Annotated in this window: 59 protein-coding genes (1 of these 59 running past the window's edge); 40 read left to right on the top strand and 19 right to left on the bottom strand. The window is 47.6% G+C overall.

Annotation, left to right across the window (positions count from 1 at the left end):
- The 4 genes from EJV45_RS03430 to EJV45_RS03415 form a co-directional block, all read right to left on the bottom strand.
- On the bottom strand, window positions 1-1,369 hold the 5' portion of the coding sequence (locus EJV45_RS03430) for a sensor histidine kinase (protein WP_129714251.1). It extends 563 nt beyond the left edge of the window; only the first 1,369 of its 1,932 coding nucleotides appear in the window; it begins with the start codon at window positions 1,367-1,369; the stop codon falls past the left edge of the window.
- A gap of 126 nt (window positions 1,370-1,495) precedes the next feature.
- Window positions 1,496-2,266 (bottom strand): succinate dehydrogenase/fumarate reductase iron-sulfur subunit, encoded by a 771-nt coding sequence (locus EJV45_RS03425; RefSeq protein WP_129714250.1) that lies wholly within the window; start codon window positions 2,264-2,266, stop codon window positions 1,496-1,498.
- 40 nt (window positions 2,267-2,306) lie between these two features.
- Entirely contained in the window at window positions 2,307-4,286 is a 1,980-nt protein-coding gene (locus EJV45_RS03420) for a fumarate reductase/succinate dehydrogenase flavoprotein subunit (RefSeq protein ID WP_129714249.1), read from the bottom strand.
- 28 nt (window positions 4,287-4,314) lie between these two features.
- Window positions 4,315-4,995: a succinate dehydrogenase cytochrome b subunit gene (locus EJV45_RS03415; RefSeq protein ID WP_129714248.1), complete on the bottom strand. Its 681-nt coding sequence runs from the start codon at window positions 4,993-4,995 to the stop codon at window positions 4,315-4,317.
- A 125-nt stretch (window positions 4,996-5,120) separates the two neighbouring features.
- Here EJV45_RS03415 and EJV45_RS03410 point away from each other — a divergent pair, with 125 nt between their 5' ends.
- The 3 genes from EJV45_RS03410 to EJV45_RS03400 all read left to right on the top strand — a co-directional run bounded on the left by EJV45_RS03410 (window position 5,121) and on the right by EJV45_RS03400 (window position 8,655).
- Window positions 5,121-6,260, top strand: a complete 1,140-nt coding sequence (locus EJV45_RS03410; RefSeq protein ID WP_129714247.1) for a TlpA disulfide reductase family protein — start codon at window positions 5,121-5,123, stop codon at window positions 6,258-6,260.
- A 165-nt stretch (window positions 6,261-6,425) separates the two neighbouring features.
- Window positions 6,426-7,463 (top strand): LacI family DNA-binding transcriptional regulator, encoded by a 1,038-nt coding sequence (locus tag EJV45_RS03405; RefSeq protein WP_129714246.1) that lies wholly within the window; start codon window positions 6,426-6,428, stop codon window positions 7,461-7,463.
- A 118-nt stretch (window positions 7,464-7,581) separates the two neighbouring features.
- Window positions 7,582-8,655, top strand: coding sequence for a phosphotransferase enzyme family protein (locus EJV45_RS03400; RefSeq protein ID WP_129714245.1), 1,074 nt, complete (start codon window positions 7,582-7,584; stop codon window positions 8,653-8,655).
- A 135-nt stretch (window positions 8,656-8,790) separates the two neighbouring features.
- Here EJV45_RS03400 and EJV45_RS03395 read toward each other — a convergent pair whose 3' ends face one another.
- The gene (locus EJV45_RS03395) at window positions 8,791-10,140 is read right to left on the bottom strand and encodes a Gfo/Idh/MocA family protein (RefSeq protein WP_129714244.1); all 1,350 of its coding nucleotides are present in this window, start codon (window positions 10,138-10,140) and stop codon (window positions 8,791-8,793) included.
- Window positions 10,141-11,321: 1,181 nt separating this feature from the next.
- A complete protein-coding gene (locus tag EJV45_RS03390; RefSeq protein ID WP_129714243.1) occupies window positions 11,322-11,666 on the bottom strand; it encodes a hypothetical protein in 345 nt (114 codons plus the stop codon).
- 148 nt (window positions 11,667-11,814) lie between these two features.
- Here EJV45_RS03390 and EJV45_RS03385 point away from each other — a divergent pair, with 148 nt between their 5' ends.
- Window positions 11,815-12,342 (top strand): superoxide dismutase family protein, encoded by a 528-nt coding sequence (locus EJV45_RS03385; protein ID WP_129714242.1) that lies wholly within the window; start codon window positions 11,815-11,817, stop codon window positions 12,340-12,342.
- A gap of 59 nt (window positions 12,343-12,401) precedes the next feature.
- A complete protein-coding gene (locus EJV45_RS03380) occupies window positions 12,402-12,923 on the top strand; it encodes a biopolymer transporter ExbD (RefSeq protein WP_129714241.1) in 522 nt (173 codons plus the stop codon).
- A gap of 36 nt (window positions 12,924-12,959) precedes the next feature.
- Here EJV45_RS03380 and metK read toward each other — a convergent pair whose 3' ends face one another.
- The gene (gene metK / locus EJV45_RS03375; protein WP_129714240.1) at window positions 12,960-14,210 is read right to left on the bottom strand and encodes a methionine adenosyltransferase; all 1,251 of its coding nucleotides are present in this window, start codon (window positions 14,208-14,210) and stop codon (window positions 12,960-12,962) included.
- Between the two features lie 294 nt (window positions 14,211-14,504).
- Between metK and EJV45_RS03370 the strand changes: the two genes are divergently transcribed.
- The 33 genes from EJV45_RS03370 (at window position 14,505) to EJV45_RS03210 (ending at window position 43,452) form a co-directional block, all read left to right on the top strand.
- Complete coding sequence (locus tag EJV45_RS03370) at window positions 14,505-15,398, top strand: diacylglycerol kinase family protein (protein ID WP_240755182.1); 894 nt, start codon at window positions 14,505-14,507, stop codon at window positions 15,396-15,398.
- A 23-nt stretch (window positions 15,399-15,421) separates the two neighbouring features.
- Window positions 15,422-15,769, top strand: a complete 348-nt coding sequence (locus EJV45_RS03365) for a translation initiation factor (RefSeq protein ID WP_129714238.1) — start codon at window positions 15,422-15,424, stop codon at window positions 15,767-15,769.
- 147 nt (window positions 15,770-15,916) lie between these two features.
- A complete protein-coding gene (pckA, locus tag EJV45_RS03360) occupies window positions 15,917-17,521 on the top strand; it encodes a phosphoenolpyruvate carboxykinase (ATP) (RefSeq protein WP_129714237.1) in 1,605 nt (534 codons plus the stop codon).
- A 393-nt stretch (window positions 17,522-17,914) separates the two neighbouring features.
- Complete coding sequence (locus EJV45_RS03355; protein WP_129714236.1) at window positions 17,915-18,742, top strand: MotA/TolQ/ExbB proton channel family protein; 828 nt, start codon at window positions 17,915-17,917, stop codon at window positions 18,740-18,742.
- 86 nt (window positions 18,743-18,828) lie between these two features.
- Window positions 18,829-19,446 (top strand): biopolymer transporter ExbD, encoded by a 618-nt coding sequence (locus tag EJV45_RS03350; protein WP_129714235.1) that lies wholly within the window; start codon window positions 18,829-18,831, stop codon window positions 19,444-19,446.
- 4 nt (window positions 19,447-19,450) lie between these two features.
- Window positions 19,451-20,005: a biopolymer transporter ExbD gene (locus EJV45_RS03345; RefSeq protein WP_129714234.1), complete on the top strand. Its 555-nt coding sequence runs from the start codon at window positions 19,451-19,453 to the stop codon at window positions 20,003-20,005.
- A gap of 19 nt (window positions 20,006-20,024) precedes the next feature.
- Window positions 20,025-20,849: an energy transducer TonB gene (locus EJV45_RS03340; RefSeq protein WP_129714233.1), complete on the top strand. Its 825-nt coding sequence runs from the start codon at window positions 20,025-20,027 to the stop codon at window positions 20,847-20,849.
- A 5-nt stretch (window positions 20,850-20,854) separates the two neighbouring features.
- Complete coding sequence (locus EJV45_RS03335; protein ID WP_129714232.1) at window positions 20,855-21,079, top strand: hypothetical protein; 225 nt, start codon at window positions 20,855-20,857, stop codon at window positions 21,077-21,079.
- Window positions 21,069-21,983, top strand: a complete 915-nt coding sequence (locus EJV45_RS03330; RefSeq protein WP_240755181.1) for a PstS family phosphate ABC transporter substrate-binding protein — start codon at window positions 21,069-21,071, stop codon at window positions 21,981-21,983. The genes EJV45_RS03335 and EJV45_RS03330 overlap by 11 nt, the downstream gene beginning before the upstream one ends.
- A gap of 73 nt (window positions 21,984-22,056) precedes the next feature.
- Window positions 22,057-23,757: a lipopolysaccharide assembly protein LapB gene (locus tag EJV45_RS03325; RefSeq protein ID WP_240755180.1), complete on the top strand. Its 1,701-nt coding sequence runs from the start codon at window positions 22,057-22,059 to the stop codon at window positions 23,755-23,757.
- A 108-nt stretch (window positions 23,758-23,865) separates the two neighbouring features.
- Entirely contained in the window at window positions 23,866-24,237 is a 372-nt protein-coding gene (locus tag EJV45_RS03320) for an NADH-quinone oxidoreductase subunit A (RefSeq protein ID WP_129714230.1), read from the top strand.
- Between the two features lie 158 nt (window positions 24,238-24,395).
- Window positions 24,396-24,938, top strand: a complete 543-nt coding sequence (locus tag EJV45_RS03315; RefSeq protein ID WP_129714229.1) for an NADH-quinone oxidoreductase subunit B — start codon at window positions 24,396-24,398, stop codon at window positions 24,936-24,938.
- Window positions 24,938-25,438: an NADH-quinone oxidoreductase subunit C gene (locus EJV45_RS03310; RefSeq protein WP_129714228.1), complete on the top strand. Its 501-nt coding sequence runs from the start codon at window positions 24,938-24,940 to the stop codon at window positions 25,436-25,438. Before EJV45_RS03315 ends, EJV45_RS03310 begins: the two co-directional genes overlap by 1 nt.
- Before the next feature lie 51 nt (window positions 25,439-25,489).
- Window positions 25,490-26,710, top strand: coding sequence for an NADH-quinone oxidoreductase subunit D (locus tag EJV45_RS03305; protein WP_205942317.1), 1,221 nt, complete (start codon window positions 25,490-25,492; stop codon window positions 26,708-26,710).
- Window positions 26,703-27,218: an NAD(P)H-dependent oxidoreductase subunit E gene (nuoE, locus tag EJV45_RS03300; protein ID WP_129714227.1), complete on the top strand. Its 516-nt coding sequence runs from the start codon at window positions 26,703-26,705 to the stop codon at window positions 27,216-27,218. Before EJV45_RS03305 ends, nuoE begins: the two co-directional genes overlap by 8 nt.
- 52 nt (window positions 27,219-27,270) lie before the next feature.
- Window positions 27,271-28,641, top strand: a complete 1,371-nt coding sequence (nuoF, locus tag EJV45_RS03295) for an NADH-quinone oxidoreductase subunit NuoF (protein ID WP_129714226.1) — start codon at window positions 27,271-27,273, stop codon at window positions 28,639-28,641.
- Window positions 28,642-28,685: 44 nt separating this feature from the next.
- Window positions 28,686-29,693 carry a 2Fe-2S iron-sulfur cluster-binding protein gene (locus EJV45_RS03290; RefSeq protein ID WP_129714225.1) on the top strand — a complete coding sequence of 336 codons (1,008 nt, stop codon included), beginning with the start codon at window positions 28,686-28,688 and terminating at the stop codon, window positions 29,691-29,693.
- Window positions 29,693-30,730, top strand: a complete 1,038-nt coding sequence (gene nuoH / locus EJV45_RS03285) for an NADH-quinone oxidoreductase subunit NuoH (protein WP_129714224.1) — start codon at window positions 29,693-29,695, stop codon at window positions 30,728-30,730. Before EJV45_RS03290 ends, nuoH begins: the two co-directional genes overlap by 1 nt.
- A gap of 50 nt (window positions 30,731-30,780) precedes the next feature.
- Window positions 30,781-31,278: an NADH-quinone oxidoreductase subunit I gene (locus EJV45_RS03280; protein WP_129714223.1), complete on the top strand. Its 498-nt coding sequence runs from the start codon at window positions 30,781-30,783 to the stop codon at window positions 31,276-31,278.
- A gap of 80 nt (window positions 31,279-31,358) precedes the next feature.
- On the top strand, window positions 31,359-31,865 hold the full coding sequence (locus tag EJV45_RS03275) for an NADH-quinone oxidoreductase subunit J (RefSeq protein ID WP_129714222.1): 507 nt from the start codon (window positions 31,359-31,361) through the stop codon (window positions 31,863-31,865).
- Window positions 31,865-32,194, top strand: coding sequence for an NADH-quinone oxidoreductase subunit NuoK (gene nuoK / locus EJV45_RS03270; protein WP_129714221.1), 330 nt, complete (start codon window positions 31,865-31,867; stop codon window positions 32,192-32,194). The genes EJV45_RS03275 and nuoK overlap by 1 nt, the downstream gene beginning before the upstream one ends.
- A 41-nt stretch (window positions 32,195-32,235) precedes the next feature.
- Entirely contained in the window at window positions 32,236-34,128 is a 1,893-nt protein-coding gene (gene nuoL, locus EJV45_RS03265; protein WP_129714220.1) for an NADH-quinone oxidoreductase subunit L, read from the top strand.
- Between the two features lie 21 nt (window positions 34,129-34,149).
- A complete protein-coding gene (locus tag EJV45_RS03260; RefSeq protein WP_129714219.1) occupies window positions 34,150-35,616 on the top strand; it encodes a NuoM family protein in 1,467 nt (488 codons plus the stop codon).
- A 3-nt stretch (window positions 35,617-35,619) separates the two neighbouring features.
- Entirely contained in the window at window positions 35,620-36,990 is a 1,371-nt protein-coding gene (locus tag EJV45_RS03255; RefSeq protein WP_129714218.1) for an NADH-quinone oxidoreductase subunit N, read from the top strand.
- A 43-nt stretch (window positions 36,991-37,033) separates the two neighbouring features.
- On the top strand, window positions 37,034-37,693 hold the full coding sequence (locus tag EJV45_RS03250; RefSeq protein ID WP_129714323.1) for a DedA family protein: 660 nt from the start codon (window positions 37,034-37,036) through the stop codon (window positions 37,691-37,693).
- 1 nt (window position 37,694) lies between these two features.
- Window positions 37,695-38,243, top strand: a complete 549-nt coding sequence (locus EJV45_RS03245; RefSeq protein WP_129714217.1) for an inorganic diphosphatase — start codon at window positions 37,695-37,697, stop codon at window positions 38,241-38,243.
- Window positions 38,243-39,571 (top strand): hemolysin family protein, encoded by a 1,329-nt coding sequence (locus EJV45_RS03240; RefSeq protein WP_129714216.1) that lies wholly within the window; start codon window positions 38,243-38,245, stop codon window positions 39,569-39,571. Before EJV45_RS03245 ends, EJV45_RS03240 begins: the two co-directional genes overlap by 1 nt.
- Before the next feature lie 10 nt (window positions 39,572-39,581).
- Entirely contained in the window at window positions 39,582-40,292 is a 711-nt protein-coding gene (locus EJV45_RS03235; protein WP_129714215.1) for a 16S rRNA (uracil(1498)-N(3))-methyltransferase, read from the top strand.
- An 8-nt stretch (window positions 40,293-40,300) separates the two neighbouring features.
- Window positions 40,301-40,960, top strand: coding sequence for a DUF4159 domain-containing protein (locus tag EJV45_RS03230; protein WP_129714214.1), 660 nt, complete (start codon window positions 40,301-40,303; stop codon window positions 40,958-40,960).
- A 1-nt stretch (window position 40,961) separates the two neighbouring features.
- Window positions 40,962-41,459, top strand: a complete 498-nt coding sequence (locus tag EJV45_RS03225; protein WP_129714213.1) for an acetyl-CoA carboxylase biotin carboxyl carrier protein subunit — start codon at window positions 40,962-40,964, stop codon at window positions 41,457-41,459.
- A gap of 18 nt (window positions 41,460-41,477) precedes the next feature.
- The gene (porV, locus tag EJV45_RS03220; RefSeq protein WP_240755179.1) at window positions 41,478-42,659 is read left to right on the top strand and encodes a type IX secretion system outer membrane channel protein PorV; all 1,182 of its coding nucleotides are present in this window, start codon (window positions 41,478-41,480) and stop codon (window positions 42,657-42,659) included.
- 6 nt (window positions 42,660-42,665) lie between these two features.
- Window positions 42,666-43,160 (top strand): 2-C-methyl-D-erythritol 2,4-cyclodiphosphate synthase, encoded by a 495-nt coding sequence (ispF, locus tag EJV45_RS03215; RefSeq protein WP_129714212.1) that lies wholly within the window; start codon window positions 42,666-42,668, stop codon window positions 43,158-43,160.
- Window positions 43,161-43,221: 61 nt separating this feature from the next.
- Window positions 43,222-43,452 carry a hypothetical protein gene (locus EJV45_RS03210; RefSeq protein ID WP_129714211.1) on the top strand — a complete coding sequence of 77 codons (231 nt, stop codon included), beginning with the start codon at window positions 43,222-43,224 and terminating at the stop codon, window positions 43,450-43,452.
- Between the two features lie 298 nt (window positions 43,453-43,750).
- Here the strand turns inward: EJV45_RS03210 and EJV45_RS03205 are convergent, their stop codons facing one another.
- The 12 genes from EJV45_RS03205 to EJV45_RS03150 form a co-directional block, all read right to left on the bottom strand.
- Window positions 43,751-44,281: a YceI family protein gene (locus tag EJV45_RS03205; RefSeq protein ID WP_129714210.1), complete on the bottom strand. Its 531-nt coding sequence runs from the start codon at window positions 44,279-44,281 to the stop codon at window positions 43,751-43,753.
- 90 nt (window positions 44,282-44,371) lie between these two features.
- Window positions 44,372-44,962, bottom strand: a complete 591-nt coding sequence (locus EJV45_RS03200; protein WP_129714209.1) for a Crp/Fnr family transcriptional regulator — start codon at window positions 44,960-44,962, stop codon at window positions 44,372-44,374.
- A 3-nt stretch (window positions 44,963-44,965) separates the two neighbouring features.
- Complete coding sequence (locus EJV45_RS03195) at window positions 44,966-45,127, bottom strand: FeoB-associated Cys-rich membrane protein (RefSeq protein ID WP_129714208.1); 162 nt, start codon at window positions 45,125-45,127, stop codon at window positions 44,966-44,968.
- 61 nt (window positions 45,128-45,188) lie between these two features.
- The gene (locus EJV45_RS03190; protein WP_129714207.1) at window positions 45,189-45,797 is read right to left on the bottom strand and encodes an alpha-ketoglutarate-dependent dioxygenase AlkB; all 609 of its coding nucleotides are present in this window, start codon (window positions 45,795-45,797) and stop codon (window positions 45,189-45,191) included.
- The gene (locus EJV45_RS03185; protein WP_129714206.1) at window positions 45,784-46,029 is read right to left on the bottom strand and encodes an Ada metal-binding domain-containing protein; all 246 of its coding nucleotides are present in this window, start codon (window positions 46,027-46,029) and stop codon (window positions 45,784-45,786) included. The genes EJV45_RS03190 and EJV45_RS03185 overlap by 14 nt, the downstream gene beginning before the upstream one ends.
- Window positions 46,029-46,742, bottom strand: coding sequence for a 2OG-Fe(II) oxygenase (locus EJV45_RS03180; RefSeq protein ID WP_129714205.1), 714 nt, complete (start codon window positions 46,740-46,742; stop codon window positions 46,029-46,031). Before EJV45_RS03180 ends, EJV45_RS03185 begins: the two co-directional genes overlap by 1 nt.
- A complete protein-coding gene (locus EJV45_RS03175) occupies window positions 46,742-47,590 on the bottom strand; it encodes a methylated-DNA--[protein]-cysteine S-methyltransferase (RefSeq protein ID WP_129714204.1) in 849 nt (282 codons plus the stop codon). The genes EJV45_RS03180 and EJV45_RS03175 overlap by 1 nt, the downstream gene beginning before the upstream one ends.
- A 68-nt stretch (window positions 47,591-47,658) precedes the next feature.
- Window positions 47,659-48,843: a hypothetical protein gene (locus EJV45_RS03170; protein ID WP_129714203.1), complete on the bottom strand. Its 1,185-nt coding sequence runs from the start codon at window positions 48,841-48,843 to the stop codon at window positions 47,659-47,661.
- Window positions 48,840-49,679, bottom strand: coding sequence for a type 1 glutamine amidotransferase (locus tag EJV45_RS03165; RefSeq protein WP_129714202.1), 840 nt, complete (start codon window positions 49,677-49,679; stop codon window positions 48,840-48,842). Before EJV45_RS03165 ends, EJV45_RS03170 begins: the two co-directional genes overlap by 4 nt.
- 2 nt (window positions 49,680-49,681) lie before the next feature.
- Window positions 49,682-50,782 carry a carboxylate-amine ligase gene (locus EJV45_RS03160; protein WP_129714201.1) on the bottom strand — a complete coding sequence of 367 codons (1,101 nt, stop codon included), beginning with the start codon at window positions 50,780-50,782 and terminating at the stop codon, window positions 49,682-49,684.
- Complete coding sequence (locus EJV45_RS03155; protein WP_240755178.1) at window positions 50,775-51,809, bottom strand: hypothetical protein; 1,035 nt, start codon at window positions 51,807-51,809, stop codon at window positions 50,775-50,777. Before EJV45_RS03155 ends, EJV45_RS03160 begins: the two co-directional genes overlap by 8 nt.
- Before the next feature lie 89 nt (window positions 51,810-51,898).
- Window positions 51,899-52,603, bottom strand: coding sequence for an esterase family protein (locus tag EJV45_RS03150; RefSeq protein ID WP_129714200.1), 705 nt, complete (start codon window positions 52,601-52,603; stop codon window positions 51,899-51,901).
- Window positions 52,604-52,750: 147 nt separating this feature from the next.
- On the opposite strand from EJV45_RS03150, the gene EJV45_RS03145 reads away from it, so the two are divergent.
- Window positions 52,751-53,581 carry an esterase family protein gene (locus EJV45_RS03145; protein ID WP_129714199.1) on the top strand — a complete coding sequence of 277 codons (831 nt, stop codon included), beginning with the start codon at window positions 52,751-52,753 and terminating at the stop codon, window positions 53,579-53,581.
- 62 nt (window positions 53,582-53,643) lie between these two features.
- Window positions 53,644-55,449, top strand: a complete 1,806-nt coding sequence (gene typA, locus EJV45_RS03140) for a translational GTPase TypA (RefSeq protein ID WP_129714198.1) — start codon at window positions 53,644-53,646, stop codon at window positions 55,447-55,449.
- Window positions 55,450-56,363 lie beyond the last annotated feature (914 nt).

Genomic DNA, 56,363 nt, shown 5'->3' with positions numbered 1-56,363 from the left:
CATCATGCAGCTCCAGGGCTATCCGTTTTCGTTCGTTCTCCTCAGCCCGCAACACTTTGTTGGTCGTCATGGTTTGCTGCCTGATTATGTGCGCCTGGAGGACCGATTTCTGCTTCAATTTATTCCGGTTATGCAGCAGGTAACCCATCAGGACGACCAGAACAAGCCCGCCCGACGTAATGGCAATAATTGTATTTCGCTTGTCTAATTCCAGCTGTTGCAGTGTTTCCCGCGATCGCAGTAATGAGATTTGCTGTTGTTTTTTTGAGACTTCGTGGCGGGCCTGCATCCGGGCAAATTCTTCATCGAGCGCATCGCTGTGAAGAGAATCTTTCAGCGCCAGTCGCGCTTCCAGCGTCCGCGCCAGCGCTTTGTAATTGCCGGCAACCCGGTAGTTGTTTCCCAGCGATGCATAGATCATGGCTTTTTTCGCCTCCAGCTTATACTTTCGGGCAAGGTGCATTGCTTCGGTTGCGGTCGCAATGCCCTTATCAGGCTTTTTAGCCATCGCAAATATGTCTGCCAGCACACACAGGTCAGACACGATGTAAAAAGGCTCCTGTAACAACTTACGCGCGGCAACCGCCTGCTCCATATGTCGCAGCGCAGCAGGCTCGTCTTTTCGTTCAAGATCAATCCTGGCGTGAATAGCATGCGCATTGGCCAGCGTTGAAAGCTCCTGGGCTTTTCGTGCCAGGCTTAATGACAGGCCGATAAAATACTGTGAGGAATCCAACCGGTTCAGTGCACCATAACTGGATGCAAGGTTGCTGTAAACAATTGCGAGGGCGGGGCCGGCACCAACGCTTCCCGAGGAAGCTGCCTTTCTGAACCAGCCGATTGCTTTGCGGTACTGCTCCGTTTCCATTTGAACCCAGCCGATGCCATTCAGCGCCCGGATGATATTGCTCTGATCTTTCTGTTGTTCCGCAAGTTGCAGTGCTGAGAAAAATACGCGGAGTGCTTCCTTTTTACGGTTTAACCTGACCAGGATACCGCCCTGAAGCAATTGTAAACAAACCGCCTGGTGCGTTTTTCTAAGGCCGCCGGTCTTTTTCAGTCCCGTTTGTGTAAACTGTAAGGCACTATCAAGCTTATTCGCCTTCAGATAATAAATGGCCCGGTAGTAAGCGGATTCTGCATGGGCACCCGCAGTGTGTGTACTGATGGTACGGTCAAATTCCTGCCAGTATTTGAGCATGGAGTCTGGCGACTGGGACCGGTGCTGTTCAAGCAGGCCGCGCAGCGCGTGCCTTTTCAGCTCTCCCTTGCCGCCATAATATCGTTGCCTGAGCACGCGGATGGTGTCGGTCTGAGCAGAAGCACTCAGACTGCACAAAACGGCAGTAAGCAGAAGGAGCATGCGCATGAAAGTGGAGCGTTATCAGCTCAAATATATCATTTATTTCCGCATTGAGGTTTTCTCGCATTGCCCCTGAACAAAAGAAGCCATGCGATCGGCATGGCTTCTTTGTGCGTATGATAAGCAGGTAGGTTATACCTCTTCTTCAGACGCGAATTTCGCCGCATAATAATCGCGGTTCATGCGGGCAATGTTTTCAAGCGAAATGCCTTTCGGACATTCGGCTTCGCAGGCCCGGGTATTGGTACAGTTTCCAAAACCCTCTGCATCCATCTGCGCAACCATGCTTTGCACACGGCGGTAACGCTCAGGCTGTCCCTGCGGAAGCAACGCAAGCTGAGAAATTTTTGCTGAGACGAACAGCATTGCAGATGCATTTTTGCAGGTTGCTACGCATGCGCCGCAGGCAATACATGCGGCAGCTTCGAAAGCAGCATCAGCCTGTCTCTTTGGAATCGGCAGGGCATTTGCATCCTGGGCATTTCCGGTGTTAACCGATATAAATCCGCCGGAGGCTATAATACGGTCAAAGCTGGAGCGGTCTGTAGCAAGGTCTTTGATTACCGGAAACGCTGCCGCACGCCATGGCTCTACAACAATGGTATCACCATCTTTGAATGAACGCATATGGAGCTGGCAGGTTGTAATACCCTGTTTCGGTCCGTGTGGCCTGCCGTTGATAAACATCGAACACATGCCGCAGATCCCTTCGCGACAATCATGGTCAAATACAATCGGCTCCTCACCCTTGTTGATCAGCTGCTCGTTCAAAACATCGAACATTTCCAGAAAAGACATGTCTGGCGATATATCAGAAACCTGATAATCGACGAGTTTGCCGGCTGACTTGCTGTTTTTCTGACGCCAGACTTTCAGCGTCAGATTCATATTTCCTGTACTCATTTGAATTGTATTGAGTTCGGCAATGGCCCGGGGCCTGCCGTTATTTATAACTTCTTTGTGCTACCTTAATGTTTTCGAATTTCAGATCTTCCTTGTGCAGGTTGAAATGAACCCCTTCCAGGTATTCCCATGCCGCAGCATATGCATAGTTTTCGTCGTCCCTGAGTGCCTCGCCCTCTTCGGTCTGGTATTCTTCACGGAAGTGTCCGCCGCAGCTTTCCTGACGGTTCAGCGCATCGATACACATCAGTTCACCAAGTTCCAGAAAGTCGGCTACACGTCCGGCTTTTTCAAGCTCAGGGTTGTATTCGTCGAGTGAGCCGGGAACCCTTACGTCGCGCCAGAATTCGTCGCGCAGTGCACGGATTTCGACGATCGCCTCTTTCAGTCCCTGTTCATTCCTGGCCATTCCGCATTTATCCCACATGATTTTGCCTAAAGCCTTGTGGAAATGGTCTACCGATTTAGAGCCTTTAATATTTACAAAACGCTCAAGCGTTTCTTTTACATTTTTCTCAGCTTCAATAAACGCCGGATGGTCGGTCGGGATCGCCTTGGTAGAGATGTCTTTTGAAAGATAGGCACCAATGGTGTAAGGGATAACGAAGTACCCGTCGGCCAGACCCTGCATGAGTGCAGATGCGCCAAGACGGTTTGCGCCGTGGTCTGAGAAATTTGCTTCGCCAAGCGCATAGAGGCCTGGAACCGTCGTCATCAGGTTGTAATCTACCCAGAGACCACCCATGGTATAGTGAACGGCAGGATAAATACGCATTGGCGTTTCATACGGATCTTCTCCCGTAATCTGGGCATACATATCGAACAGGTTACCGTACTTTTCCTTAACCACTTCGCGGCCAAGCCTCATAAACGTTGCTTTATCGGCATTATGAATACCTTGTTTTGTGGCTTCGATACGGCCGTAACGTTCAGTGTTTGCTGCAAAGTCAAGATATACCGCAAGCTTTGATGCACCTACACCGTAACCTGCATCACAGCGCTCTTTTGCTGCACGCGATGCAACGTCGCGGGGAACCAGGTTACCAAATGCCGGATACCGGCGTTCCAGGTAATAGTCGCGCTCGTCTTCCGGAATATCGGTTGCTTTGCGGTTGTCGTCTTTTTTCTTCGGAACCCAGATACGCCCGTCGTTACGAAGCGATTCAGACATCAGCGTAAGTTTGCTCTGGTGGTCTCCTGAAACCGGGATACAGGTCGGGTGGATCTGTGTAAAACATGGGTTAGCAAAGAATGCGCCCTGCCTGTGTGCTTTCCAGGCTGCGGTTACATTGCTGCCCATGGCATTCGTAGAGAGGTAGAACACGTTTCCGTAACCGCCTGAAGCGATGAGTACCGCATGTCCGAAATGTCTTTCAAGTTCGCCGGTAATCAGGTTACGGGCAATAATTCCGCGGGCCTTGCCATCGATCTTAACAACCTCAAGCATCTCATGGCGGGTATACATGTCTACTTTACCCATACCGATCTGGCGCTCAAGGGCACTGTAGGCACCAAGCAGCAGCTGCTGACCGGTTTGTCCTGCTGCGTAGAACGTACGCTGAACCTGTGTTCCGCCAAATGAGCGATTATCAAGAAGGCCGCCATACTCTCTCGCAAGCGGAACGCCCTGTGCTACACACTGGTCAATGATGTTCGCGCTAACTTCTGCAAGACGGTAAACGTTTGCTTCGCGTGCGCGGTAATCACCGCCTTTAATCGTATCATAAAACAGGCGATAGGTACTGTCGCCGTCATTCTGGTAGTTTTTTGCTGCATTGATACCGCCCTGAGCCGCAATTGAGTGCGCACGGCGGGGTGAGTCCTGGAAGCAAAAGCATTTAACTTTATATCCCATCTCAGCCAGTGTAGCAGCAGCTGAAGCTCCTGCAAGACCAGAACCAACCACGATCACTTCAATACTCCGTTTATTGGCCGGGTTTACCAAAGCAACCGAAGAACGGAACTTGGTCCACTTCTCGGTCAATTCTCCCTCGGGGATGTTTGAATTAATTTCTGCCATTCTATATTGAGAATTATTCGTTCTAAAATTAGTTGATTAGCCCTGTATAAATTGCAATAGGCATAGCTGCGAAGAGCACAGAGATGATGATTGAATACCAAATGCCAACAGAAATGATAAGCTTCGCATATTTTTTATGATTCCATCCCATGGTCTGGAACGCAGATGCAAAGCCATGCAACAGGTGGTAACAAAGGGAAACCATAGATAATACGTATAACAAAACGATCCATGGATTCTGGAATGTTTCTACCATAACGGCAAACAGGTTTTCGCGGTTATTAACGTCATGCGTAGGGATACCGGTAAACCGTGAAACTACCCAGAAGTTTGCCAGGTGCACAATCAGGAAGATCAGCAGCAGGGTGCCGAGCAAACCCATTGAACGCGAATACCACTTGCTGTTTGCGCTGCCATTGTAGGCGGCATACTTTACCGGGCGTGCTTTCCGGTTCTCATACGTTAAACGGGCAGTCTGAACAATGTGAATGATCAGGCCTAAAAACAGCACGATCTCGCCTGCGCGGATAGGCCAGTTGCCAGCCATAAATTCTGCACCAAGGTTGAAGGTCTCACCACCGTCGTTCAGAAAAATCAGCGAGTTGATAAAACAGTGAACGATCAAAAATAAGATCAGGAACAGGCCCGTAATGCCTACGACTAATTTTTTTCCTATAGACGAGGAAAAAGCTTTTCCGAAACTACTCATTAGATGTACTTTAATTTCTTTTATTTGCAAAAGTATTTAATAATATGGCTTAATTGTGCTACCTGCAAGCCAAAAACACGATAAAGTCTTTATTTAGAAACATTCTAAAACTTAGCGCTTTTCTCATGCAAAAAAATCTGCTTTACGTGATCTTCGGTCTGTTCGCCGGCCTCTTCTTTTCATCCTGCAGCCCCTCTGAGGCACGATTTGATGTGTCGTCAAAACACTTTGGTCCCAACGGTACAATGGGAATATACCGGCCCGGCGAAAAGCGCGCACTGGCAGCGCTGAACCTGAACAATACAAAGCAACAACTCACGGTGCCCGGTGTTGAGGAGGGTTATTATCTGGTAGAGATCAGTAACGGACAAGCCCGGACAGACGCCGCGCAGTTTAGCCGTCATTTTATTTACCTGAAGGGAGGCAGTTACCAGGTAACTGCAGATACAGCCGCCGCTGCGCCATATCCGGTAACGGGCTCTGATGTTGCCGAACAACAGGAACTTACAGATTTTTACAAAATCAGCGAAAGCAAGATGTCGGTGTTGCGGGCCGATGTAGCTGCTGCACGTAAAAAAATGGAAAACACCATTTTTGACGACATCAGGCAGGTTACAGCAGAAGAAGAACGGCTGCGCCTGATGCTCGATGAGGGCGCCGTACAGGTCATTGCAGACTTCGCTTCGAAATACCCGGGCAGCATACACACGCCTTTTCTGTTAGACGACCTGGATGAAGCCACTAATTTCCCGAAACAGTATAAAACAATCCTGCTGGGTACAGATCAGTCGGTTCAGCAGGACAAACTGGCCATAAAACTTCTCAGGCAGGCTGAAGATGCACTCGGCATGATACCGGGGGCAAAAATGGCTGCTATTGCGGGCAAGACACCCGACGGACGCACGTTTGACCCTGCAACAGACCTGAAACGCCTTAATCTTATTATTGTCTGGGCCTCTTATGACAACCAGCTTAGGAAAAGACATCCGGAGCTTGTTCGCTTTTATCATGCATATAAAGGCCGCGGATTGCAGATCATTGGCGTTTCACTTGACAAGAACGAGAAATGGCGGCGAAGTGCAATAGATCACGATGCGCTTCCCTGGCCGCAGTTTTCAGATCTGATGGGTGCGCAGTCGCCAAATGCAAGCAAACTCAGCGGAATGATGCACCCCTACATGTTTCTTGTGGACCAGCAGGGTAAAATCATTCGCAGCAAACTTCTTCCCGAAGAGGCCATCAGCGAAGCAAAAAGCCGGCTGTAGTCAAAGCATCATGCAAACGTTTGTGTTTGATAGTGCATACTGCTTTCGCCGAAAACATGCAATTTTGATGCAACAGCTTTAACCGGCGGTGTGTATATGTGCGCTGCTATGCTAAGGGCATTGCGTCAAAATGCGTATATTGCTCTTGATTAACCGAACATCCTGATGCGCCAGAAACCTGCTACAATTAAAGAGATAGCGAAGAAGTTGAGCATTTCAATTTCTACCGTATCGCGGGCACTCCATGACCATCCCAGTATCGGGTTAATTACCCGGCAAAAGGTAAAACGAATGGCCGAGGAGATGCACTACGAGCCTAATCAAACGGCCATCCTGTTCCAGAAGGGTAAAACGTACACCATCGGGGTCATTCTACCTGAGCTTTCAGAGGCTTTTTTTTCTTCAGCCATCAGTGCAATCGAGGATGTGGCGAATAAGCGCAACTATAATGTGCTGCTTGCACAATCGCACGATGACCAGGAAAAAGAGAAGCAACTTGTAGAAAAGATGAAAAATCACCGCGTCGACGGGCTTCTGGTCTCGGTTGCCAAAACAACTGCGTCTTTTGAGCATTTCGACATGCTGAAGCGCTACAATATACCGGTCGTTTTTTTTGACCGCGTGCCGCCGCTGAAAGATATTCATTATGTAGCCTGCAATATGGAGACAGGCAGTATTGAAGCCGTCAATTTTTTACTGAAGAAAGGCCATCGTACCATCGGTATGATCAATGGCCCGGGTACGCTGGCGGCCAGCGGCCAGCGGAAGGAAGGTTATATAAAAGCTATGCTGAAGAACAGGCTCAAATTTGATCCTTCCCTGATTGTAAGCTGCGATCTGACCGAAGAAGGTACAATTCAGGCCCTGAACGGCCTGCTCGAAAATAAACGCAAGCCAACAGCGATCGTTACATTCAATGACTACGTGTCGCTGTACGCCATCAGGCATGCAAGAAAACTGGGGATTGACCTGAATACCGAACTTGAGTTTGTAAGTTATGCAAATCTTCCGATCATTAATTTCATGGACCATAGTCCGATTGCTTCCGTAGAACAGTTTCCTTATATACAGGGCCAGCGCGCTGCAGACATCCTTTTCGATCTGCTGAACAGCAACAATGATGAAGAGCAGACAGCCTTTTATAAGATCACTATAGAATCGCAGCTGGTGATGTCGCCGGTCAAAACGCAGGCGGCCGGATAACACGCAAGTCAACCCTTAAGCGATACTGTTTTTTGAGCCGAAAATCGGGCAAACGTTTGTGTAAGGATTTGCACAGTGATTTGCATATGTTTGAAATTCAGTAAACCGGCAATCTATAATGATCGAGCACATCATTCGTCAATTTGGCTTTTCACCAGAGCGGTTCGCGATCCAGAAAATCGGGTCGGGATTAATCAACCATACATGGAAAGTCTTTAATGACGACGAGGCGTATATCCTTCAGCGTATTAACAGCCAGGTGTTCAGGCATCCTGAAGAGATTTCTGAAAACCTTCGCAAAATTGCCGGTTATCTGAAACAGCGTCATCCCTCGTATCTGTTTGTTTCACCCCTTATTTTACCCGACGGCACTTCACTTCTGCACACGCCCGAAAATGAGCATTTCCGGCTGTTTCCCTTTATCAGAGACTCAATTACACTGCTGACGGTTGAAAATGAAAGCGAGGCTTACGAAGCTGCAAGTCAGTTCGGACGTTTTACCCGTCTGCTGAAAGATTTTCCGGTAGACAGGCTGGCCATCACATTGCCGGATTTTCACAATCTTGCACTTCGTTCACAGCAATTTGAAAGCGCCCGCGAAACGGCAGCTGAAGAGCGTTTGTCGACGGCTTTACACCTGACAGAGAAAGCACTGAAGTATCAGGGTATTTCGGCGCGTTACAGCGAGTTGATGGCGAGCGGCGTTTTGCCGAAACGTGTTATTCATCACGATACAAAGATCAGTAACGTACTTTTTAATGACCGCCGGAAGGGGCTTTGCGTTATTGATCTTGATACGGTTATGCCGGGATACTTCATCAGTGACGTTGGCGATATGATGCGTACCTACCTTTCTCCGGCCAATGAGGAAAGTGAGAACTATGACAGCATAACTGTGCGAACGCCTTTTTTTAAGGCGATCGTGGCAGGTTACCTTGCAGAGATGGGAGAGGTACTGATGCCAGAAGAAAAGCAGCTGTTCGTTTATTCCGGAAAATTCATGATTTACATGCAGGCGATCCGTTTTCTGACAGATTACCTGAATGGCGACAAGTATTATGGGGCCGCATATCCGGCACACAATCTGGTACGCGCGGGTAATCAGTTTACACTGCTCGAGCGCTATATGGAAAAGGAAACGATGTTTGAGCAGATTGCCCAGGACCTGTGTTATGCAGGAATCCAGTCATAATAACTACCCCTGAAGTAACAATAAAAGCCCGGCCCGCAAGGCCGGGTTTGTTTATTACGTATAAAAGATGGTTCAGGCCCTCGCGACCGGAACCATCACAATTATAACCAAACATGCCTGGAAACAGGCAATACGTTAAAAACCGCTATCGTCAAGTGCGAACGTATTCTTACGGTTTTTCCACTTACCCTTTGTAAAGTCGGGAAAGTCCTGAGGTTTGTTTCCTTCTTTCAGCGATTGTGTAGAAAGTGGCATAATGACACTCATTGTTACTGAATCATAAACATCAATCGGGGTTTGTTTTTTCTGTTTAACAGACAGGATAAATGCATTAAAGACATACCAGTCCATACCACCATGGCCCGCACCTTCCGCTTCTTTCGAATACTTTTTCCAAAGAGGGTGGTCATACTTCTCGAACCATTCTTTAACAGGTTCCCAGGTATCATATTTTGGCGATTTGCCGTCTATATAAAGCGATTTGTTTACGTCCATCCACAAACCTTTTGTTCCCTGAACGCGGAAACCGATCGAGTAAGGGCGCGGCAGGTGGGTGTCATGCGATAACAGGACCGTTTCACCATTTGCACAATTGATAAGCGTCGTTGTTACATCGCCATTCTTGTAGTTAATCTTCGCATTCGGATGCCCGGGAGACTGCTCTTCAACATATGCCGCAAGCCCGCGGGCCTTAGAGCTGAAAGATACCAGGTTGGTAAACCGGTTTCCGCGGTTGATATCCGCATATTGCATAAGCGGACCTACACCGTGTGTGGGGTATAGATCGCCATCCTGGTCAATGTTAAATTGGGTACGCCATTGTGCTTCGCTAATGGCCTTCGGACCAAATTCGACACCGCCGCCATAATATTTTTTTCCGTCATTGAATAAAACATTGCGCAGGTTGTGCTGATAGCCCCCCTCAAGATGAACAAGTTCGCCAAAAAGCCCCTGTCTGACCATGTTTAACACTGCCATCACATCCCTGCGGTAGCAGACATTCTCAAGGGTCATATAAGGCATACCCGTTTTTTCAGAAGTCTTGACAATATCCCAGTGCTCATCGACGGTAAGCCCGGCTATAACTTCGCAGCCTACGTATTTACCAGCCTTCATGGCATCTACCGATTGCTGGTGATGAAACTGCCAGGGAGTAGAGATGATCACGGCGTCGATGTCTTTGCGTTCGATAAGTTTCTTATAGGCATCAAGTCCGCCGGTGTACTCCTTAGCCGCTGGCCGGCCTTTTTTCGCGATAAAATTACGGCAGATTTTTAAGGAGCTCTCCTGTATGTCGCAGATGGCCACGATCTCGACATCGTCCCGGAGACAACCCTCACTGATGTGGCTCATGCCCCTGGCACCTACGCCAATATAACCCAGGCGGACGTTGCCGTCTGCTGCAGCAAAGAGGCTGCCCGAAGGCATGATGGTAAAACCTGCTGAAGCCATTGCGCCGCTTTTAAGAAAATCTCTTCTTTCCATGCTTGTAGTTTGTATGTTAACCGTTGGTTCGGTAAGTGAAAGTAAAGATAGATTTACAAAAAGAGTCCCCGCTCAGGCACGTATTTCAGCGCAAACGTTTGTTTGCAGTTTAAAGTGAAAAGTTGAAAGTGAAAAGTTCTGGACGCAGAACCCCCTCGATGAGACCAAAGAAAATGGAAAAAGGATGAAAGACCGCGGCGCCCAACCGATCAATGGGATTAAAGAGAAAAGAACAAGGATGAAAAGACTATGGCGCAGAACGTCTTAATGGGATTAAAGAAAATAATGATCGAACCCCGAGCCTCGAATCGTTGTTATCCGGTAAAACTCACAGAACAAAATAAAATCCTTTTGAACATTACCAGCAGCATTTGCCTGAGTTTTCTAAATCAAGCCCTCCTGTATTCTATGTCGGTGGGTTTTACGTACAGGCCTTGGTTTTGATGAGGGTTTTGCCTGATTGCTGCCACTAATAGGTGCGGACCGGCCTTGTATCTTCTCGCCGCAGAAAAGTATTAAAAGTCTTGCACTGTTCTAAGGAGGTCGGGAAGAACCAAGGAGGGGAACCAGCCCGGAACAGAATGGTGCAGGGGCAATCCGGGCCTTTTCCCGCCGCCGTGGGACTTTTGATGCTTTTATGCAAGAAGAGATACACAGCCGGAGCGGTTTGTTCGTCTCTTGTATGTTGTTTTTAATGGTACGAACGCTTTCGGCTATGCCTCAGGTGCTTCTTTTCCAAGAAAAAGAAGGAGCCCCCGCGGCGGTGAGCGGTCCGATACCACAGTTTCATATATGTTGAAACCGAAGGGCTATAGACTTTGGCAAGACTTTCACCGGACAACGATGACTTAAAGTAAAAAGTTGAAAGTTCAAAGCCCAGGGTGGCAAACCCCTCAATGAGATTAAAGAAAAAAGAACCAGGATGAAAGACCGCGGCGCCCAACCGATCAATGGGATTAAAGAGAAAAGAACAAGGATGAAACGACCGTCCGTCCACCCTCAATACGAATAACCGGTCGAGGGGTTTTTGCGCTGTCGCTGTCTCAGGACTCATATCTTACCTCTCACATTTATGCAATTGCGCACCGTCTTAATACGAACTACGAATACCTATATAATATTGAATGCAAAAAAAAGCAAGACTGTTGGGCCTTGCTTCTGTTTCATTAAGATCTGTATCTCTAAAAAAGTTCCTGCAGATCGCGGTCTACCGTAGGGATCTTTTTCAGGAAGTCGTCAAACCCTGATCCGGCATGGTCACTGTACGTGCCGTATGCGTCAAGGATATAACCTATCGTTCCTTCGTTATCTTCAACAAGATAAATTACTGAGTTGTCAGCAGGGTCAGAGTCGCCCTCGAACCTGAAATTTTTTATGATCTTCAGATCTTCCGGTTTATATATTTTATTGAGTCCGACTCCTTGCATACGCCCGTGATCAGACATCTTGATCTCATTATCATAACCTTTTTGTCTTAACCGTTCCAAGACCTGGCTTAGTGTAGTCATTTCTAATGAATGTTCCATAGGTGCTTCCTCGTTTAGTGGTATAGTTGCTGATTAAACAAGTACCTGAATAAATAGTTTGGGTATTTTTACCGGCGGGGGGCTGCGCCCGATGCAAAACCAAAGCAGCGGCTGATTGTTGTTACGACAAACACTTAAAGATTAGACTATGAAAAAGTACCTGTTGTTTGCGCTGTTCGTCAGCCTCGGACTGGCTTCGTGCGACAAAAAAGACAAGGAGGTGGCCAGAGCAACCCTGAGCAAAACGAGCGATGGATCGAGCGTAATCGGCGTTGCTAAATTTTTTGATGCCGGCGACGGGAAGTTCAAAATGTACCTGCGCTTTGATTTTGCTGAAAGGGCAGACAGCACGATTGCGGTGCATTTCCATGAACACGGCGACTGCGGTAATATGGGCGAAAATGCACACGGGCATTGGAATCCTACCAAAGAGGAGCATGGAAAATGGGGATCGGCTGCTTACCATTCAGGCGATATAGGCAACATTGACCTTGATTCAAAAGGACAGGGCGAAATTACCGTTACCACAGACCGCTGGAGTATTGCTGACGGCGATGCAAAAAGTATCATCGGCAGAGGTATCATCGTACATGGCGGAACGGATGATTACAAGACGCAACCAACCGGCAACTCAGGCCCGCGTATTGGCTGCGGCGTAATTGAGGCTGTAAAATAATTTTGCCAGCCCTGTGGAATCTGGCTATGTCCTGCCATCCTGTCTTAAACTTAGAACTTATGGCAACTCTCCAGATTCCGCAAGGCAGCAAGGCTGCCGGCAGGCGAACTCAGAAACATGCGCCGGTAACAGATCTGACCGCAATGGTAGACCTGGCCTTCCTGCTTATTACCTTTTTTATGCTAACCACAAGTTTATCCCGCTTTCAGGCCATGGATGTTGCCCGACCTGTTCCGGAAGCTGGCCGGGCCGATTATCCTGCCTCAAGAACACTGACCCTGATACTGGGCAGACGGGACGGTATTCTGTGGTACATGGGTGAAACAGGCAAAAGCACAGCCGGTACGGCAAGTTTTAAATCAATCCGCACGGTACTCCTCAAAAACAAGCAGAGGCTGCTGGACAAACAAAAAGACCTGATCGTAATTGTCAAGCCCTCAGACGGCGCACGTTATGCAAACCTGGTTGATGTACTTGACGAGTTGAAAATAACAGGCGTTAAAACGTATGTCATAGATGATGCCGACAATTCCCTGGCGGCATCAGAGAAAGAAGAGCTCCGCAAAAGGAAACTGATATAAATAAAAAAGCGCTGGTCAGTCCAGCGCTTTTTTTCTTTACAGTCCGAAGGCTGTTTTTACCTGATCAACGAAGTCCAGCTTCTCCCAGGTAAACAATTCTACCTCGACCGAAACTTCTTCGCCGCCCGGGCTTCTGAAAGTTTTAGTTACAGTTTCCGGCTTACGACCCATGTGTCCGTATGCTGCGGTTTCGCTATAAATCGGGTTTCTTAATTTAAGGCGTTGCTCAATGAAATAAGGGCGCATGTCGAATATATCAGACACAATCTGCGCAATCTCGCCGTCAGATTTCTCAACCTTTGCCGTACCATATGTATTGATATAAATACCCATTGGCTTGGCAACACCGATAGCATAACTCACCTGTACCAGGACTTCGTCCGCTACACCGGCAGCTACGAGGTTTTTAGCTATATGACGCGTTGCATAGGCAGCAGAACGGTCTACTTTTGACGGGTCTTTACCTGAGAATGCACCACCACCGTGCGCTCCTTTTCCACCGTAGGTGTCTACAATGATTTTTCTGCCGGTCAGGCCGGTGTCGCCATGCGGACCGCCGATGACAAATTTCCCGGTCGGATTGATGTGATATTCGATCTGATCATTGAACAGGTGTGCATACTGCGGGTACTTGCCAATAATGCGCGGAATAAGGATCGCGACAAGATCTTTTTTGATGCGCTCAAGCATGGCCGCCTCTTCATCAAAATCATCATGCTGTGTAGAAATAACAATGGCATCAATGCGGTGCGGTTTATTATTGTCATCATACTCCAGTGTCACCTGCGATTTCGCATCCGGACGCAGGTAAGTAATTTCTTTATTTTCCCGTCTGAGCGCCGCCAGTTCCTGTAACAATTTGTGCGAAAGGTCAAGTGCCAAAGGCATGTAATCGTCGGTTTCGTTGGTGGCGTAACCAAACATCATGCCCTGGTCGCCCGCTCCCTGGTCCTCCTTGCTGCTGCGGTCAACACCCTGGTTAATGTCTTGCGACTGCTCATGAATGGCTGAAAGAATGCCGCATGAGTTGGCCTCAAACATGTATTCGCTTTTGGTATACCCGATTTTACGGATCACATCGCGGGCAATCTGTTGTACGTCGAGATATGTTTTTGATTTCACTTCGCCGGCAAGAATTACCTGCCCGGTTGTTACGAGCGTCTCACAGGCAACCTTTGAATCTGCATCAAAAGCCAGGAAATTATCGATCAGTGCATCTGAAATCTGGTCGGCGATTTTATCAGGGTGTCCTTCAGAAACGGACTCTGATGTGAAAAAATAAGACATTTTAAATAATTAAATTTTGAAATCTAAACAATTAATTAAAATGGGTGTTGATCCTGGAAAACAGGCTGTAAATAGAAGTGAAGATAAATTAGCACTTTTTTTTACGTGGTTGCAATCCGGCCATTTTCATGGTTTGAGCAAATCAGTCCACTTTAACGCGACAAAGTTAAGTTATTTTTTATTTTAAATCCCGTTTTTGAAAAGTAAAAAAGCCGAGAAGGCGTTGCTGCAGACACCGTTCATGATGAAGATTGAAAAATTATAGATTATTTTGCAAAACCAGTTCAGATCAGCGTGCAGAAGCGTACTAATATCCTGTTCATTATAAATCCTATCTCGGGCGGTACCCGTAAATCGCGCGTACCGGCACTCATTGACCGTTACCTTGATAAGGGCAGGTACAATCCGAATTTCCGTTTTACTGAATCGCGGGGGCATGCAGCCGAACTCGCAGATGAAGCCCTGAGAAAACAGTTTGACATTGTGGTTGCTGTAGGCGGCGACGGTACCATTAATGAGGTTGCCGGAAAGGTGCTGGAGCACGGAAAGACGCTAGGTATTATTGCGCTCGGATCAGGTAACGGCCTGGCCCGCTTTTTAAACATTCCGCTCGATCCGAAAAAGGCCATTCAAAACCTGAACAATGGCCAGACGCTTGACATTGATACGGCCGTATTCAATGACCGTGTATTTTTTAATATGGCCGGTATGGGGTTCGATGCGCATTTGAGCTCTGTGTTTGCCGAAGAAAAAGGCAGGGGACTGCTGGGATACCTGAGACAGGGCCTGGCAGAAATTGGCGGCTATGAATCCCGGCATTACCGGATCACCGTAGATGGAAAATCTTATGTACGGGAGGCCTTTGCCATCAGCATTGCCAATTCATCTCAATATGGCAACAACGTATTTATTGCACCGCATGCATCCGTAACCGATGGAAAGCTTGAAGTGTGTATCATCAAGCCCTTTCCATTACGGCGCCTGCCCGAAATAGCCTGGGTCATGCTGAGGAAACAGGCCCATCGCTCTGATCTCATCGAGATCATCAGCGGGCAGGAGATCCTGATCGAACGCGATCGCGATGCGGCCGTGCATATTGATGGCGAGCCACTTTATATGGGCAAAGACCTTCATATTAAGGTTAAGCCCGCATCATTAAAAATTATTGTGCCTCCCTATACCTTATAATATATATAGCGAACTTTGTTTTCATGAAACCAAAAAAGAACAGCCTTAGCGACCTCGGCGGCATCATGTATTCTACCGATCCCGATTTTACCTTCGACGCACCAGAAGCAGAAGGGACGCCGGCCAATAACCAGCAGGACCTTCGCGTGCAGCTTGACAGGAAAAACCGCGGCGGCAAGGCGGTTACACTGATCACCGGTTTCAGAGGCACAGACCAGGACCTGCAGGCCTTGGGTAAACTGCTGAAAAGTAAATGCGGCGTAGGTGGCTCGGCCAAAGACGGTGAGATCATTGTTCAGGGCGACTTTCGCGATAAGGTGCTGCAGATCCTGCATGATCAGGGCTTCAAAGCCAAAAAAGCCGGTGGCTGATCACCCTTCATTAATCGTTTTACTATTCTGATATTCAGGTCGTTACGGCATAGTGTAATTGCCACAATAAGTTAAAAAAGCAGGAAATATAGCGGCTCATTCGCAACGAATCTGTTACCTTTGCGCTACTAACTTATTATTCATCTCATGACGAAAGCCAAAGTAACAGGGCCGGATTTAAGCAACTTAAATCTGAACCCCGGAGCTGTCTATTACCAATTGAGCCCTGCCGAACTGATCGAAGCTGCGCTCAAAAGAAACGAAGGAACGCTGGCCGATTCGGGCGCCCTTGCCATAGATACGGGCACTTTTACCGGTCGTTCGCCAAAAGATCGCTTTATTGTTTCAGATGACCTGACCAGAGACCTGGTTTGGTGGAGCGATATCAACATCGCTTTTGACGGGGAAAAGGCCGATCGTCTTTTTGCAAGACTGATTGATTACCTTGAAAACAAGACTGTATTTGTGCGTGATGCTTTTGCCTGCGCTGATGCGCAGTTCCGTTTAGGCATCCGGGTAATTACCGAGACCGCGTATCAGAATCTGTTTGCCTATAATATGTTTCTCCGTCCGGAGGACAATGAATCCATCAAGCCCGAATGGACCATTGTTGCTGCACCCGGCTTTATGGCCGACCCTGAGCGCGACGGAACCCGGCAATCAAACTTTTCAATCATCGATTTTACGAAGAAACGGATCATGATCGGTGGTACGGGTTATACCGGCGAGATTAAAAAGGGTGTATTTTCTGTGTTAAACTTCCTGCTTCCGGTAGAGAAGAACATTTTGTCTATGCATTGTTCAGCCAATACCGGACAAAACGGCGATACCGCGCTTTTTTTCGGATTGTCAGGGACGGGAAAAACAACACTTTCTGCAGATGCAGACCGTGCGCTGATCGGCGATGATGAGCACGGCTGGTCAGAACACGGCGTGTTTAATTTCGAAGGAGGCTGTTATGCCAAATGCATCAACCTTTCGGCCGAAAATGAACCGCAGATTTTTGGCGCCATTCGTTTCGGCTCGCTCCTTGAAAATATAAACTATTTTCCCGGTACCCGCCAGGTAGACTATACGAACATCGAAAAAACGGAGAATACCCGGGTGGCCTATCCGATTCATTATATAAATAATGCGGCTATGCCATCGGTAGCCCCGCTGCCGAAACATATCTTTTTTCTTACTGCAGATGCGTTTGGTGTCTTGCCGCCCATATCAAAGCTGGATGCGGGGCAGGCCATGTTCCATTTTATTTCAGGGTATACAGCAAAAGTGGCCGGAACCGAAGCAGGTATACTGGAGCCTCAGGCAACATTTTCTGCTTGTTATGGCAAGGCTTTCCTGCCGCTGCACCCGGTGACCTATGCAAAACTTCTCGGAGAAAAAATGGAGGCGCAGGGTGTGTCGGCCTGGCTCATTAATACCGGCTGGTCTGGCGGGCCGTATGGAACGGGCAGCCGCATGAAACTCGCCTATACAAGGGCTATGATCCGCGCTGTCATGCAGGGCGCGCTGGAAGACGTAGGTTTTGACGTACATCCTGTGTTCGGTCTGCGAATGCCTGTCAGTTGTCCCGGCGTGCCGCCTGAACTTCTTAACCCGGTAATGACCTGGCAGGACGCCGGCGCATATGAACAGAAAGCCCATGAGCTTGCAGAAGCTTTCATAGCGAATTTCAAACAGTTTGAAGATGTTGCAGGGGCTGATCTGGCTAAAGTCATGCAGGCTCCGGCAGCGGAACGGGCAAGCTGAGCGAGGTTCGGGAAAGAAACGTTAAACTGACGTGCAAGGGGCGCAATTGTAAAAATGTGCTTATATAAGCGCTAAATGCGGTTTAAACAGGTTTTTTTTATGCAAAAATTTGCAAATCATTTATTTTTTAGTTTTTATTGTGAAAGAATTGTCTCCCCAAGAGGCAATTTTTTGTTAGTACACCTCGCTAAGTCAGGGATATGTTTAAGATGACGGATGAATGAATTTGTGTGGAGAGAGCGGTCAGAGGGTCTCTTTGTAATTTAATTTGTAATTTAAACCAAAATTTTAAATTTGTTTCCGCAACAAAACAAGCTGGGCTGACGTTGTGTATTACCAATCCACTATTTAAAAAAATAAAAAAACAAAAACTAAAAACTAAAAATTAAAAAAATGGCAAACGCACCAAAACCTACAACAGTTAAAAAAGAGAGCTCTTCGGCCTCTAATTTATTTGCTACTTTGGTTATTCCTATCTGTATTATCATTGGGGTTCTCCTCTTTAAATTCGTACTTGGCGCTCCTGAACACTTCATTGACAACAACCCGGAAAATTTGCCAAAAACTGGTGACTACTTCGGAATGGCTTATAAAGGTGGATTCATCGTTCCGATCCTGATCGGTCTGTTACTTATGGTAATCGTTTTCTCTGTTGAGCGGTTTATCGTTATTGGTAAAGCTTCAGGAAAAGGTAACCTGGACTCATTCGTAAGAAAAGTTCAAAGCAACCTGAGCACCAACAACATCGAAGCTGCAATGGCTGAGTGCGATAAACAACAAGGTTCTGTTGCGAACGTAATCAAATCAGGTCTTAAAAAATACCGTGAAGTTGAAGCCGATACCAACCTGGATGTTGAGCAATCAGTTGTAGCGATCCAGAAAGACATCGAAGAAGCAACTTCACTTGAAATGCCTATGCTTGAGCAAAACCTTACTGTAATTGCAACCCTGGTATCAATCGGTACACTGATGGGTCTGTTGGGTACGGTAACAGGTATGATCCGTGCATTTGCCGGTCTTGCTAACTCAGGTGCTCCTGACCAGGCTGCACTTGCAACAGGTATCTCTGAGGCCCTTGTAAATACTGCAACCGGTATCTCTACTTCGACCCTGGCCATTATCATGTACAACATCTTTACTTCGAAGATCGACAAACTGACTTATGCCATTGACGAAGCTGGTTTCAGCATCGTGCAGACTTATGCTTCTACGCATAAATAATCATTAGTGTAAAAAAAGTTTTGCCGGGTTTATGGAAAACCGGTTAAAAGAACATCATTCATTCAAAACACTAACAAGTTTATATTATGCCAAGAGTTAAAATACCAAGAAAGAGTACGGCGATAGACATGACCGCAATGTGCGACGTGGCTTTCCTCCTGCTTACTTTCTTCATCCTGACGGCAACGTCAAGGCAGCCAGAACCCTTGGAAGTATCTACACCTTCATCGACTATCATTACCAAAGTTCCCGATGCAGACATCGCTTTGTTAACGATTGGTCAGGGAAAAGTTTTCTTTGAAGTTGCAGGTACAAAGATCCGTAAACGTACGCTTCAATTAATGGGCGAGAAATACGGCATCAAATTTACACCGCAAGAGGAAGAGCGTTTTTCAGTGATTTCTTCATTTGGTGTACCAATGGGTAACCTGAAACAGTTTATCAATATGGATGGCGAGCAACGCAAAAAGTCTGGTATCCAATCAGGAATTCCGACTGATTCTGTTGACAACCAGCTATATAACTGGATCTATCAGTCAAGGGTTGCTGTTAAGGAAATCGATAATACTGATATGCGTATCAGTATTAAAGGAGATGCTAAAGAAGAGTATCCTGCGGTCAGAAAGATCGTAGACATTCTTCAGAAGCAGAAAATGAATAAGTTTAGTTTAATTACCTCGGCTGAAGGAAGCCCTAAAGAATAAGAAGATGGCAGAATTAAATACCGGCGGCGGCGGCGGTGGTAAAGGCGGCAAGGTAAGAAGTAAGAAACAGTCAACCCGTGTAGATTTAACTGCAATGGTGGATCTGGCCTTCCTTCTGATTACCTTCTTCATGCTCACCACTACCCTGTCTAAGCCACAGGCCATGGACGTGGCCAAGCCTGACAAAGACGAGAAGAATGATACCAAGCTTGAGCTTCGTGCCTCAACAGCCATGACGATTCTTCTCGGTAAAAACGACAAGATTGCCTGGTACATGGGCGAAGCGGGAAAATCTGAGCCTAACATTGTGGGCTTCGGAGACATCCGCCAGGCGCTTCTCGACAACAAAAAGAAGGTTACTGATATGTACGGCAACGACCCGAAGAGACAGCTGACCGTAGTGATCAAACCAACTGAAGGTGCAAACTACAAAAACTTTGTAGACATCATGGACGAGTTGGCCATTGCCAAAATTAAAACTGCACCGGCGATCGATGACGATCCTAAAAACCTTCTTGAAGGTGAAAAGGACTTCATGAAAAAAGCAGGTATTTTATAACAAAAAATAACATAAAGCTATGTTTGGTTCGAAGTTAGATATTTTCAAGAGAGAGTGGCTGGATGTTGTGTTTGCTACAAAGAATAAGAGTTATGGAGCTTACGAGCTGCGTAAAACGAATGCTGCCAACACAACCAAGTCCCTGCTCTTCGCTTCAGCCGCATTTGTCCTGCTGTTTTTCGCTCCGAAGATCTATTCACTGATCAAAGGTTCGTTGCCAGAAGACGATGAAGTGCTAAAGCAAACAGAAGTGGTTGTGGCGCCGCCACCACCCGTAAACCCGGAGACACCTCCGCCGCCACCGGTAGAGCCTCCGCCTCCAAGAACAGACCAGGTGAAGTTCCCGCCGCCCGTTGTTAAACCCGACGAGCAGGTGCGTGACGAAGAGCCGCCAACTGTCGAGGATTTAAAGAAAGCCGATCCTGGTCAGAAAACCATTGCCGGTGACCCTACCGCTGATGTGAACATCAATGTTCCTGTTGGCGAAGGTCCGAAACAGGCTGCGGTTGTAGAAGATAACACGGTATATGCCTTCTCGTCCATCGAGAAAAACCCGGAATATCCGGGAGGCCTGCCTGCCTTCTATAAGTACCTGGGCGATGCGATCAAATATCCGCCGCAGGCGTCTGAGCAGAATATCCAGGGTAAAGTGAATATGTCTTTCGTAGTGGAAAAAGACGGATCACTGACCGATATCAAGGTTGTCAAAGGCCTTGGTTATGGTACCGATCAGGAAGCTATCCGGGTATTAAAAGCAAGTAGAAAATGGATTCCTGGAATCCAGAATGGTAAACCGGTACGTGTAAGTTATAACATTGCCATTTCCTTCACACTGGGGAACTAAAAAATATGTTCAAAAACAATCCATTCAAGCAGAAATCGCCCCAAAAGCGATTTCTGCTCATTTTAGGCCTTGCCATGTTCGCCTTTTACCTGGTGATGGGCGTGTATGTAATCATGTGGACCGACTTCCCGTGGCGCCTGCAGCCTCACTGGCGCATATCACTTGGTGTTTTGCTGATCGTATATGCATTTATCCGTTTTACACGCTTAATGAGTACAAATGATGAATAGATTGTCTTTTTCCTTTTTGGTGTTACTTGGCCTGGCCACAGGTTGTAACAACGCCCCCGAAAAAAAAGGTACGGAAGCGAAGGAAGTTGCTGAAACGCGTACATCCGGTTCGGTAAAAATCCTCGTAGATGAAACCTTTCTTCCTATAGTGAACGACCAGATCGAGGTGTTTAAAAGTGATTATCCTGACGCGACCATCACAACGGTACCCGGCTATGAAAATCAAATTCTGCCGACGTTTCTGAATGATAGTGTCCGCGTTATTGTCCTTTCCAGGATGCTTACACCGGATGAAGCGAAATACTACACCCGACGCAGCATCAGGGTCAGCACCTCCCGTTTTGCCATTGACGGGATTGCATTGATTACACATCAGGACAATAAAGACTCGACCATCAGCGTTAATGATGTAAAGGAGATTCTGAGGGGGAATCAACCGGCCAAACAACTCGTATTCGACAATCCGTATTCGTCAACTTTACGTTATTTCAAAGAAATGGCAGGAGTGAAAGAACTGCCTGAAAAAGGTGTCTACACACTGCAATCAAACAAGGACGTGATAAAGTATGTCACTGAGCATGCGGGTGCAATTGGTGTAGTCGGTGTAAACTGGTTGTCTGATCAGAATACAGCGGCTGAATCGCTGGCCCGTATCAAGACGCTTGCAGTGAGGTCTGAGAAGGACAAGGCTTATTATAAGCCTACGCAGGAGAGTCTCATGAGCGGCATGTATCCTTTTCTCAGAAATATTTACATTATCAACTGTGAAGGCCGCGAAGGTTTAGGCACAGGTTTTGCAAACTGGCTATTGAGTCAGCGCGGACAGATCATCGTGTTGAAATCGGGTTTGGGACCGCATAAATTAAACCCCAGGACGATTAATTTGACAAAAAGTACCAACTAAATTTTATATTTGAAGAAGAGCAAGGTCAAACTTGCCGTGAAACCACTAAAAAAACAATTTTTGAACCATGAAAATGATTAAGAAAGTAACCTTAAGTGTAGGTTTAGTATTCGCAGGTTCAGCAATTTATGCTCAAAACATAGAGGATGCTAAAAAAGCCATTGATGCTGAGCAGTATCAAAAGGCTGCATCAATGCTGAAATCGCTTGTGAAGGCTAAAAGCGGGGATGGAGAGAATTACTTTTACCTGGGACAGGTTTACCTGGCACAGGACTATCCGGATTCTGCCCGTGCTGTGTTTCAGCAAGGGGTAGCAGCCGACGCAAAGTTTGCGCTTAACTATGTAGGTCTTGGCCAGTCAGACCTGCGTGCAAACAATGCCGCTTCAGCTAAAACAAATTTTGACAAGGCTATTGACCTTGGAAAAAAAGATTACAATACCTACCTGGAAATTGGCCGTGCTTACGTAGCACAGGATAAGCCAGATTACAAAGCCGCTTTGCCGGTTCTGCAGAAAGCAGACGAGCTTGACTCGAAAGACAAAGACCCGCGTACGTTCGTTTCCCTGGGTGATTTTTACGCAAAACAACGTAATAACAACGAAGCTCTGGGCCCGTACATGCGTGCTGAAGGTATGGACGAAAAACAGTTCCGCGCAAAAGTACAGATCGGTAAGATGTACAAGGAAGCGCGTGCATGGCAGGAAGCAGAAGCCAAATTAAAAGAGGTTGTTGCAGCTGATGCCAACTACGGCCCTGCATACCGCGAACTTGCCGAGCTTTACCTGCAATGGGGTAATTTCGGTGCTGATGCCGAAAAAACCAAACAGGCACTTGATAACTATAGAAAATATCTTGACCTGACAGATAAATCTTTTGACTCACGTCTGCGTTATGCACAGTTCCTTACATATGCCCGTGACTATGCTACACTGGGTCAGGAAGCAACAGCGCTGGCTGGCATGATCAAAGCAGATAACCCTAAGTTGCTGGTGTTGAACCGTCTTAAAGGTTATTCTGCTTATGAGAACAAACAATATCCGGAGGCGCTGAAATCAATGACTGATTTCTTTGCGCAGGCAAAAGATACCTCACGTATTGTCGGACAGGATTATGTTTACCTTGGTAAATCGAAACTGAAATCAGGCGACACAACTGGTATTGCAGACATCATGAGAGGTGTTGCAAAGGACACGACTGTTGCTGAGTCATTGGAAGAGCTTGCTGATACCTTCCGTGTACAGAAAAAATATGACAAGGCAGCTCAGATGTATGCAACAACTGTTAAATACAACCCAAGAGGTAAAAATGCTGTAACAAATTATTTTTGGGTTGGAGCAATGCGTTATCTCCAGTCTTATACAGCTCAGGCTGCTAAACAACCTTTAAACCGAGAACTGCTGGTTGAAGGAGATTCGGCACTTGCACGTGTGAACCGGGTAGCACCTGACTTCGAACTGGCATATATCTACCGTGCGCGCATAGCGAACATGCTTGATGATAAAGCTGCACCAAAAGGTTTGTCAGCTCCTATTTTCGAAAAATTCGTCAATCTGGTAACTGTAGAGAAAGCAGACAAAGCAGCTAAGAACAAAGCTTATCTTGCTGAGGCTTACGAGAATCTTGCTGACTGGTATGCATTGTCAGACAAAGCAAAAGCGATAGATTATTTGAAAAAGGCATTGGAAATGAATCCAAACAGTAACTACGCTACAGCTAAACTGCAGGAACTTCAGGGTCCACCGGCAGGTGCGGCAAAGCCGAAGAAAAAATAATCCAGCATTGGATGTTAAGAGCCAGGACCTTGTTCCTGGCTTTTTTGTTTACCGGCTGGTGTTGCATTCCGGCTATTTTCTGTTATTTTTGCTTCAAAATCAAAAGACATGCAGGCACAAAGCGCACCCTTAGATTTCTTACCTATTTTGTTCCAGGTCATTGTTGCGCTTGGTTTCGTTGTGACCACACTGGTAGCGACGCACTTTCTCGGCCCCAAAAGGAAAACGTCTGATAAACTCGAAACCTTTGAGGCTGGTATCAAGTCGGTAGGAAATGCCCGGTCACCTTTTTCTATTAAATATTTTGTGGTTGCCATTCTGTTCGTCCTTTTTGATGTCGAGGTCATATTCATGTATCCATGGGCTGTGAACTTCCGTACACTGGGTATGAACGGCATGATTGAGATGTTCATTTTTATGGGAACATTACTCCTCGGATTTATCTATGTCCTGAAGAAAAAAGTGCTCGACTGGGACTAAGCGCGTATCCGCTGAAACTGCTTTAAACGAGTCTTCGCACAGTAATTTCAGTTATTTAGACTGTTTCTAAATCATGGCCGATTGGGCCAGATGCCTTGAAAATATCGTAGATTTGTTGCTCATTCTGTGTAAGGAATGGGCATTTTTCTTTTATTGACATGAGTGATATTAAGATAGTTGATGCGCCTCCCGGGGTAGAGGGTTCTGGCTTCTTTGCCACCTCTTTAGATAAAGTGATCGGGCTTGCGAGGTCGCACTCCTTATGGCCTTTGCCTTTTGCAACATCCTGCTGCGGCATCGAATTTATGGCAACCATGGGGTCGCACTATGACTTCGGCCGTTTTGGCGCCGAGCGCCTTAGTTTCTCGCCCCGCCAGGCAGACCTGCTGATGGTTATGGGTACCATTGCGAAAAAGATGGGGCCGGTTCTGAAACAGGTTTATCTGCAGATGGCAGAGCCGCGTTGGGTCATGGCTGTAGGCGCCTGCGCGAGCAGCGGCGGTATCTTCGATACCTATTCTGTTTTGCAGGGTATAGATGAGATTATCCCGGTTGACGTATATGTGCCAGGATGCCCGCCAAGACCTGAAGGTATTCTGGATGGTTTCCAGAAAATCCAGGAACTTGTAAAGAATGAATCGTTAAGAAGAAGAAATTCTCCACAGTATAAAGATCTGCTGGCGCAATACGGTATTCAATAATGGAAGAAACAACTGTTAACCACGAACTGCTTCAGCAATTAAGCACCAGGTTTGGTGAGCGCATTACCTCTGTCACAGAACCATACGGCCTGCTGACATTTGAAACCGGAAAAGATTCGGTTATTGATGTGCTTGGTTATTTAAAAAATGATCTTGGTTTTTCATTTCTGACAGACATAACGGCTGTTCACTACCCTGAAAAGCAACATGGCCTCGCAGTTGTCTACCACCTCCACAATATGGTGAAGCGGTTGCGTATCCGGCTGAAGGTTTTTTTATCAGAAGATAAAGCGGTGATTCCTTCTGCAACGGTGCTTTGGAATGGTGCAAACTGGATGGAGCGTGAAACCTACGACTTTTTTGGAATTCGCTTCGAAGGACATCCGGATCTCCGGAGAATATTAAATATGGATGAGCTGGGCGTATTTCCTATGCTCAAACAATACCCGCTGGAAGATCCAAACCGGGTAGATAAAAAGGACGAGTACTTTGGCCGCTAAGCCTGGCCTGTACTTGTAATTGGCAGACAAACAAACTCAGGTGAATTGAGGATGAATATAAATCAGAACCATCCGTTACTGACAGACAATGATCCGCAGGAAGAGCTGGTGACCCTTAATCTTGGTCCGACGCACCCCGCCACGCATGGTGTCTTTCAGAATGTGCTTCAGCTCGACGGCGAGCGTATTGTCAGTGGAGTATCAACGATCGGATACATTCACCGCGCATTTGAAAAGATCGCGGAGCACAGACCATTTTACCAGATCACACCGCTTACTGACCGGTTAAACTACTGCTCATCGCCTATAAACAATATGGGCTGGCACATGACCGTTGAGAAGCTGCTGAATATAAAACTTCCGAAACGCGTAGATTATCTTCGTGTAATCGTGATGGAGCTTTCGCGTATAGCCGACCACATTATCTGTAACACGATCATAGGTCAGGATACCGGCGCAACCACCACCTTTCTCTACCTGTTTCAGTTCCGTGAACATATTTACGAGATATTTGAAGAGGTATGCGGTGCGCGCCTGACAACAAATATCGGCAGGATCGGTGGTTTCGAACGTGATTTTAATGCCATTGCATTTGCCAAGATTCGGAAGTTCCTTAAAGAGTTTCCTGATGCGCTGCGTGAGTTTGAAAAACTACTGAACCGCAACCGCATTTTTATAGACCGTACAGCAGGTGTGGCTCGGGTATCTGCCGAGCAGGCGCTTGATTACAGCTGGACCGGGCCCTTACTGCGTGCAACGGGTGTTGATTACGATGTTCGTGTCAGCGAGCCTTACTCTTCGTATGAGGAATTTGACTTCGAGGTACCTGTAGGGACGAGCGGCGATATTTACGACCGTTTCCTGGTACGGAATGAAGAAATGTGGCAAAGTGTACGCCTTATTACCCAGGCCCTGGACAAAATTGAGAAGGAACCTAAGGGGATTTTTCATGCTGACGTACCTGAGTTCTATCTTCCTGCCAAAGAAGAAGTCTACAACAATATGGAGGCGCTTATCTATCACTTTAAAATTGTGATGGGTGAAATTGATGCTCCGCGTGCAGAAGTTTACCATGCGGTAGAAGGCGGAAACGGCGAACTGGGTTTTTACCTGATCAATGATGGCGGACGCACGCCTTACCGACTGCATTTCCGCAGACCGAGTTTTATCAACTACCAGATGTTTGCACCGATGAGCAAAGGAATGTTGCTCTCAGATGCCATCATCAATATGAGTAGCATGAACATAATTGCAGGAGAATTAGATGCTTAAAGTAGAAGAACACAGCCCTGTAACTTTCTCTGCAGACCTGATCAGCAGGTTTGACGAGATCGTGTCCCGCTATCCGCAAGGCAAACAGAAATCAGCACTGCTGCCCGTTCTGCATCTTGTACAGGCCGAGTATGGCTGGTTAAGCACGCAGGCTATGGATAAGGTTGCCGAATACCTGTTCATCCAACCGATTGAGGTTTATGAGGTAGCTTCGTTTTACACCATGTATTTTTTAAAACCGCAGGGCAAGTTTATGCTCGAGGTTTGCCGTACCGGACCATGCTGTCTGGTGGGCGCAGAAAAGATTCTTAACCACCTGGAAAACAAACTTGGCGTGAAAGAAGGGGAAGTTACCCCTGATGGCCTGTTTAGTTTCCGGGGTGTTGAATGTCTGGCAGCCTGTGGTTACGGACCTGTTTTACAGATCGGCCCGGAGTACACATTTTATGAAAACCTGACCACAGAAAGTGTGGATCAGCTGATTGAAGATTTAAAGAACAAGAGTTGAAGAAAGGACCTGCAGCAGGCGTAGCCTGTGGCATTTCCAAATCTGACAGCATATGAGCCGTAAATTATTACTCGAACACATCAACGTACCTGGCATTGCCGGGCTGGATGTATACAGGCAGAAAGGCGGGTACCGTGCGGTAGAAAAGGCGCTGAAAACCCTTACACCAGACGAGGTGGTCGAAGAGGTGAAAAAGTCTGGACTTCGCGGAAGGGGCGGCGCTGGTTTCCCGACCGGAATGAAATGGAGTTTCCTGGCCAAACCGGAAGGTGTTGCACGCTACCTGGTTTGCAATGCAGACGAATCTGAGCCCGGAACTTTTAAGGACCGTTACCTCATGACGCACATTCCCCATGCGCTGATCGAGGGAATGATTGTTTCGAGTTATGCGCTGGGGGCCAATGCATCTTACATTTATGTTCGCGGCGAAATGATGCCGCAAATCCGCATTCTTGAAAGAGCAATAGCAGAAGCTAAAGCAGCAGGTTTTCTTGGAAACAACATTCTCGGCACCGGCTACAACCTGGAACTTTATGTGCAGCCGGGCGGTGGCGCATATATTTGCGGTGAGGAAACAGCACTGCTCGAGTCATTGGAGGGAAAACGCGGTAATCCAAGAATTAAACCGCCCTTTCCTGCAATTGCGGGCCTTTATGGCTGTCCGACGGTTGTCAATAACGTAGAATCAATTGCAGCGACCGTGCCGATCATCAATGACGGCGGCGAGGAGTATGCGAAAATCGGCATTGGCCGCAGTACGGGAACCAAACTGATCTCCGCATCAGGAAACCTGGTACGCCCGGGTGTATATGAAATCGAACTGGGTCTTCCGGTTGAAGAATTTATTTATTCAGATGAATATTGCGGCGGTATTGCCAATGGCAAACGCCTGAAAGCTACTGTTGCAGGTGGCTCGTCGGTGCCGATCCTGCCCGCAAATCTGTCGCTGAAACTGGCTAATGGCGAGCCGCGCCTGATGAGTTACGAATCATTGGCCGAAGGCGGCTTTGCTACCGGCACCATGCTTGGTTCAGGCGGTTTCATTGCTTTTGACGAAGACCAGTGTATTGTACGCAACACCTGGAACTTCTCAAGATTTTATCATCATGAAAGCTGTGGCCAATGCTCGCCATGCCGTGAAGGTACGGGCTGGCTTGAAAAAGTGTTGCACAGACTTGAATATGGCCATGGCAAGATGAGCGACATTGATCTGCTTGTCGATGTAGCCAAAAAAATTGAAGGTAATACCATTTGCCCGTTGGGCGATGCTGCTGCCTGGCCGGTTGGCAGTGCGATCAGGCATTTCCGCGACGAGTTCGAATGGCATGTAAAAGAGCCGGTTAAGAGTCAGTCAGTAAATTATGGTCTGGCAGATTATGCTAAACCGATTGAAAAGGTTGCAGAGGTAAAGACCGGGGAATAATTGAACATCCGCCCTAAAGGGCACGAAGATAACTATCATTTGATATGAGTGATAATAAAGTGAAGGTTACGATAGACGGGATTACCGTCGAAGTGGAGAACGGAACAACGATCCTGAATGCTGCAAGGCAGATCGGGGGCGATATCGTTCCGCCGGCCATGTGTTATTATTCCAAGCTGAAAGGCAGCGGTGGAAAATGCCGTACCTGCATCGTGAAGGTAAGCAAGGGCTCAGAGAAAGACCCGCGTCCTATGCCGAAGCTCGTTGCTTCCTGCCGCACTACGGTGATGGACGGCATGGAGGTACAGAACATTACATCGCCCGAGGTACTCGAGGCACGCGCCGGTGTTGTTGAGATCCTTCTGATCAACCACCCGCTTGATTGTCCGGTTTGCGACCAGGCCGGTGAGTGTGATCTTCAGGACCTTGGTTATGAACATGGCCTGCAGAAAACCCGTTATGAGTTCGAGCGCCGCACCTTTGAGCGCATTGATATTGGTGATAAGATCCAGCTGCACATGAACCGCTGTATTCTTTGTTACCGCTGCGTGTATACCGCCGACCAGCTTACTGACGGCCGTGTGCATGGCGTACTTAACCGCGGAGACCATTCAGAGATCTCTACATACATTGAACAGGCCATAGACAATGATTTCTCAGGAAACGTAATCGATGTTTGTCCGGTAGGTGCATTGACTGACAGAACTTTCCGTTTCAAGAACCGTGTATGGTTTACAAAGCCGGTCGATGCCCATCGCGACTGTCCGACCTGCTCCGGTAAAGTAACCTTATGGTACAAAGGACCAGATGTACTTCGCGTAACGGCCCGGAAAGACCAGTTTGGCGAAGTTGAAGAGTTTATCTGTAATACCTGCCGGTTCGAGACAAAAAACACCTCAGACTGGACAATCATCGAGCCGACAAAAATCAGCGACACTTCGGTTATCGCCGCAAACCACTACGAAACGCTCCGCCCGCTTCCGGTTATCAAAACCAACGAGCAATTGCGCGAGGCGAATAAAAAGGAACTTGAGAAAACCATAAAATACTAATGGACGCAGCTTTTGTCATAGAGAAATTTATCCTGGTAGCCGTTATTTTCGGCGTCAGCCTGCTCATTGCCATGTATTCAACTTACGCAGAACGTAAGGTTGCGGCATTCCTGCAAGACAGGCTTGGACCAGATCGTGCCGGTCCCTTCGGTATCCTTCAGCCACTGGCCGATGGTGTTAAAATGTTCATGAAGGAAGAAATTGTTCCGGCTACATCAAACAGGTGGCTGTTTATGGTCGGCCCCGGTCTGGCCATGCTTACAGCCTGTATTGCAAGTGCGGTAATTCCATGGGGCAGTCCGATAGCGATTGGCGACAGGGTAATTTCCTTGCAGGTAACGGATATCAATGTTGGTGTGCTTTATATTTTTGGTGTTGTATCTCTTGGTGTATATGGAGTCATGATCGGCGGCTGGGCCTCAAACAATAAATATTCATTGCTGAGCGCTATCCGTGCGGCATCGCAAAATATCAGTTATGAAATTGCCATGGGTTTGTCAATCATCGCCCTGCTTCTGCTTACCAATACGCTCAGTCTTAAAGAGATTGTAGCGCAGCAACATGGCTGGCACTGGAATGTACTTTATCAGCCGGTAGGCTTCCTGATTTTTATGGTTTGTGCATTTGCAGAAACAAACCGGGCGCCGTTTGACCTTCCTGAGTGTGAAACCGAGCTGATCGGGGGGTATCATACCGAATATTCATCCATGAAACTTGGCTTCTACCTTTTCGCCGAGTATATCAACATGTTTATTTCATCAGCCGTGATGGCAACACTATACTGGGGCGGTTACAATTACCCCGGCATGGATTACGTAGCAGCTACCCTTGGCACTACCTGGGCCCCGCTGATCGGCACCGCAGTATTTTTCCTGAAGATCTTTGCGTTTATCTTCTTCTTTATGTGGGTACGGTGGACCATTCCCCGTTTCCGCTATGACCAGCTGATGAACCTGGGTTGGAAGGGACTGATCCCGCTTGCCATTGCAAACATCATTGTAACGGGCGTTGTGATCGCGATTGTAGAGAAATTTTAATCGGCCGGAAGGCCAGTAAAGAATTAGCGTTCCCGCGAGGGAGATAAAATATGGATTCATTAAGCAACAAGAAAAAAGTCCTGGAACAAAAGCCGCTTACTTTAGGCGAGCGGTTGTACCTGCCTGCTATTACAAAGGGGCTTTCCATTACTTTCAGCCACCTTTTCAAGAAAGCGGCAACGGTGCGTTATCCTGAAGTTGAGCGCGAGTTTTCCACCAACTACCGTGGCCTGCACTCTTTAAAACGCGATGAAGAAGGACGTGAACGCTGTACAGCCTGCGGATTATGCGCACTTTCCTGTCCGGCAGAAGCAATTACCATGATTGCTGCCGAGCGCAAGGCTGATGAAAAACACCTGTATCGTGAAGAAAAGTATGCTGCAACCTATGAGATAAATATGCTGCGCTGCATTTTCTGCGGTTTATGCGAAGAGGCCTGTCCGAAAGAGGCGATCTACCTGGACGGACCCATCGTGCCTGCCGATTACCTGCGTAAGGATTTCATTTACGGAAAAGAAAAACTGGTTGAGAAACCACTTGAGAAATAACAGGCTCCGCCAGCGCAGATGTGATCTGCAACAAAACAAACACGCCCGGATCATGTGCGGGCAATAAACCAGACAAATTAATGAGTACACAAGTATTCTATCTCGTAGCAACCTTAAGCATTCTGTTTTCGCTGATGGTGATTTTTGCAAAAAATCCCATTCACAGCGTGCTCTACCTGATTCTCACCTTTTTTACGTTCACCGTTCATTACGTACTGCTGAATGCACAGTTTCTGGCGGTGGTAAACTTTATCGTTTACATGGGCGCCATCATGGTCCTGTTCCTGTTCGTGCTCATGTTGTTAAACCTCAACAAGGAAACCGAACCGGCCAAATCGCCGGTAGTGAAAATTGCAGCTGCCATAGCTGGTGGCTGCCTGATCGTTACCCTGATCGGGTCATTAAAAGCGGTTTCTATCAATAGTCCGTTGAGCCTGCAGGACCCCGGGCTCGGCCTTGTTGAAAATCTGGGCAAAGAACTTTTCGGCCCTTTCCTGCTGCCGTTTGAACTGTCATCGCTCCTGCTGCTTGCTGCAATGGTTGGAGCTGTCGTATTAGCTAAAAAAGACCATACAGAAGAAGCATAATGGATAACTTAACACAAGAACTGCAGGGCGTTCCTCTGAACCATTACATCTGGTTGTGCGCCATCATCTTTACCATAGGCGTCGTCGGCGTACTGACCCGGCGAAATGCAATCGTGATCTTCATGTCTGTCGAGCTGATGCTGAATGCCGTAAACCTGCTGCTTACCGCGTTTTCGGTACATAGTAATGATCCATCCGGACAGGTATTCGTATTTTTCATCATGGCTTTAGCCGCGGCAGAAGTTGCTGTAGGTCTGAGTATCATCGTCATGGTATACAGAAATACCAAATCAATAGACATCAATGTGCTGAACCGCCTGAAGTGGTAAGCTTTAAATCCTAATATAAACCGTATCAGAACGGAAAACATATGATAAATTTAGTTTGGTTGGTTCCGCTGCTTCCATTTATAGGCTTCCTCATCAATGGCCTTGGCAGAAACACACTTTCAAAAACGGCTGTCGGCTTCGCCGGAAGCACTGTTATCCTGGCATCATTTCTTATCAGTCTGGCCATCTTCTTCGAACTGGGCGGTAGCCCTGTTAAATCGCATGAGGTGTTCCTTTTTGACTGGATCAGCGCGGGCGCACTGCGTATCCCGCTGTCTTTCCTTGTCGATCCGCTTAGTTCGGTCATGCTTCTCATCGTTACAGGTGTAGGGTTTCTGATTCACCTTTATTCTGCCGGGTACATGCACGACGATGCAGGTTTCGCAAAATTTTTCAGCTATCTGAACCTGTTCGTGTTTTTCATGCTGCTGCTGGTACTGGGCTCGAACTATATCGTGATGTTCATCGGTTGGGAAGGTGTAGGCCTTTGTTCTTATCTGCTTATCGGCTTCTGGTACACCAACTCAAATTACGCCTCGGCAGCCAAAAAAGCGTTTGTAATGAACCGTATCGGCGACCTGGGTTTCCTGCTTGGTGTCTTTTTGCTGTTCCAGACATTCGGCAGCCTCGAATTTTCAAAAGTATTCCCGCTTGCTGCGCAAATGGTACCCGGCGAACAGACCATGTTCCTGATCACCTTATTTTTGTTCATAGGCGCATGCGGTAAATCAGCACAACTTCCGCTGTTTACCTGGCTTCCGGACGCCATGGCAGGGCCTACACCCGTGTCGGCGCTTATCCACGCGGCAACGATGGTTACCGCAGGCATTTATATGATTGCACGCTCGAGCGTATTGTTCGACCTGGCTCCGCTAACACAAGATATTATCGCTGTTGTAGGTCTTGCAACTGCGTTGGTAGCTGCTATCATTGCACTTACGCAAACCGATATCAAGAAAGTGCTTGCCTATTCAACGGTTTCCCAGCTGGGATACATGTTTTTGGGCCTGGGTGTTGGTGCTTACACCGGATCATTTTTTCACGTGATTACCCACGCGTTTTTCAAGGCGTTATTGTTTCTCGGTGCGGGATCTGTGATCCATGCGTTGCACCATGAGCAGGATATGCGCCATATGGGCGGGTTGAAAAAGAAATTACCCGTAACCTTTATCACCATGCTTGTCGGCACGATCGCTATTGCAGGTCTGCCTCCTTTCTCAGGCTTTTTCTCAAAAGACGAAATACTGGCGCATGTTTACCAGCACAGCAAGGTTATGTGGGCGCTGGGCGTGGTTGGTGCCATGCTGACCGCGTTCTATATGTTCCGTATGCTGTATCTGACTTTCTACAGCAGCTACCGCGGAACACACCATGCAGCAGAGCACATTCATGAGTCGCCGAAAAGCATGACCATTCCGTTGATCGTACTGGCCGTACTCGCTGCAATTGGCGGCGCAATCAACTTCCCAGCCGTCTTTGGCGGAGGCGAATGGCTGCACCACTGGCTGTCGCCGGTTGTAACGGGCCGCGCACTCCAGCTTGATCACAGCACCGAGTACATGTTGATGGGCGTTTCTGTTGCCGTTGCGCTTGTGTCAATGTTTGTGGCATATAGCCGTTACGTGAGGAGCAAACACGTACCTGTGCCTGATGAGGCAGCACGACCGGCACTGGCAAAGCTCTCTTATCACAAATTTTACCTGGACGAGATTTACGATACGATTATTCGCAAACCACTGGACGGCCTTTCAAAATTCTTTTACAGGATCATTGATAAAAAGGTTATTGATGGCCTTGTGAACGGTTTTGGCTGGAGTACCAGCGAAGCCAGTAAAGGTCTGCGCCTCTTGCAGAGCGGCAACGTCGGCTTCTACATCTTTATGATGGTTTTTGGCATCGTCGGTCTTTTGTTGTATACCTACTTATCTATTTAAAGCACGTTCAGAAACAGATACATGGAACTTTCAATACTTCTATTTCTACCACTTGCAGGTGCGCTGATCAGCCTTTTGTCTGGCAGGCAGCAAAGCGCCCGTTATGGTGCATTTACCGTTTCTATCCTGTCGCTGGCCTGGACCATCGGCCTGCTGATGCGTTTCACGCCTGATGCGAGTACACAATTTACTGTAGACCAGCCCTGGATCAGTCAGATGGGCATTCGTTTTCACGCTGGCATTGACGGAATCAGCATGCTTCTTGTATTGCTTACAAACCTGCTTGTGCCGCTTATTATCTGGTCTTCCTTTGGCCGTACGATAGACAGGCCCGGGTCGTTCTACGCACTGATCCTGTTCATGCAGACAGGTCTGCTGCTGGTGTTTACTGCGCTGGATGCTTTTCTCTTTTACATCGGCTGGGAAGCGGCACTGATACCGATCTATTTTATCTGCGCCATGTGGGGTGGAAAAGACCGGATCAAGGTTAATATGAAATTTTTCGTGTATACCATAGGCGGCTCGCTTTTTATGCTGCTGGGCATCATCTACTTATACCTGCAAAATCCTGCTCAAAACTTTGACATCCAGGCCTTTTACAGCCTAAACCTGGACAAAAGCCAGCAAGGCTGGGTATTTTGGGCCTTCTTTATTGCCTTTGCTATAAAAATGCCGGTGTTTCCGTTTCATACCTGGCAGCCCGATACATATACTACAGCGCCTACACAGGGCACGATGCTTCTGTCTGGCATTATGCTCAAGATGGGTATTTACGGCGTAATCAGGTGGTTGCTTCCGGTTGTGCCGCAGGGGTTCCAGGACTGGTCGGCAACCGTGATCGTGCTTTCTATTATCGGGATCATTTATGCATCACTGATCGCTTTTAACCAGAAAGACGGCAAACGCCTTATCGCCTATTCGTCCATTGGTCACGTCGGGCTCATCTCTGCCGGGATTTTTGCGCTGAATACGCAAGGTATGCAGGGCGCAATGGTGCAGATGCTGAGTCACGGGATAAACGTGGTTGGCCTGTTCCTCGTAACAGACATCCTGTTCAACCGGCTTCAGACCAATAAACTTGAAGAGATGGGTGGTATCGCGAAAGCAGCGCCGAAATTTGCTGCTACTACGTTAATTATCGTTCTCGGAACGGTTGCGCTTCCCGGTACCAACGGATTTATCGGAGAATTCCTGTTATTGATGGGCGTTTATGAGTATAGCCTCTGGGCTGCTGTCTTAGCCGGTCTTACAATTATCTTTGGTGCGGTGTATATGCTGCGCATGTACCAGAAAGTCATGCTCGGACAGGCGAATACACTTACAGCAACGTTCACCGATATCAAAGGTTCTGAACAGGCTGTGCTTTACATTATCTGTTTACTGATTATCGTGCTTGGCGTTTATCCAAAACCCATCCTGAACCTGACCGAAGCTCCGGTTCAACAATTGTTAGAGCAGGTTAACCAAAAATTATCACTGGTAAAATAAGAAATGAATATCATTATCACCATCAGTATTACTGCATTCCTGGTTCTTTACGCCGGATTGTTCAAAGCAAAAAAAGCCTTATTGCCTATTACTCTTATCGGATTGCTGGCAGCGCTCGGTTTTGTTTGTGCAGCATGGAACGGAAATGAAAGTCATTTCGGTATGATGCAGACCGATAATTTTGCACTCGCATTTTCAGGTCTTTGTATTGCAGGTACCATGCTTATTTTCCTGCTTACCCAAAACTACTTTTCTGCAAAGAATGACAATAAGGCGGAATACTATACCCTGATTCTCTTCGCGCTTGCGGGGATGATCACGATGGTATCTTACCAGAACATGTCTATGCTGTTTATCGGTGTAGAGATCATGTCCGTCAGCTTGTATATCCTCGCGGGAATACGGAAAAACGACTTTGCATCAAATGAGGCTTCGCTTAAATATTTTCTGATGGGTGCATTTTCGACCGGATTTCTTTTATTCGGTATTGCCCTTGTTTACGGAGCTACGCGCTCGTTCAATCTGGATGCTATTCATCAGCATCTGATCGACAATAACGCGGTATCACCGCTGTTTTATCCCGGGGTTATCCTGATGCTGATTGGGTTGAGCTTTAAAATTGGCGCAGCACCATTCCATTTCTGGACGCCCGACGTTTACGAAGGATCTCCAACCCTGATTACAACGTTTATGTCGACAGTTGTTAAAACCGCCGGTTTTGCAGCCTTCATCCGGGTGTTTGCGGGGGCTTTTGCACCGCTTCACGATTTCTGGGTGGCACCGCTGCTCATTATCGTCTGCCTGACACTGCTTATAGGTAACGTGACGGCACTGTTTCAAAAGAAATTCAAGCGAATGCTGGCCTATTCCAGTATCTCGCATGCCGGCTATATGTTGTTTGCACTTGTTGTGCTGACTAAATCTTCAGGAGGAAACGTTTTTGTATACGCGGCAGCCTACACTTTTGCATCAATCATTGCTTTTGCTGTACTGATCCTGGTTAAACAGAAAACCGGGTCAGATGACTTTGCAAGTTATAACGGCCTGGCCAGAAAGAATCCGCTTACCGCTTTTACTTTGACAGTAGCCATGCTGTCGCTGGCAGGTATACCGCTTACCGCAGGTTTTATCGGTAAATACCTGATGTTCCTGAATGTTATGCATGAATACCAGATTGTCCTCGTGGCATTTGCCATTCTGAATGCCCTGGTTGGTTTCTACTATTATTTCCGGGTAATTGTAGCCATGTATTTCAGAGACGGGGACGGGGTTGAACTTGATACACCTGTGCAGTATAAGGTTGTTCTTGTTGTGTCTGCCCTTGCTACGATCGTGATCGGGGTGTATCCTGACTTTATTTTGCAGCTAGTCTAGAAGCTGAATCAGATTTATTTGTAGTTTTACGAATAATCATATGATGCAAGAACTCTGGAGTTACCTTCAACATGCTATTGACCCTGAAAAACTGTTAAAGGAGGGTGGCTTCTATGTAGTTCTGTTCGTGATCTTCGCAGAGACCGGGCTCTTCTTCGGGTTCTTTCTGCCCGGCGATTACCTGCTGTTCCTGGCAGGCATGTTCGTGGCAACCGGAAAGCTGGATGTAAATATCTTTGTCATGCTGGTTGGCCTTGTTGTTGCCGCCATTCTTGGCAACTTCACCGGTTACTGGTTCGGACGGAAAACCGGGCCCATGCTCTACCACCGGAAGGATACATTTTTCTTTAAAAAGAAATACCTCAAGTCGGCCGAAGAGTATTACAAAAAACAGGGTGCCTTTGCATTAATCATGGGCCGGTTCGTGCCGATTGTTCGCACCTTTGCACCAATATGCGCGGGTATTGTACGCCTCGACTTCAAAAAATTTGCACTTTACAACATTGCCGGCGCCGTAGTCTGGATACTTTCGCTCACACTTCTGGGGTATTTTTTAGGCAGGCGCTTTGAAAAAGAAATAAACGATTACCTGTTGTACATAATAATTGGGTTCATCATTATCACAACTATCCCATTATTGATTACTTTTGTAAAAAAGAAGGTAGTTAACCTAGATAAAGACGAAAAACAAGATCCGATTTAAGATGAGTACAGATCACCACGCGTGGCACAGTGTTTCCCCCGGAAAGAACATTCCCGATGTTGTAAATGCAATAATAGAAATTCCAAAAGGCTCGAAGGCCAAATATGAGATAGACAAGGAGTCGGGTCTGATCAAACTGGACAGGGTGCTGTTTTCTTCGGTTATGTATCCGGCTAATTACGGCTTTATCCCGCAGACCTTCTGTGACGACAACGATCCGCTTGATATCCTTGTTCTTTGTTCTGTCGACGTTTACCCGATGACGGTGATGGAAGCCAAAGTTGTTGGTGTCATGCACATGGTAGATAATGGCGAGCAGGACGACAAAATCATCGCAGTAGCGAAGAATGACATGTCAGTCAATTATATCAATGACCTGGCTGAACTTCCTCCGCATACGATGAAAGAAATTGTACGCTTTTTTCAGGACTACAAAGCACTGGAAGGAAAGAACGTAACCATCGAGCATCTGCTTGGCGTACGTTATGCACATAAAGTAATCAGTGAGAGCATTGAGCTTTATGATGCCACGTTTAGAAACAAAGCTTAATGGCATTTCAGATATTTCTAACATTTTTTCTGGTTCTGCTCAACGGATTCTTCGTTGCAGCAGAATTTGCTATTGTTAAAGTGCGTGCATCTCAGATCGAGATCAAAGCAAAATCAGGCAACAGCGTAGCAAAGATTGCCAAACACATTACGCAGCATCTCGACGGCTATCTGGCCGCCACGCAGCTGGGTATTACCCTGGCATCGCTCGGCCTGGGTTGGGTAGGCGAATCTGTCATGGAGCATATCCTGCACAACCTTCTTGGTTCTTTCGGCATGGAGCCTGAGTTTATTGCTTCATTCTCAAAGACCGCCTCGCCGATTATTGCATTCAGTTTTATTACGGTCATGCACATCGTTTTTGGTGAACTTGCGCCTAAGTCGATAGCGATACAGCGCCCGGTAGGTACCACGCTTTTTATTGCATTGCCGCTCCAGCTGTTTTACGTTGTGTTCAGGCCGTTTATCTGGTTGCTTAACGGGCTTGCCAACGTGATCCTGAAATTGTTCGGCATGAGCAATGCAGCAGGACATGAGTCTATACACAGTACAGAAGAACTTCAGTATCTGCTGGATCAGGGTAAAGAAAGCGGTGCGCTGGAATCAAACGAGCATGAACTGATCAAAAATGTATTTGATTTTAACGAGCGCGTTGTTAAAAATATCATGGTGCCAAGAACCAAAATCTCCGGCATCGAAATGACAGCCTCGAACAAGGAGGTGGTAGAAGCCATTATTCGTGAGGGATACTCCCGTATGCCTGTTTACGATGAGGTGATGGACAAAATTGTGGGCATTATCCATGCGAAGGATGTTTTGCCTCTCGTTGCAGCTGGTGATGACAACTGGTCGCTGAAAGAAATTATCCGTAAACCGTATTATATTCCGGAAACCAAGAAGATCAATGATCTGTTAAGCGAACTGCAGGCAAAAAGGATTCAGATTGCCATTGTGCTTGATGAGTTTGGCGGAACCGCGGGCATGGCGACTCTTGAAGACATTGTCGAAGAGCTGGTCGGCGAAATCCAGGATGAATACGATGAGGAAAAACCGATCGTTGAGAAAATTTCTGACACCGAGTTTGTTGTAAACGCTTATGCTACCGTTTACGATGTGAACGAATTTTTACCGCACGATCTTCCCGAAGATCAGGATTATGATACCGTTGGTGGTCTTGTTTCCCATGCATTCGGCAAGATCCCTGAGGTGGGAGATAGCGAAGAGTTTCATGGCTACATGTTTACCATCCTGAAAAAAACCGAGCAGAATATAGAAACCGTGAAGCTTGAACTTGTCATAAACAAGAGCGACATGGTTGATAACCACTAAAATCCCATTCATGCATATTTTCTACACGCCCGGAATTGGTACTACAGCTACCGGTTACACACTGAGCGAGGAGGAAAGTAAACATTGCATCCGGGTGCTGCGCTTAAAAACAGGCGATGAAGTTGACCTGATAGATGGCCGTGGCGGATATTACCGGGCGGTGTTGGCGGATGAGCATCCGAAAAGGGTGCAGCTCCGGATACTTGAGCAGCAGCAGGAATTTGGCAAACGGAACCATTATCTGCATATTGCGGTTGCGCCCACAAAAAATACCGATCGTATTGAGTGGTTTGCCGAGAAGGCAACGGAACTTGGTATTGACGAAGTTACGCCGCTGATTTGCGACCGTTCAGAGCGGCGCATCCTCAAAACAGACCGGCTTGAAAAGGTTGTCGTTTCCGCAGCCAAACAATCTATAAAGGCTTACGTTCCGTTGGTAAATTCGCCGGTTTCTTTCAGGCAACTCATTCTGGCGTCCGCCTTTGACTATAAATGTATTGCACACTGCATCCCCGGGGGAGAAAAACAGGCGCTGGATAAGGTTCTCAGGCCCGGAGGCCGGTCTTTGGTACTAATCGGACCTGAGGGCGACTTCACAGAGGAAGAGGTTGTACTTGCTTTGCAGAATGATTTTAAAGCTATAACTTTAGGTGATGCCCGGTTGCGTACAGAAACGGCTGCACTTGCCGTTTGTTTCGAAGAGAACTACCTGAACCGGTAAACGAAGCCATGAAAAAAGTTGTGTCAGTTCTGTTGTGTTGCCTCGGGGTTCTGCTGACCGCGCTGTCTGTGCCCACGTATAAGCTGGCGAAACTTAAATACAATGGCGGGGGCGACTGGTATGCCAACCGTACGGCCCTTTCGAATCTGGTAAACTTTTGTAACGCCAACCTGCGCACCAACTTCAACACCGAAGAAGCGATTATTGAGGTCGGAAGTCCTGAAATATTCGACTATCCCTTTGTTTATATGACAGGCCATGGCAATGTGGTGTTTACCGAACAGGAAGCGGCTAATCTTAGGAAATACCTGACCGGCGGCGGTTTCCTGCATATTGATGATAATTATGGGCTAGACAAGTTTATCCGGCCTCAGATGAAAAAGGTTTTTCCCGAACTCGCATTTACAGAGCTCCCGGCAACCCATGCGCTTTATAACCAAAAGTTCAAATTTCCCGCCGGTCTGCCTAAAATTCATGAACATGATAATAAACGGCCGCAGGGGCTGGCGCTGTTCTGGAAAGGAAAAATGGTTTGTTATTACACTTATGAATGTGATCTTGGAAATGGTTGGGAAGATGCAGGAACCTATTCCGGCGATACACCTGCCAAACGGACCGAGGCTTTACGCATGGGTGCAAACCTGGTTCAATTTGCATTAACTCAGTAAGATGTTCAAAATAAAAGTCAACAACAGCTTCACATTCGAACTGGCAGATACAGATGGTTACCGTCTGGATGGCGAATCGCTTACTATCGATGAGTTCAGAAAAGACCAGAATCATACCCACGTGCTTTTCGGCGATAAGTCTTACAATACAGAGATTGTGACATATACAGCGGAAACAAAGACCGCCGTTGTGAAGGTGAACGGCCGGATTTACCACGTCGAGGTAAAGGATCAGTTCGATTTGTTATTGAAAGCGCTTGGGATGGAAAATCTGTCTGCGGGAAAGGTAAAGGATGTAAAGGCTCCTATGCCCGGACTTGTGTTGAATGTGCTGGTTCAGGAGGGTTCAGAAGTGAAAAAGGGCGATAATCTTTTGGTCCTCGAAGCGATGAAGATGGAAAATATTTTGAAGTCTCCGGCAGATGGCCGGGTCAGGTCGCTGCATGTAAGCAAGGGCGATAAAGTTGATAAGAATACACTTTTGCTGGTTTTTGAGTAATAAAAGATGATCGGTTTTATGACCAAACAAAATTATAGATGTATAGGTATGCTGTTTCTTTGCCTGGCAGCAGTTATTGCATTTCCTGAGGCAGCCTATAGCCAGGTTGCAGGCAATACCCAGGCAAACGGGAGCCAGTCGAATAACCTGGTTACAGCGGTACCCTTTTTATTGGTGATGCCCGATGCCCGTACCGGTGCCATGGGCGATGCTGGTGTGGCTGTATATCCCGATGCAAATGCTTCAGCTATTAACCCTGCTAAAATGGCATTCTTAAATGACCGTTCTGGTGTGTCGCTTTCTTATACACCCTGGTTGCGCAGCCTCACTTCAGATATTAATCTGGCGTACCTGAGCGGGTATTATCGCCTGGACGAGCGCAATACGGTGGGTGCTTCCTTCCGCTTCTTTTCCCTCGGCGAAATCCCGCTTACAGATAACAACCGGCAAGATCTCGGTACATATAGTCCGAACGAACTGGCGTTTGATGTCAGTTACGCACGGAAGTTCGGCGAGGAATTCTCTATCGGCACGACGCTTCGTTACATCAATTCGAATTTGTCTACCGGTAAGTTTACTGCCGGTCAGCAGATAAACGCAGGCAACTCGGTGGCCGTAGACGTTTCAGGTTTTTATACAACCGAAACATGGCTCTTTAATACAGATACACGTCTTTCTGCGGGTTTAAATATTTCAAACATCGGCACAAAAATGGGCTACACGGAAACGGGATCAAAATATTTTCTTCCGTCAAATCTGCGACTTGGCGGTGCAGCAACCTTTTCGGCAGATGATCTGAACGATTTTACTGTTGCGCTCGATTTTAATAAGCTGCTCGTTCCTACACAACCCATTTACAACACCGACGGCAGTATCAGCAGTGGCGTAGATCCGAACAGGTCTGTGCCTGCGGGCATTTTCGGTTCTTTCACCGATGCGCCCGGCGGCTTCAGCGAAGAACTGCAGGAAGTTAATATCGGCGCCGGACTGGAGTATCTGTACGACAAGAAGTTCGCATTGCGGGGCGGGTATTTTTATGAGTCACCAAACAAGGGCAACCGGCGCTATGTAACGCTGGGAGCCGGCTTTACATACAAACAGACCACGATTAATTTTTCATACCTGCTGGCGAGTGTGGATAAAAGTCCGATGGCAAATACGCTCCGTTTTAGTCTGTTGTTTAACTTTGGCAGCAACTAGAATCATATGAAAATCAAAGTAGGCTTCGGGTTTGACGTGCATCAGCTTCGTGATGGTCATCCGTTTTTTGTAGGTGGGGTGCAACTTGAGCATGTACGGGGTGCATTCGGACACTCGGATGCCGACGTACTTTTACACGCCATTTGCGATGCACTGCTTGGAGCGGCAAATCTGCGCGACATCGGTTTTCATTTTAAGAACACCGATCCGCAGTGGAAGGGTATCAGCAGCCTTGTGTTGCTTCGGGAAACCGTGAAGCTGCTGGCTGACCAAGGCTGGGAGATTGGAAACATTGATGCGATGCTTTGTCTTGAAGCACCAAAGATCAATCCGCATATACCCGCCATGCAAAAAAACATTGCTGAAGCTGCCGGCATCAGCGAAGAAGACATTTCAATCAAAGCGACCACTAATGAGCAAATGGGTTTTGTAGGCCGCGAAGAAGGTGTTGTGGCTTATGCTGTTTGCCTGATCAATAAACAGCGCACTCCATCTCAGTAAACAAATCGGGTTCAAAAACCGTTAAGTCTGTACTGCCAGAGCAGTACAAAAAAACGACACTATGAAAACGATCAGATTATTCTTCTATATTTCAGTAGCAACGTTATCCTTTGCAGCATGTACTGCAGGGGACAAAGGCGCTGAACGTACGCCAGATTCAGTAAGTGCGCAACAGACAGACAGTGCGGCTTCTGGTATGGGCACTCCGGGGACCAGCAGCAGTGATAGCAGCGGCGGTGATACCTCAATGGGAAGCACTGATACATCAGCAACAAAAGGCGGTCGCCCGTAACTGCGCCAAATTCCGCGCCTTACGTGGACCATCGAGCTGTTTGGGGAATGAAAGATTTTCGGCAATTCCTGGCGATCTGCCCGGAACAGACCTCGACTCCTGCAAAGTTGGTAACTTTCGTAAAGTTACCAACTTTAAGTTAAAAAAATCAAACAAATATTAAAAATTTGTTTCTGTCGCCGCTATACTCTTAAGGCAACTCCACCTGGCTACCACTCCATCTGTCAACACAACGGCAAAAAAAACGGCAATGCATCCTTAGATACACTACCGCACGTTTGACCCCCGTCAAGTATGATTATGCCTGTTTTGCGAACTGGATCTCGCCGAAGATTTTTACTTCGTTGCCCAGCATAACGCCGCCGGTTTCAAGCGCCGCATTGTAGGTCAGACCGAAATCTTCGCGTTTAATTTTTCCGCTTACAGAAAAACCTGCTTTTGTATTTCCCCATGGATCCTGGCTAATGCCGCCAAACTCTGCATCAAGCGTTACTGGCTTGGTCACACCTTTCAGGGTAAGGTTGCCTTCAACCGTGTAATCGCTGCCATCTTTTTTGAACGATGTAGACTCGAAAGTCATTTTCGGATGTTTTTCAATTTCGAAGAAATCGCCGGCTTTCAGGTGCGCGTCGCGGTCGGCATTGCCCGTATTGATCGAATCAATAGCCGCTTCAAAAGAGACATGTGCGTTCTCAAAATCTTCACCTTCAGATTCCAGGCTTGCCGAAAAGTCGGTAAAACTTCCGGTTACATTGGTGATCATCAGGTGTTTAATTTTAAACTGCAATTCGCTGTGTGCAGGGTCAAGAGCCCATTTGGTATTTGCCATAATTTTAATTCTTAGTGGTTGATCATTTTGAACACCACAAAATTACAGCAGCCCGAAGACCCGCGTCTTGATGTATGATAAGAAAAGAGATTAGCCTTTAAAATGTTTGCGTGCAAGATCTTTGCGCACACGGCTAAGCGATTCCGGTGTAATGCCCAGGTAAGAGGCGATCATCCACTGCGGAACGCGAAGTGTAAGATTCGGATAAAGATGGATGAAGTCGAGATAACGTTCTTCTGCAGTAGCACTAAGCAGCATATTTATTCGCTTCTGCATAAACCTGATCGACTTGTGCAGCATAATATTGTTCATATTCAGCAGGCAGGGAACCAGCAATGCCGCCTGCTCAAAGAAGTCTTTCGGAATAACGACAGCCTCGGTTTCCTCGGTAGCATCATAAAAAAAATCTGAAGGCTCGTTAAACAGGATACTGTTCCGGTCAGAAATCCACCAGTTTTCGGGAGCGAACTGGATAATGTGCTCCTTGCCTTTCTCATCGATCGAGAAACAACGCAGCAGACCTTTGTTAACAAAAAAAGAATAAGTGCCGATCTCGCCCGCCCGCAGAATGGTTTCGCCTTTGCTGAAGGTGCGGATTCTGAGGTTAGCCGAAATAGTTTCAAACTGCGCATCGGTGAGCGCCATGTTTTTATTCAGGTAACTTCTGATCTGCTCGAGCATGGGCTACTTTTTCTTCTCCGGTTGAATGGATGAGAAGTCGACACCGCATTTGCAATTACCACCGCAGCCTTCCTCCTTTGTACGCAGGGAACGGTATACCATCCTTCCTATGTAAAACAATGCAGCTGCGAAGACCAGGATGACGATGACTTTCTGGATATCCATACTGCAAAGTTAAACAATATTTAGCCTCTGCGTATGCCCTGCGGTCGACCGCATGTAAAAATCAAACCGGCTGCTGAATGGTGCGAAATGTCAGATTGATCCGGGGCGCCGTAACCCGGGTCGATTTCGGCAGCGCATGCAGCCATTTACTCTGCGTAGTACCGCGCATAACCAGCAGGCTGCCGCTTTCGAGCATAAGCGAATAGGTCTCTTTCATGTTTTTGTGTTTGAAAGAGAACTTCCGGGTTGCCCCAAAACTCAGCGAACCAATTGTGGTGTCTTTGCCAAGCTCTTTTTCGTCGTCGCTGTGCCAGGCCATCCCTTCAGAACCATCATGGTAAAGGTTTAGCAGGCATGAATTGAAATGCACCCCGGTGTGCAATGCTACAAGCGCGCGAAGTTTTATGAGAGCAGGGGTAAAGGGCAGCGCATGTTTTGTTGTGTTTGAATATGTGTAACTATAGGGCTGTTCTCCGTACCAGGCCACCTTTCGTTTGGTAACAATGCGCTTTCCAAATATAATTGCTTCGTCATGTCGCCAGGCGATATTTCGCAGGAGCTCATCCAGGAAATAGCTTGCTTCCGGCGCACTCATGACCAAACCATAATAGTTGACGATTCCGTCGAAAGGCAAAAGATTTACATCAGAATTTGTCTTAAATAGCTCCATTTTTCCATTTTTGATAAGCAAACTTCATGCAATGCCCGCATGGGCGGTATCCTGCCGCTGCAGCGCTGGCTGCAGAACTAAAGAATACCCGGTTTTGACGTCGCATGCGTTTACCCCGGCTGCAGTCCAGCCTTCCGAAAATGCGAAGTTTCCTGTTGCCGGCAAAGCAGATGCCTCCCTGCCTGATCAATGCCCGAACTTCCCAGTTACCCAGCTCTTCATGCCTGATCATCAGCTTTGTGCATCGTGAAAAATAATACCAAGTGTTTCCCGCCGGCCTTCTTTTACTTCGCTTACACCATGCTTCATGGTAACCCGGTAATAACCCCGGCTTCCTTTTACCGGTCTGAAACCAGTTGTAAATAACAGCAGGTCTCCCCGTGCGGGCTGCAGAACAATAACTTTCGATTGTGCCCGCGGAACCTGTTCAGTCAGCACAAACGCTCCGCCGGTGTAGTCTGTACCCGGCTGTTTAAGGAAGATAACGGCCTGGATCGGGAAAAAAAGTTCCCCATATAAATCCTGGTGCAATGTGTTGTATCCCCCGGGCCCGTAACGAAGCTGCAATACCGTTGGCAGGGTCTGTCCGGCGGCGCGGCACCTGGCCAGCATCGCTTGGAGAGAATCAGGAAACGGCCGGCCTTCACCAAGTACATGCATCCAGCTGTTCGCTACAGGCGCAAGGTGTCTGTAAAGCGTTTCCCGCACGGCTGCAAGCAGCCCGGGCAGCGGATAGCTGAAATATTTGTATTCGCCAAGGCCGAAACGAAACCGTTCCATCACCACGGTTTTCCGGAAAAGGGCATCCTGATCATACAGATCAGAAACTTGCCTGCATGCTGCTTCGTTGAGAACCGCCGGTATTTGTGCATAACCCTTATCATGCAGCATGTCGCCTATGCCAGCCCAGTCCAGGCCGTCTATTTTTGCAATAACCTGGTCCATTACACTTCTTTGCCTTGTGTATGCGCAGCCTCCCAGCCAATCATGGCTTCTTTACGCGTCTGCCCCCAATGATAATTACCCAGCACGCCCGTTGCCCGGATCACCCGGTGACAGGGAATTAAAAAAGCCACCGGATTATCGCCAACTGCGGTTCCGACTGCACGCGATGCACCGGGAACAGCTATAGCACGCGCAATGCTGCCGTAGGTGCCGAGTTTTCCCATGGGGATCTTCAACAGGCTCTCCCAGACCTTTAACTGAAACGCCGTCGCTTTCAGGTGCAGTTTTACCTGATCAAGTTTCCGCCAGTCGTGCGTAAAAATATAAAGCGCATTTTGCTGTATCAGGTCCACCACCTGTGTGTAGCGGGCATTCGGAAACAAGGCCTGGAGTTCGCGTAACGCCGTGTCGTCGGCTTCAGAAAATGCCAGGTAACAGATGCCCTTTGCTGTAGAGGCAATGAGTACCTGGCCAAAAGGACTGTCTGCGAAACTGTAATTAATTTCCAGGTTTTCACCGCCGTTTTTGTATTCGCCGGGTGTCATTCCCTCAATGCCGATAAAAAGGTCATGCAAACGACTGGTTCCCGACAGTCCGCTTCCCAATGCTGTATCAAAAATGGATACATCCTGCTGCAACATCTTCTTTGCGTGCGCAATGGTGAGATACTGAAGAAACTTCTTCGGACTTACGCCTGCCCAATCGGTAAATATCTTTTGAAAGTGGAAGGGGCTCAGGTTCACATGTTCAGCGGTCTGCTCGAGCGAAGGCTGTCTGCTAAAATTTGCTTTCAGGAAAGTGATGGCAGATGAGATGCGCGCAAAGTTCAGTTCTTCCTGGGTTTTCATGGTATTCCTTTCTTTTTTATCAAAGGTACCGACGACGGACCGCACAAGCTACCCGTTTCTTGCGCTCTTTATTCCATAAACGCTACGGTGCCGCCTACCCAGTCAAAATTCTGGTTGTAACGCACGCCGATCATTTTTCCCCGGCTCAGACGCGCCAGGTTAATGCATAACTGCGGCTCGCCGCCATCCGGCCAGAGATAAAGCAGACGGATCTCGACCTTAACATCACCCGCGGGCGATTTTACTGCAGGCGCATAAAAGACCTTTCGTTGCAGAATCCAGTTTTGGGGGTCGTCGATTGCCTGTATGTCTTCCGCCTTCACATCGATTTGTACGCCCATTCCTGCAAAAGAAAACAACGGTTTAAGAACGTAATTCTCCAGATCAGGCGGCAAAAAGCTTATTTCGTGCAAAAAGCGCGTTTCCGGTACATAACTGCTTTTCAAAAAGGGCATCGTAAACTTGCTGATCCGGTAGAACCAGTTGGGGTGTGTAATCCACTCAACATCTGTTTCCAAACGGGGATCAAAACCAGCATCGAAGGCATGGGGGTTAGCTGCAATTTCATCAAAGATGAGCCTGTTGTAAATGCGCCTGATGGGAATTTTCCGGCCTCCGCGTACATAGAACAGCTTTTTTCCCTCTTTAATAATCTCTTCCAGGGCAACAATGCCGATACCCAGCAGCTGTTGCGTCACAAGAAAATCAACCAGTGTTTTTTGTTCCTGCGCCTTTGTATCCATGAGCACAACCTCCTCCGGCAGATGGTCGCCCACCACCACCTTACGCAAGAGCGCTACATAACGGTCGCGGTCCAGGCCGCCAAAAAGATGTGTAAGCCCGTCTTCAATTCCATAAACCTGCCGGTAGTCGTCTGCCAGGTGCTGCTGGAAACCATATAACGAAGGGAAACCCTGCATCTCGATAAGTTGGGGGATCAATTCGCCATGCTCATCTTCGCAAACGGCAAAATCAAATGCCAGAAAATGCGGATGTTCATTCTCATCCGGGACACGCCATTGCTCAGGAATAGCCCTTTCTGTCAATGCTTTGAAATCCGGCCGGCGAATCAAACTGAGAAGTTCCTGTCCGGCCGCCTCAAGTTTGAGCCGCAGCTGCCGGGGAATAAAAACCGGCGTTTCTGCCAGCCGGAAGGGGATGGAACACGTATCCTTTGCCACATTCTTCAGAAAAGTGTTGTAGTTCTCCTGGCTGAAGCCGGCATTGAATCTGATACGCTGTTCGGGAATCATACAAGTTGAGTCTGCCGGAGTGCCGCTACCGCGCGATCAAGAAAGCGCGGCAGAATGGTTTGCCGGGTGCGTAGTAATTTAGCCGGATCATCGAGACTGCTTAACATGTCTTCATATTTCTCCGGACCGTGGCCCGCTATCACCGAAGAGCGTTTTTCGTCCTGCAGCAGATACATTTTCATGCCAGCCGGATCGGCCTCCGGATGAAACTGTGTGCCCATTATTTCAGGACTGAAGCGCATGGCCATGATACACCGCTCAAGATTGATATGCGGCCGCTCTTTTTCAAGTGCCAGGATGCTCATGTTTCTGCCGGCCATGTGGCCTGCGCTGCCCAGTACCTGCCAATCGCGGCTGTCGGCTACGAAAAAGGGCTCATCAAGTCCGTCAAAGCAAGATTCTGTGGCTCCTTCGGCCGTCATATTGACAGGGAAAATCCCGAAGGCATTTGATCTTCGCCTGGTCACCTCGCCCGCGCCAAACTTCCGGCAGGCCAGCTGGAAGGAATGGCAGATAAAGAACATACTTTTCTTTTGTTCATGCCGCAGGTTGAAAAGAACCACCTCATCAATCAGGTTAAAAAGCTTCTCTTCCCATTGCGTACCTACACCGTCAAAAGGTGATCCCGGGCCGCCGCTTGCTATATAAATATCGTAACTGAGATCGGGCACTTCGTTTTTCTGCCGAAGATCAAACACCCGGTATTGAAGATCAAGGCGCTGCGCATCGCGATAAGTTCGCACAATATCCTGTATGCCACGCAATCCCTGGTTCGGAGCGCCATTGTTCAGATCAATAACGGCCAGCCTGATCGCTGTTTCTTGTCTTTCACTCATCTCTATTTCGTTCCCGCCAGTGTCTGTGCGGTAATGTAATCAACAACGGTAGCAAAGTTACCGGTTTGCTGGTAAATAGCCAATTGCCGGTCTGCCCCCGTACCGTGCTCGAGTATCTTGTGTACATAATTGATGTCGTCGCGGCAGCCCAGTTCATCGACAACATCATCTACAAAGTCCAGTAGTTCGAGTACCAGATTCCGGCAGTTCACCTCAATCTCTTTTCCAAAGTCGATCAGATTGCCGTCAATACCGTACCTGGCGGCCCGCCACTTGTTTTCATTGATCAAAGCCCGCGAGTAGCTGATAAATTTCATGTTCTGAAGCCGCAGTTTATAAAGCTTGGCACAGAGGGCTTGAAACAGTGCTACAAAGGCCATTGTCTCGTCTACAAGTAAAGGACAATCGCATATCCTGAATTCGATGGTTTCAAAAAACGGGTGTACGCGGATATCCCACCAGATCTTTTTAGCATTGTCAATGCTGTTCGTCTTGATAAGCAGTTTGACGTAGTTATCGTAATCTTCTATGCTGTTAAAAATGTCGGGAATACCGGTTCGTGGAAATTTGTCAAAAACTTTTGTCCTGAACGACTTATAGCCGGTATTTCTCCCTTCCCAAAACGGGGAATTGGTCGACAGGGCAAAAACGTGCGGTAAAAAATACCTGACCTGGTTGGCAATGTGAATGGCCAGCTCGCGCGATTGAAAGCCGACATGCACATGCAGACCAAAAATAAGGTTTGACCGCGCAGCCTCCTGCAGCTCATTTACGATCTCACTATACCGGGGATGTTCTGTAATTAATTGTTTCTCCCAGTGCGAAAAGGGATGCGTTCCGGACGCGCCAATGCGCAGCCCCAACTCACCGGCCAGCCCGGCAACCGTGCGCCGCAGTTGCGATATTTCCTTTCTTGCTTCAGTCGTATTGCGGCAAATGCCGGTGCCAACCTCCACCACGGCCTGGTGCATTTCTGCCTTCACCTGGTCTTTATGTATGCGTTGAGCAGCCTCAACTATCTTCTGGTCGTGCGAGGTCAGTTCCCGGGTCACCGGGTCAATCACCATATACTCTTCTTCTATACCCAGGGTAAAATCATTCATCTTTGCCTCCTTTCGCCCTTCTTTTTGGTCCGGCAGGCAGGGCCAGCTTCGGTTTGGTTTCGTTTGCCGGCAGCTCGCTTAGCGGCAGTTTTGCAGACGACCTGCGCAGATATTCGCCCCAGGTCAGATTGTCCTGGCCGGGTTTCTGTCTTTTCGCACGGTCAATGGCATAGGCAGCAGTTGTAGCAACCACCCATTCAAAGTTTTCTTCTCCGACACTATTCCGGTCGGCATCGGGTGCCGGGTTGCAAAAATCTATAGCGTATGGAATGCTATCGCGAACAGCGAACTCGACCGTGTTAAAATCATAGCCAAGCCATGCGTTCAGCTTCAGAACATAACTTTCCATCGTTTTTAGCAGCTTTTTTGATGTGTTTGTCTGTTCCGTATACCGCAGGTGAAATGGGTTTCTCGGTTCGTACGGCATAATACGCACCTGTTTGCCGCCAATGCAGTAACAGCGAAAATAAGATTCGAATACAATTTCTTCCTGCAGCAGCATAACGTGCTGTCCCGTTTGTGCATGTTTATCAAAGAAATCTTCCCGGTCATGCAGTTTATAAACATCGCGCCAGCCGCCGCCGTCGAAAGGTTTCATGTAGGCCGGAAACCCTGTATAGGCAAACACCTCATCCCAGTTGAACGGGTAGGCCAGGTTGCTGAAAGACTGTTCTGTTGTACTGTCCGGGTGCTCGCGCGATGGAATCAATGCGGTTTTTGGCACCGGAATGCCGAGCTTAACCGCGAGTGCGTTATTAAAAAATTTTTCATCGGCACTCCACCAGAACGGGTTGTTGATTACCGCGGTGCCGCAGATCGCTGCATTTTTCATGCTTGCGCGATAAAAAGGCACGTCCTGGGAAATCCGGTCAATGATTACCGCATAATCAAGCGGCTGGCCCTGGATAATCTGGTCAATACGTACAGCTTCTGCACTGATATCTTTTACCGCTAACTGATTAACCCGCTCAATGAGCGCTTCAGGAAACGAGCGTTCCTGGCCAAATAAAATGCCGATCTTTTTCATAAGTATGCTTTTTCCGGATGAACCGGTTATCCCTATGCAGTTATACAGGACATGTACATGCTGCTTTCATTTCTATTGCATTGCTGCCGCTACAATTGCGACAGGTAATCAGGAAACATGGCGCGCCACAGCGGCCAGTCGTGGTCTGCATCAGGCCGTACGTCCAGCCAGTGCCCAATACCTTTGGCCGACAGAATCTTCGAAAAGTTCTCGTTTTGCCACCGGCAGATATCGCGGTCTGATGTGCCCAGAACCACGCGCAGATTCCATAGTTCCGGATTCTGGTCGTTCGGCACAAAATCCATCGGATTATTAAAATATACGTTGTCGTTATAAAAACCATCCAGCTGGTCCCTGATATCAAAGACGCCGCTCATGCTGAACAGGTGACTAGCAAGCCAGGGGTGCCTGAACGTAAAGTTTGCAGCGTGATAGCCGCCGAAACTGCAGCCCGCCATGACGATTTTTGTAAAGCCCGTTTCATGCTGCACCAAGGGAACCAGCTCATTTAAAACAAATCTGTCATAACTGATGTGGTGAATGATGCGCTGTTCAGGGGGCAAACTATGGTTATAAAAACTGTTCGCATCAACGCTGTCCGGACAATAGATCCGCACCTTACCTTCATTGATCAGCCAACTTGCGGCGGCTGTCAGGCCAAAGTCCTTGCTTTCGTAATACCGGCCCATACTGGTCGGAAAAAGCACTACCGGGATACCCGCATGCCCGAAGATCAGGAGATCGATCTCAGCACCCAGGTTTGGGCTGTACCATTTTCTGTGCTGCTCGTTCACCTGTCAGAATTTGTTTTAAGATAGTTAATTACATGTTAAACAACAAGATGTGCCCATATTTTGTTCGCCTCCAAGACATCGAAACGCTTTTAATTCTCACAATTGATGTCTACTTTTGCAGCAGATTAGTCGAGAGCGATTTGTGTTATGATATATCCAGTTATTCCAGCCTTACCCATTATTAAAACAGATTATACCCTGTCATCAAAATTCCTGAAGCGCAGGGTTACGGTATCTTTGTATACGCCTGACGGACTTACAGGTGCCGAAAAAGTGAATTTGCTTGTTTTAAACGACGGCCAGGATGTATTAAAAATGGATCTTCCGGCCATGCTGCAGCAATTAGGTACAAGCGGCAAGACAGGACCGGTAATGGTGGCTGCGGTACATGCCGGACCGGATCGCCTGAATGAGTACGGCGTTGCCGGATGTCCCGATTTTCAGGGCCGTGGCAGTAAAGCAGATCTTTACAGCAATTTTATCACCACTGAGCTGCTGCCTGTTGTTGAAGAATGGAGCGGCATTCAGGTTCGTGGTAAGCGGGCTTTCGCGGGGTTCTCCCTGGGCGGTCTTTCAGCCTTTGATATTGCCTGGAAACACGAAGGCTTATTTGATATAGCCGGTGTTTTTTCAGGCGCATTCTGGTGGCGCAGTAAAGACCTGAATGACGGGTATACCGAGCAGGACCGCATTATGCACCGGGTTATCAGGGAAACCGCCTCAGCGCCGGACCTCGAATTCTGGCTGATGACCGGAACCGAGGACGAAACAGCAGACCGCAACCGCAATTTTATTATTGATGCCATTGATGATACGATAGATCTGATCCGTGAACTTGAAACAAAGGGCTATCGCCGGCCGCAGGATATTACCTATTACGAATTCGTAGGCGGAAAACACGAGCCGGAAACCTGGGCGAAGGTCATGCCCGCCTTTCTTTGCCATGCCTTTGGCTGCGAACCCGGCGCTATTCTTTAGCCTGAGTTTCATCGAAATGCAAATAAAAAGCTGTACCTTTGCGCCTTATTTGAAGCGCAGTTATGCAGAATATCCGGAATATCGCCATTATCGCACACGTTGACCATGGCAAAACCACACTGGTTGACAAGATTTTACACACCTGTTCCATCTTCAGGGACAACGAACAAACCGGCGACCTTATCCTCGACAACAATGACCTGGAGCGCGAGCGCGGGATTACCATTGTTTCGAAGAACGTATCGGTTCGTTACAAAGACGTGAAGATCAACATCATTGACACCCCTGGTCACGCCGACTTTGGTGGTGAAGTTGAACGCGTACTTAAAATGGCCGATGGTGTATTGCTGCTTTGCGATGCATTTGAGGGTGCTATGCCCCAAACCCGGTTTGTTACCCAGAAAGCTCTTTCTCTGGGCCTGAAACCGATCGTTGTTGTTAACAAAGTCGATAAGGAAAACTGTCGCCCGGAAGAGGTTCATGAGCAGATTTTTGAACTTTTCTTCAACCTGGAGGCTACCGAAGAACAGCTGGATTTCCCGGTTATTTACGGCTCGTCAAAACAGGGTTGGATGAGCACCGACTACACAAAACCAACTGACAATATTTTCCCGTTGCTTGATGCCATCCTGGAACACATTCCGGCAGCACCAACCAATGAGGGTACGCTGCAGATGCAGATCACTTCACTGGATTACTCTTCATTTGTGGGCCGGATCGCGATTGGTCGAGTTCACCGTGGCGCGATCAAAGAGAATCAGCCTGTTAGCCTGATCAAACGTGATGGTAAAGTGGTTAAGTCGCGCGTAAAAGAACTCTATACATTTGACGGCCTTGGCAAAATCAAGGTTCAGGAAGTTAAATCCGGAGATATCTGCGCTGTAGTCGGCATTGAAGGCTTTGAGATCGGCGATACAATTGCTGATTTTGACCAGCCGGAACAACTGCCGGTTATCAAGATCGATGAGCCGACCATGAACATGCTGTTCACGATCAATAACTCACCGTTCTTTGGTAAAGAAGGTAAATTCGTTACCTCACAGCGTATCAAAGAACGTCTGTACAAGGAGATGGAGAAAAACCTGGCGCTGAAAGTTGTTGAAACTGATTCGCCTGATTCATTCCTGGTTTATGGCCGTGGTATTCTTCACTTGTCGGTGCTGATCGAAACCATGCGTCGCGAAGGCTATGAAATCCAGGTCGGACAGCCGCAGGTTATCATCAAGGAAATCGACGGTGTTAAATGCGAACCGGTTGAGACCCTCATTGTCGATGTGCCTGCAGAGGTTTCTGGTAAGGTTATCGAACTGGTTACGCAACGCAAAGGCGACCTGCTTGTTATGGAGCCAAAAGGCGATTTGCAGCACCTTGAGTTCGAGATTCCGTCAAGAGGGATCATCGGTCTCCGGAACAACGTACTTACTGCTACCGCAGGAGAAGCCATTATGGCGCACCGCTTCAAGTCTTACGAACCCTGGAAAGGTACGATTCCCGGTCGTCTGAACGGCGTTCTGGTATCGATGGAAAAAGGTCAGACTACTGCTTATTCGATTGATAAACTTCAGGACCGCGGCCGTTTCTTTGTTGATCCGGGTGTAGATGTTTACGAAGGACAGATCATGGGTGAGCATATCCGCGACAATGACCTGGTTGTTAACGTTGTTAAAGGAAAACAGTTAACTAACATGCGGGCTTCAGGAAGTGATGACAACACCAGGATCGCTCCGGCTATCAAGTTTTCGCTTGAAGAAGCTATGGAATACATCCAGGCTGATGAATATATTGAAGTAACGCCGGTCAGCATGCGTTTAAGAAAGATTTATCTGACTGAAAACGAAAGAAAGATCAATGCGAAGAAATTCCAGTAAAACTGGTTTTTAACAGATACGGAACCCGCGTTTGTCGCGGGTTTTTTTTGTGCCTGCTTTGACAGCCCCCTCACGGGTCATCCAGACAGAGCGTAGCGGCGGAAGGATCTGACTCGGGATCACAAGTTAGATTCTTCGCTTTCGCTCTGAATGACCCGTGGGGGATCGTGGTCTGGGATGAAGCCGAGGGATTTTGGTGAGATTTTAGATATGAGATGTGAGTCCTGAGACAGGGCTGCAATAGTATATAGGTATTCGTAGTTCGTGTTTAGAGGTGGCGCATGCCCTGCATAGCGCATAACCCGTTCAGCGCCGCGATCTTTCCTCTTTTTTCCTTTTTCTTTAGTCTCATTGATGGGTTAGGCGCCCAGGACTTTGGACTTTCAACTTTTTACTTTCAACTCAATGGGTTCTTTTTTCTTTGGTCTCATTGAGGGGTTCTGCGCCCAGGTCCTGACTCATGATTCATGGCTCGTGGCTCGCTTTAAGTCATCCAGACAGAGCGTAGCGGCGGAAGGATCTGACTCGGGATCACAAGTTAGATTCTTCGCTTTCGCTCTGAATGACCCGTGGGAAATAGTATATAGATATTCGTAGTTCGTATTTAGACAGGGTGCATTGCATAGATGTGAGATATGAGTCCTGGAATAGTATACAGATATTCGTAGTTCGTATTTAGACGTGGCGCCTAACCCCTCGGCCAGTTAGGGCTATCGAGGGGTTAGGCACCCAGGTCCTGACTCATGATTCATGGTTCAGTGTTGTCCGGTAAAAATTAACGTTTGTGTTTTAACGGCATACCTGGCGTTTGAACAGAGTTTTTTGTTCTATTTCAATAAGTAAGCCCCCCTGTCAAGTTGCAAATAGCGTTTGTTGGTAGTCTGGTATGCCCTCATTATAACCTAAAAGGGCCT

Source organism: Pedobacter sp. SYP-B3415, assembly GCF_004138205.1.
GTDB lineage: Bacteria > Bacteroidota > Bacteroidia > Sphingobacteriales > Sphingobacteriaceae > Pedobacter.
The sequence above is the reverse complement of the archived record's forward strand: the minus strand, read 5'-3'. Positions and strand labels throughout refer to the sequence as shown.

What these genes read in the sequence shown, in the direction of transcription:
- EJV45_RS03385 (WP_129714242.1), top strand. Translation starts at nt 11,815, where the DNA reads ATGAAAAAGTACCTGTTGTTTGCGCTGTTCGTCAGCCTCGGACTGGCT.
- EJV45_RS03290 (WP_129714225.1), top strand. Translation starts at nt 28,686, where the DNA reads ATGAGTGATAATAAAGTGAAGGTTACGATAGACGGGATTACCGTCGAA.
- EJV45_RS03310 (WP_129714228.1), top strand. Translation starts at nt 24,938, where the DNA reads ATGGAAGAAACAACTGTTAACCACGAACTGCTTCAGCAATTAAGCACC.
- EJV45_RS03420 (WP_129714249.1), bottom strand. Translation starts at nt 4,286, where the DNA reads ATGGCAGAAATTAATTCAAACATCCCCGAGGGAGAATTGACCGAGAAG.
- nuoK (WP_129714221.1), top strand. Translation starts at nt 31,865, where the DNA reads ATGGATAACTTAACACAAGAACTGCAGGGCGTTCCTCTGAACCATTAC.
- EJV45_RS03145 (WP_129714199.1), top strand. Translation starts at nt 52,751, where the DNA reads ATGATATATCCAGTTATTCCAGCCTTACCCATTATTAAAACAGATTAT.
- EJV45_RS03230 (WP_129714214.1), top strand. Translation starts at nt 40,301, where the DNA reads ATGAAAAAAGTTGTGTCAGTTCTGTTGTGTTGCCTCGGGGTTCTGCTG.
- EJV45_RS03365 (WP_129714238.1), top strand. Translation starts at nt 15,422, where the DNA reads ATGAAACCAAAAAAGAACAGCCTTAGCGACCTCGGCGGCATCATGTAT.
- porV (WP_240755179.1), top strand. Translation starts at nt 41,478, where the DNA reads ATGACCAAACAAAATTATAGATGTATAGGTATGCTGTTTCTTTGCCTG.
- EJV45_RS03275 (WP_129714222.1), top strand. Translation starts at nt 31,359, where the DNA reads ATGAGTACACAAGTATTCTATCTCGTAGCAACCTTAAGCATTCTGTTT.
- EJV45_RS03405 (WP_129714246.1), top strand. Translation starts at nt 6,426, where the DNA reads ATGCGCCAGAAACCTGCTACAATTAAAGAGATAGCGAAGAAGTTGAGC.
- EJV45_RS03380 (WP_129714241.1), top strand. Translation starts at nt 12,402, where the DNA reads ATGGCAACTCTCCAGATTCCGCAAGGCAGCAAGGCTGCCGGCAGGCGA.
- EJV45_RS03210 (WP_129714211.1), top strand. Translation starts at nt 43,222, where the DNA reads ATGAAAACGATCAGATTATTCTTCTATATTTCAGTAGCAACGTTATCC.
- EJV45_RS03315 (WP_129714229.1), top strand. Translation starts at nt 24,396, where the DNA reads ATGAGTGATATTAAGATAGTTGATGCGCCTCCCGGGGTAGAGGGTTCT.
- EJV45_RS03340 (WP_129714233.1), top strand. Translation starts at nt 20,025, where the DNA reads ATGTTTGGTTCGAAGTTAGATATTTTCAAGAGAGAGTGGCTGGATGTT.
- EJV45_RS03195 (WP_129714208.1), bottom strand. Translation starts at nt 45,127, where the DNA reads ATGGATATCCAGAAAGTCATCGTCATCCTGGTCTTCGCAGCTGCATTG.
- EJV45_RS03350 (WP_129714235.1), top strand. Translation starts at nt 18,829, where the DNA reads ATGCCAAGAGTTAAAATACCAAGAAAGAGTACGGCGATAGACATGACC.
- EJV45_RS03240 (WP_129714216.1), top strand. Translation starts at nt 38,243, where the DNA reads ATGGCATTTCAGATATTTCTAACATTTTTTCTGGTTCTGCTCAACGGA.
- ispF (WP_129714212.1), top strand. Translation starts at nt 42,666, where the DNA reads ATGAAAATCAAAGTAGGCTTCGGGTTTGACGTGCATCAGCTTCGTGAT.
- EJV45_RS03250 (WP_129714323.1), top strand. Translation starts at nt 37,034, where the DNA reads ATGCAAGAACTCTGGAGTTACCTTCAACATGCTATTGACCCTGAAAAA.
- EJV45_RS03400 (WP_129714245.1), top strand. Translation starts at nt 7,582, where the DNA reads ATGATCGAGCACATCATTCGTCAATTTGGCTTTTCACCAGAGCGGTTC.
- EJV45_RS03160 (WP_129714201.1), bottom strand. Translation starts at nt 50,782, where the DNA reads ATGAATGATTTTACCCTGGGTATAGAAGAAGAGTATATGGTGATTGAC.
- EJV45_RS03355 (WP_129714236.1), top strand. Translation starts at nt 17,915, where the DNA reads ATGGCAAACGCACCAAAACCTACAACAGTTAAAAAAGAGAGCTCTTCG.
- EJV45_RS03200 (WP_129714209.1), bottom strand. Translation starts at nt 44,962, where the DNA reads ATGCTCGAGCAGATCAGAAGTTACCTGAATAAAAACATGGCGCTCACC.
- metK (WP_129714240.1), bottom strand. Translation starts at nt 14,210, where the DNA reads ATGTCTTATTTTTTCACATCAGAGTCCGTTTCTGAAGGACACCCTGAT.
- nuoF (WP_129714226.1), top strand. Translation starts at nt 27,271, where the DNA reads ATGAGCCGTAAATTATTACTCGAACACATCAACGTACCTGGCATTGCC.
- EJV45_RS03185 (WP_129714206.1), bottom strand. Translation starts at nt 46,029, where the DNA reads ATGATCAGGCATGAAGAGCTGGGTAACTGGGAAGTTCGGGCATTGATC.
- EJV45_RS03415 (WP_129714248.1), bottom strand. Translation starts at nt 4,995, where the DNA reads ATGAGTAGTTTCGGAAAAGCTTTTTCCTCGTCTATAGGAAAAAAATTA.
- EJV45_RS03425 (WP_129714250.1), bottom strand. Translation starts at nt 2,266, where the DNA reads ATGAGTACAGGAAATATGAATCTGACGCTGAAAGTCTGGCGTCAGAAA.
- EJV45_RS03255 (WP_129714218.1), top strand. Translation starts at nt 35,620, where the DNA reads ATGAATATCATTATCACCATCAGTATTACTGCATTCCTGGTTCTTTAC.
- EJV45_RS03170 (WP_129714203.1), bottom strand. Translation starts at nt 48,843, where the DNA reads ATGATTCCCGAACAGCGTATCAGATTCAATGCCGGCTTCAGCCAGGAG.
- EJV45_RS03410 (WP_129714247.1), top strand. Translation starts at nt 5,121, where the DNA reads ATGCAAAAAAATCTGCTTTACGTGATCTTCGGTCTGTTCGCCGGCCTC.
- EJV45_RS03395 (WP_129714244.1), bottom strand. Translation starts at nt 10,140, where the DNA reads ATGGAAAGAAGAGATTTTCTTAAAAGCGGCGCAATGGCTTCAGCAGGT.
- EJV45_RS03180 (WP_129714205.1), bottom strand. Translation starts at nt 46,742, where the DNA reads ATGGACCAGGTTATTGCAAAAATAGACGGCCTGGACTGGGCTGGCATA.
- EJV45_RS03205 (WP_129714210.1), bottom strand. Translation starts at nt 44,281, where the DNA reads ATGGCAAATACCAAATGGGCTCTTGACCCTGCACACAGCGAATTGCAG.
- EJV45_RS03175 (WP_129714204.1), bottom strand. Translation starts at nt 47,590, where the DNA reads ATGAAAACCCAGGAAGAACTGAACTTTGCGCGCATCTCATCTGCCATC.
- nuoH (WP_129714224.1), top strand. Translation starts at nt 29,693, where the DNA reads ATGGACGCAGCTTTTGTCATAGAGAAATTTATCCTGGTAGCCGTTATT.
- EJV45_RS03155 (WP_240755178.1), bottom strand. Translation starts at nt 51,809, where the DNA reads ATGAAAAAGATCGGCATTTTATTTGGCCAGGAACGCTCGTTTCCTGAA.
- EJV45_RS03165 (WP_129714202.1), bottom strand. Translation starts at nt 49,679, where the DNA reads ATGAGTGAAAGACAAGAAACAGCGATCAGGCTGGCCGTTATTGATCTG.
- EJV45_RS03330 (WP_240755181.1), top strand. Translation starts at nt 21,069, where the DNA reads ATGATGAATAGATTGTCTTTTTCCTTTTTGGTGTTACTTGGCCTGGCC.
- EJV45_RS03225 (WP_129714213.1), top strand. Translation starts at nt 40,962, where the DNA reads ATGTTCAAAATAAAAGTCAACAACAGCTTCACATTCGAACTGGCAGAT.
- EJV45_RS03390 (WP_129714243.1), bottom strand. Translation starts at nt 11,666, where the DNA reads ATGGAACATTCATTAGAAATGACTACACTAAGCCAGGTCTTGGAACGG.
- pckA (WP_129714237.1), top strand. Translation starts at nt 15,917, where the DNA reads ATGACGAAAGCCAAAGTAACAGGGCCGGATTTAAGCAACTTAAATCTG.
- nuoE (WP_129714227.1), top strand. Translation starts at nt 26,703, where the DNA reads ATGCTTAAAGTAGAAGAACACAGCCCTGTAACTTTCTCTGCAGACCTG.
- typA (WP_129714198.1), top strand. Translation starts at nt 53,644, where the DNA reads ATGCAGAATATCCGGAATATCGCCATTATCGCACACGTTGACCATGGC.
- EJV45_RS03345 (WP_129714234.1), top strand. Translation starts at nt 19,451, where the DNA reads ATGGCAGAATTAAATACCGGCGGCGGCGGCGGTGGTAAAGGCGGCAAG.
- EJV45_RS03325 (WP_240755180.1), top strand. Translation starts at nt 22,057, where the DNA reads ATGATTAAGAAAGTAACCTTAAGTGTAGGTTTAGTATTCGCAGGTTCA.
- EJV45_RS03305 (WP_205942317.1), top strand. Translation starts at nt 25,490, where the DNA reads ATGAATATAAATCAGAACCATCCGTTACTGACAGACAATGATCCGCAG.
- EJV45_RS03190 (WP_129714207.1), bottom strand. Translation starts at nt 45,797, where the DNA reads ATGGAGCTATTTAAGACAAATTCTGATGTAAATCTTTTGCCTTTCGAC.
- EJV45_RS03235 (WP_129714215.1), top strand. Translation starts at nt 39,582, where the DNA reads ATGCATATTTTCTACACGCCCGGAATTGGTACTACAGCTACCGGTTAC.
- EJV45_RS03320 (WP_129714230.1), top strand. Translation starts at nt 23,866, where the DNA reads ATGCAGGCACAAAGCGCACCCTTAGATTTCTTACCTATTTTGTTCCAG.
- nuoL (WP_129714220.1), top strand. Translation starts at nt 32,236, where the DNA reads ATGATAAATTTAGTTTGGTTGGTTCCGCTGCTTCCATTTATAGGCTTC.
- EJV45_RS03280 (WP_129714223.1), top strand. Translation starts at nt 30,781, where the DNA reads ATGGATTCATTAAGCAACAAGAAAAAAGTCCTGGAACAAAAGCCGCTT.
- EJV45_RS03260 (WP_129714219.1), top strand. Translation starts at nt 34,150, where the DNA reads ATGGAACTTTCAATACTTCTATTTCTACCACTTGCAGGTGCGCTGATC.
- EJV45_RS03245 (WP_129714217.1), top strand. Translation starts at nt 37,695, where the DNA reads ATGAGTACAGATCACCACGCGTGGCACAGTGTTTCCCCCGGAAAGAAC.
- EJV45_RS03335 (WP_129714232.1), top strand. Translation starts at nt 20,855, where the DNA reads ATGTTCAAAAACAATCCATTCAAGCAGAAATCGCCCCAAAAGCGATTT.